This window comes from Burkholderia sp. Bp9012, from assembly GCF_003853825.1.
GTDB lineage: Bacteria > Pseudomonadota > Gammaproteobacteria > Burkholderiales > Burkholderiaceae > Burkholderia > Burkholderia diffusa.
This window is the reverse complement of the sequence record NZ_QTQA01000007.1, coordinates 57672-114523: the sequence shown is the minus strand read 5'-3', so window position 1 is coordinate 114523 and position 56852 is coordinate 57672. Positions and strand designations below refer to the sequence as shown.

Here is a 56852-nt window from a genome sequence, read left to right as displayed (position 1 = left end):
TCGGCAAGTGCGCGCCGAACGGTACGGCCGACGGTGCGATGGTCTGCCAGCCGCGCGGATCGCCGTCGGCGATGTGGTCATCGCCTTCCCATGGACGGTTCGCGCTCGCCTTGCGGCCCGCATGCGCGATCTGGATGCCCGGCACCGCGCCGGCCGCCTTGATCGCCGCGACCGACGGCGCGAACGCCTCGGCCTGCGCATCGGTCCACAGGCCGGCGCAGCCCGGCGTGATACGGCCTTCCGGCGACACGGCCGTCGCCTCCGCGATCACGAGGCCCGCGCCGCCGCGCGCGATGCCCCCCAGATGCACGTGATGCCAGTCGTTGACGACGCCGTCTTCGGCGACGTACTGGCACATCGGCGGCACCGCAATGCGGTTGCGCAGCGTGACATCCTTGAGTTTGAACGGTTCGAACAAGGCAGACATCCACCACTCCTTTGCTTGGTTCTACGAAACGACTGGATGAGCCGTCGTGCGGTGCGCACGACGGAACGGTTCGGGTCGTCGCCGGGCCGGATGCGCCCGACGACGGCACGGCCAGGTGCCGGTCATGCCGGCACCGCGCCGGCTTACTGACGGCCAAGCTTCGCGAGCAGCGCCTCGGCAGCGGGCTCCGACGACGCGGGGTTCTGCCCCGTGATCAGCAGCCCGTCGGTGACGACATGCGGCGCCCAGTCGGCGCTGCGCTCGAACTGGGCGCCGTTGGTCTTCAGCATGTCCTCGACGAGGAACGGCACCACTTCCGTCAGCTCGACGGCCGCTTCCTCGCTGTTGGTGAAGCCCGTCGCACGCTTGCCGCGCACGACGGACTCGCCGGTCTTCGGATCCTTCACGTGGCGCAACACACCCGGCGCGTGGCACACGGCCGCGACAGGCTTGCCCGCCGCCAGCGCGCGCTCGATCAGGCCGATAGAGTGCAGGTCCTCGGCGAGATCCCACAGCGGGCCGTGCCCGCCCGGATAGAACACCGCGTCGTAATCGTCGATCGACACGTCGGCCAGCTTGCGCGTGGCCGCGAGCTCGGCCTTGGCCGCCGGATCGGCGTCGAAGCGGCGCGTGGCGTCGGTCTGCGCGGCCGGATCGCTGCTTTTCGGGTCGAGCGGCGGCTGGCCGCCCTTCGGCGACGCGAGCGTCAGCTCGACGCCCGCATCCTTGAATGCGTAGTACGGCGCGGCCAGCTCCTCGAGCCAGAAGCCGGTCTTCTTGCCGGTGTCGCCGAGCGTGTCGTGCGAGGTCAGGACAACCAGAATCTTCATGATCGACACTCCTTCGAAATGGGGGAACGGGGCCGCGTCACGGCGGCGGCCAACGCAACGCACGCCACGTGCCGGCAACGACGGCACGCCTGCCGGTTAGGCCGCAGGCACGCGTCAACGTGCCAGCTCCGCACAAAAAATATTGCCCGATTCTATTAGACCAGTCGTCTATAACTGGCTCGAAAAAAATCGGCGACCACGCCTGCGCGACCAGCATCGCAGCGCGATATGGCATTTTCGCGTCCGTTGGCAGGCACGACGTCGCATTCATGAGGCCGGATGATAGCCCTCCATTAGACCGGTCGTCTAGAGATCTGGCATTCAGCCCTGCCGCCGTCATGGCTTTTGCGACGGAGCGCGTCCCGCAACGCTCGTTGCCGATCACCCCGCCGCTGCGTGCCGCCGTCGTGGCTAGCCGTGCAACGGCCCGTCCGTATCGCCTGCCTCGATCATCGGCATTTCGAGCCGATGCTCGCGAACGCCGTCGGCGAGCAAGCCCAGCATCAGGTCCGCCAGCGCACGCCCCGTCGCATGTCCGGTCGGCTGCACCACCGCCGTCACCCGATGCGGATACGCGACCTCCGGGGGCACCCCGTCATAGACGATGAGCGACATGTCCCGCCCCAGCCGCAAGCCGCTGTCGACCAGCGCCCGGAACGCGCCGCCGCCCGAGATGTTGTTGTCGACGAGCAGCGCAGTCGGTCGTTCGGCCTGCGCGAGTAGCGCCTGTGCGCCCTGCTGCCCGCCGTCGCGCGTAAACGGACCCTCGACGAGCAGCGCCGGATCGGGTTCGATCCCGGCTTCGCGCAGCGCCGCGAGGTAGCCGGCGCGGCGCTGCATCGCGAAATTCAGCGACAGCGGCGCACTGATCATTGCAATGCGGCGATGGCCGAAGCCGATCAGGCGCCGCACCGCATCGCGCGCGCCCGCTTCGTTGTCGAAATCGAACCATGCGTAAGGCTCCGCGGTTTGCGTACGGCCGTACGCGACATACGGAAACGCATTCGAGCGCAGGTACGCGAGGCGCGGATCGTCAACCAGCGTGCGCGCGACGATCAGCCCGTCCACGAGCCTGCCGTCGACGAGCCGGCGATACGTGTCGAGTTCGGCGTTCGGCCGCGCGGCCGCGATGATGAAGTCGAGATTGCGCTCGCCGAGCCGCTCGGTAATGCCCGAGACGACTTCACCGAAGCGCGGGTCCCCCAGATCGCCGGCTCCGAACGGATACACGATGCCGATCGTATCGGCACGCCCCGTCGCCAGCCGCCGTGCGGTCGGATCCGCGACATAACCGAGTTCGCGCGCAGCCTTCATCACGCGCTCGCGGGTCGCCTCGCTCACATCGTCGTAGCCGTTCAGCGCCCGACTGACCGTCGTGCGCGACAGTCCGAGCGCATCCGACAGCGCCTTCAGATTCACCTTCACGTCGCTCCTCGCGTTGTGCGTGCCATTCGTTCAACCCGCTCGCGGCGGCAATTATTTCCGAATGGTAGTTATTACCGTCAAATATTTATCTTTTGACGTCCAAACCGGTTTGAAATAGCATCCAAACCGGTTTGGATATCGATACCACCTCAGCAGTTCCTTTTCACCGCAAACGGAAACAACGCCGACATGACTTACTTTCCTTTTTGCCGCGCGACCGCGGCCAAACGTTTGCTGTTCGCTGGCGCAGCACTGGCCGCCTTCGCGTCCGCGTCGTCAGTCGCGCACGCGCAGAGCACCGGCGCCCCCGCCCCCACGCCGCATACGCAGCAGGCCTACGATCCCGAAGGCAACTTCACGATGCGCTGGACCCGCGCGGACATCCGCCAGATCGTCGCGCAGTCGCACACGGCCGGCGCCGACAAGAACTCGCTGCCGCAGTCGCTGACGATGCCGGACATCCCGCAGGATTTCCCGCTGATCAACTCGAACGTGTGGGTCTGGGATACCTGGCCGCTGGCCGACCTGCGCGCGAACCAGCTCAGCTACAAGGGCTGGGAGGTGATCTTCTCGCTCACCGCCGATCCGCACGCCGGTTACACGTTCGATGACCGCCACGTCCATGCGCGCATCGGCTTCTTCTATCGCCGTGCCGGCATTCCCGCGTCGCAGCGTCCCGCGAACGGCGGCTGGACCTGGGGCGGCCATCTGTTCCCGGACGGCGCGAGCGCCAAGGTGTTCGGCACGTCGCCGATGACCAACAACGCCGAATGGTCGGGTTCCGCGCGCCTCACGCATGGCGACAACGTCAGCCTCTACTACACCGCGACCTCGTTCAACCGCTCGGCCCCCGGCGGCGCCGACATCACGCCGCCGCAGGCGATCATCACGCGCGCCGACGGCCACATCCATGCCGACGACAAGCACGTGTGGTTCAGCGGCTTCGACGATCACAAGGCGCTGCTGCAACCGGACGGCAACTACTACCAGACCGGCCAGCAGAACACCTATTTCTCGTTCCGCGATCCGTTCGTGTTCACCGACCCCGCGCATCCGGGCAAGACCTACATGGTGTTCGAAGGCAACACCGGCGGCCAGCGCGGCGCCCGGACCTGCACCGAGGCCGACCTCGGCTACGCGCCGAACGATCCGCAGCGGGAAGACCTCAACGCCGTCATGAACTCGGGCGCAGTGTATCAAAAGGCCAACGTCGGCCTGGCGGTCGCGACGAATCCGCAACTGACCGAATGGAAGTTCCTGCCGCCGATCCTGTCGGCGAACTGCGTCGACGACCAGACCGAGCGCCCGCAGATCTATCTGAAGGATGGCAAGTACTACCTGTTCACGATCAGCCACCGCACGACGATGGCCGCGGGCGTCGACGGGCCGGATGGTGTCTACGGCTTCGTCGGCAACGGCATCCGCAGCGACTTCCTGCCGTTGAACGGCGGCAGCGGCCTCGTGCTCGGCAACCCGACCGACTTCTCCGCACCGGCCGGCGCGCCGTATTCGCAGGACCCGAACCAGAATCCGCGCGAATTCCAGTCGTACTCGCACTACGTGATGCCGGGCGGGCTCGTCGAGTCGTTCATCGATGCGATCGGCCCGCGTCGCGGCGGCACGCTCGCGCCGACGGTGAAGGTGAACATCAACGGCACGTCGACGGCGGTCGACCGCGCGTACGGACGTAGCGGCCTCGGCGGCTACGGCGACATCCCGGCAAACCTGCCGGCGACGGGCGCCGACCACAACGGCGGCCCCGGCACCCGTCCGTAACGGGTCCGCTACGGACGCGGCGGGCACCGCCCGCCAGCGTCGAGGCGGCGCACATCGCGCGTGTCGCGTGTGTGCCGCCTCCCTCCTTCGCAGAATCGCGCATGCTGCCGTTGCAAGCGGCATGCACCCTCCTTTCCCGCTTCGCGCGCCGAAGCACGGAACCCCGCATGAGATCGACGTTTTTTCGCTTTTCACTCCGGATTGCCCGGCTGCTGCTCGCGTGTACGGCAAGCGCGGCCTGCACGCACGCCAGCGCCGCGCTCTGCGACGCACCGCCCGAACCCGGCACGCCGCAATGGCGGCCGGCCGTGCACTACACGCCGCAACGCAACTGGATGAACGATCCGAACGGCCTCGTCTACGAGAACGGCCGCTATCACCTGTTCTATCAGTACAACCCGCTCGGCCATGACTGGGGCAACATGTCGTGGGGCCATGCGACCAGCACCGACCTCGTCCACTGGCGCGAGCAGCCGGTCGCGATGCGCGCGAACGCGACGGAGGAAATTTTCTCGGGCTCGATCGTCGCCGACACGCGCAACACGTCCGGCCTCGGCGCGCCGGGCGACACGCCGCTGGTTGCGCTTTACACGAGCGTCTATAAAGAAGGCTCCGGTCACGCACCGGGCACGCAGGCACAATCGCTCGCGTACAGCCTCGATCACGGCGCGACGTGGCGGCCCTACGCGCACAACCCCGTGCTCACGCTCGATCCCGAGTCGAAGCAGTTCCGCGACCCGAAAGTGTCGTGGTACGCGCCGGGACGCTACTGGCTGATGACGACCGTCGTCGCGGACGCGCAGGTCGTGAAGCTCTATCGGTCCGATGACCTGATCCACTGGTCGTTCCTGAGCGACTTCACGCTGCCGGACGTGCCGCATGCTGGCGTGCTGTGGGAAATGCCCGACCTCGTGCCGCTGCCCGTCGACGACGATCCGCGACACATCAAGTGGGTGATGATCGTCAACGTCAACCCGTGGTCGATCGCCGGCGGCTCCGGCGCGATGTATTTCGTCGGCGACTTCGACGGTCGCACGTTCACGCCTGACCACGTCGCGCCGGCCGGTTCCGATCCCGCGCGATTCCGCTGGGTCGATCACGGCGCCGACTTTTACGCCGCCGGCACGTTCTCCGGCACGCCGGGCGCGCGGCCTGTCGCGATCGCATGGATGAGCAACTGGGATTACGCGGCGAAAGCGCCGACGGCGCCCTGGCGCGGCGCGGCGACGTTGCCGCGCGAGTTCGCGCTGAAGACGATCGGCGGCGAACCGACGCTCGTCGTGACGCCGGCCGCCGCGTTCGATGCGTGGGCCGACGGGCGGCCCGCCGTGCATGAAGGCAACCTGAACGTCGAGTCCGCCACCCGCGCGCTGTCGGACGCCACGCGCGGCATCGTCCAGCGCATCACGGTGACGATCGCGCCGCAGCGCGCGGCCCGCGCGGGTCTGATCGTCCGGGGATCGGCGGATGGCTCGATCGGCACCCGGATCGTGTACGACACGGCGAAGCGCACGCTGACGCTCGACCGCTCGCGCTCCGGCACGACGGATTTCGCCGGCACCTTCAGCCGCGAGCACATCGTCGATCTGCCGCTCGAGCACGGGCAACTGCGGCTCGAAATCGTCGTCGATCGCGGGTCGGTCGAGGTATTCGCGAACGGCGGCCGCGTCGCGCTGACGGACCTGATCTTTCCGCCGCTCGATGCGGACCGCGTGGCCGTGTTCGCCGAGCACGGCCGCGCGGCGTTCTCGGGGCTGACGGTGACGCAGCTCCACAGACGCGATCGGACCGACGAAGTCCGTGACGCCTGTGCATCGCGCTAGCGATGCGATCGAACGGCGGGGCTGCACCGCCCGACGTCGCGTCGGGTCGCGCAACCCCGCCGGTGACGCGCTCAGAGCAAACCCATCCCGCCCGACGCGATGATTTCCGCGCCGACGATGAACGCGGACTCCGGCGCGCTCAGGTGCAGCACCGTCGACGCGATTTCGTCCGGCGTGCCGAACCGGCCGATCGGGACGAGCCCCTTGATCTTCTCGGCCGTCTCGTCGAGCGTCGCCGCGTCGAGCCCGAGCTTGCCGTACAGCGGCGTCTGGACCGGGCCGGGGCTCACCACGTTCACCCGCACGCCGTGCGGCAGCAGCTCCGTCGACAACGTCTTCGCGAACGAATTGACGGCCGCCTTGCTCGCCGCGTACACCGACGAGCCGGGCATCCCGATATGCGCGTTGATCGAGCCGTTGATCACGATCGACGCGCCGCGGTTCAGCAGCGGCACCAGCGACTGGATCTGGAAATACGCGCCCTTCACGTTGGTGTTGAACACGAGGTCCCACATGGCCTCGTCGCTGTCGGCGAACGGCGCGAGTTTCGCCACGCCCGCGTTGATGAACACGGCGTCGAGCCGCGCGCCTGCGGCCGAGATCGCGTCCGCCAGGGCGCGGGCCGACGCGACGCTGCCGGCCTCGTTGCGGATCGCGAGCGCGCCGTCGCCGAGCGACTCGCGCGCGGCGGCGAGCGTCTGCTCGTCGCGACCGGTGATGATGACCCGCGCGCCTTCGGCCGCGAATGCCCGTGCGGCCGCCAGGCCGATGCCGCTGTTGCCGCCCGTGACGAGTACCGTTTTTCCTTCGAAGCGTTGCATGATGTTCTCCTTTGAACCGGTGAGTTGACCGTGAACACAGGATGCGCGCGCCGCGCGGCCTTGCCGTACGACCGGCGCGGCAGACATGTTCGAAATCTTCGAACGTGTTTGTCGGGACCTTTCCGTGCGTTGCGCGGCTGACGCACTCAGCCCGACACGTCGATCCCGTCGAGCAGGCGCTGCGCGAGCCGCGGCTCACGCAGTTGCTCCAGCCACCATTGCAGCGCCCGGCCCTCGCGGTCGCCGCGCCACGCGACGTACAGCACGTTCGGTTCGCGCGGATCGGCCGTTTCCTTCTCGACGAGCTCGCCGCGCGCGAGCAGCGACGCAACCCGCCGGCGCGGCACCCAGCCGACGCCGAGCCCGTCGCGCTGCGCGAGGATCTTCGCGCGCATCGACGGCACCGCGAGCACCGCCTGCCCGCCGAGCAGCCCGTATGCGCGGCCGACGACCCGCCGCGACGAATCGGCGACGACGACCGCGCGATACGCGCAGATCGCGTCGCGGGTCAGTCGCTCGCTTGCCGCGGCCAGCGGATGGCGCGGCGATACGGCGAACACCCATTCCATCGCGCCGAGTTCGAACCATTTGAAACCCGGAATCGCCGGCGGCTCGTTGGTCGCGCCGACGACCAGATCCGCGCGACCGTCGCGCAGCGCTTCCCAGGTGCCGCCGAGCACTTCGTACGTGAAGCGCAGCGACACGCCCGAATCGAGCGCATCGAACGCGCGGACGACCGGCAGCAGCGTATCGAACTCCAGCACCTCGTCGCTGACGATCCACAGCCGGTCCTCCCAGCCGCTCGCGACCTGCCGCACGCGCTGCGTGAGCCGCGCGACGTCCAGCGCGAGGCGCGACGCCTCGTCGGTCAGCAGCTGGCCGGCCGGCGTGAGCTGCAGCCGGTAGCCGCGCCGGTCGAACAGCAGCGCGTCGAAACGCGTTTCGAGCTGTCGCGCGGCGTGCGACACCGTCGACGGCGCCTTGCCGAGCCGCGCGGCCGCCCGCGACAGGCTGCCGGTGGCGCGGATCGCATCGAGCAGCGCGAGTTCGTCTTCGGACAGCATGGGGGCACTCCGGTCGTGGATTGTGATGGATCGTAAGGCACCGGCGGGCGGCGGTCCAATCGAATGGCGCCGCGCCCCTGTGTTCGGCGGATGCCGGGCCGGCCACGAACTTCCGGTATGCTCATCGGCATCAAATTGCCTTATTCGGAGTAACCACTGCGATGGACATCGCGATCCGCATCGAAGGCCGTCACGACCTGACCGGGCAAATCTTTCGGCAACTGCGCACCGCGATCGTCGACGGGCGGCTCGAAGGCGGCGCCCGGCTGCCGTCGACGCGCGATCTCGCGAAGCAGCTCGGCGTGTCGCGCAAGACGACGCTCGACGCGTTCGAGCGTCTCGTCGCCGAGGGCTTCCTGAACACGCGCGCGGGCGACGGCACGTTCGTCGCCGACGGCCTCGCGCGGGTTCCGCATGCGGCGGCCTCGACGCCGTCGCTCGTCGAGGCCACGCCGCCCGTCCATGCCGTCGACGCACGCGCGCTGTGGAACGACCTGCCCGACGCGCTCGCGATGCCCGCGCCGCAGGACACGCCCGCGTTCGACTTCCGCGGCGGCGTGACCGACAAGACGCTGTTCCCCTTCGACGCGTGGCGCCGCTGCCTGCATCACGCGTTGCGCCAGCAGGCGCGCGGCCCCGGCCAGTACCACGACCCGGCCGGCGATCCGCAGTTGCGCGGCGCGATCGCGCGCTACGTCGCGTTCAGCCGCGCGGTCGCGTGCGGCTGGGACGACGTGCTCGTCACGCAGGGCGCGCAACAGGCGCTCGACCTGATCGCGCGCGTGGTCGTGCGGCCGGGCGACGTCGTCGCGGTCGAGAATCCCGGCTATCCGCCGGCGCGCGCGGCGTTCGCGTCGCTCGGCGCGACGGTGATCGGCGTGCCGGTCGATGCGCACGGCCTGATCATCGAGCGGCTGCCCGACGACGCACGCCTCGTCTATGTGACGCCGTCGCACCAGTTCCCGCTCGGGATGCCGATGACGCTGGACCGGCGCGTCGCGCTGCTCGAATGGGCGCAGCGCCGCCGCGCGGTGATCATCGAGGACGACTACGACGGCGAATTCCGCTTCGAAGGCCGGCCGGTGGAGTCGCTCAAGAGCCTCGACCGCACGGGCCTCGTCGCGTACGTCGGCACGTTCTCGAAGACGATCTTTCCCGAACTGCGCATCGGCTACGCGATTCCGCCGCGCGCGCTGCGCGGCGCGCTCGCCAAGGCGAAGCAGATCGTCGACTGGCATACCTGCACACTCACGCAGGCGGCGCTCGCGCGCTTCATGCACGAAGGCGATTTCGCGCGGCATCTGCGGCGCGTGCAGAAGCACTACGACGCGCGCCGCAAGATGCTGCTCGCGCATTTGCGCGGCAGCCTCGCGCCGTGGTTCGACCCGATCGTGCCGACCGCCGGCATCCACCTCGCCGCGCACTTGAAACCGGGGCTCGATGAAGCCGCGCTGGTCCGTGCCGCCCGCGAGCACGACATCGGCCTGTACGGAATCGCGGCGTTCCACGTCGGCTCGGCGGCGCGCGCGGGGCTGCTGTTCGGTTATGGCGGGATCGACGCGCTGCGCATCGACACCGCGCTCGCGAAACTGGCCGCGCTGCTGGACTCGGGCAGCATCGGCGGAGCGACACTGGTTACCTGAATTTTCCCGGAATTGGCCATTCAAGCAGGCCAGTGGCACGCTTAAAGTGGGTCCTGTCGCGCCACCGTGCGCATCAACCGAAAAAGGACCTGCCATGCAACCGCGCCTGAACTTCTATACCGCCAGCCCGAACGCAATCAAGGTGATGCGCAACGCCGAGGAATTCATCGCGAAAAGCTCGATCGAGAAGCCGCTCGCCGAACTGGTCCGGCTGCGCGCGTCGCAGATCAACGGCTGTGCGTTCTGCGTCGACATGCACACCACCGATGCGCGCAAAGGAGGCGAGACCGATCGCCGCCTCGCGACGGTCGTCGTGTGGCGCGAAACGCCGTTCTTCACCGAGCGCGAACGCGCGGCGCTGGAGTGGACCGAAGCGCTGACGCTGGTCGCCGACAACCATGTGCCGGATGCCGTCTGGGAAGCCGTGAAGCCGCACTTCAGCGACACCGAGCTGTTCGAGCTGTCGATGCTGATTGCGACGATCAACACGTGGAACCGCTTCGCGATCGCGTTTCGCAAGATGCCCGAGTAAGGAGACGACGATCATGCGCTCCAGCTCCACGCTCCGCCGCGCGATGCTGTGCACGTCGCTCGCGCTCGTCGCCGCGCTGCCGGCGGCCGCCCGTGCACACGATGCCGGCGACAACGTGCACGCGATCATGCAGCAGGCCGTGCCCGAAGCACCCGGCAAGCTCGCCGTCGTCGCGACCGTCGACTATGCGCCTGGTCAGGCATCCGAAGCACACAGGCACCTCGGCTCGGTGTTCGCGGTCGTGTCGAAAGGCGAAGTGCTGTCGCAGGTGAACGGCGGCCCGGTGCGCCGCTATCGCGCCGGCGAAGGCTGGTATGAGCCGCCCGGTTCGCGCCATCAGGTGTCGCGCAATGCGAGCGCGACCGAGCCCGCGCAACTCGTCGTGTTCGGGCTGACGGGCGAGCACCAGCCGTTGAAGTCGCCGATTGATCAGTAACGACGTTTCCGGGGTGCGTGCCGTGTCGGGCGCGCACCCCTGCCGTGCTGCCGGCTTCCCTGCCCGCGACACGCGGCTTCCTCGCCAGCCTTTGGCGCGGCCGCCCCACCCATTCCTCCACCGGTTCCCCGCGCTTCCCCAGTAGCCGCTCCCTACACTCCGCCGCCGGCACACGGCGTGCCGCCGCGCCATGTCCCCGTTCGTCCGCACCGCCATTCGGCGCACGCCTGATCTCGATCAACGCGGGCAAAAACCCTTCCTTGAAATTAACTAACCCGTCAATTAGCGTCGTCTGCATGAACGCGAAATCCACCGTCGCCAGGCCGCGCGGGCGCCGCCCGTCGGCGGACGACTTCGACCTGCGCGACCACATGCTCGACGTCGCGATGCAGTTGTTCGCCGAGCGTGGCATCGCGGCGACGACGGTCGCGCAGATCGCCGCGGCCGCAGGCGTCACGTCGGCGATGGTCCATTACTACTTCACGAATCGCGAGCAGTTGCTCGATGCGATCGTCGAGGAGCGGCTCGCGCAGGTCATCGCGTTCGTGTGGCGGCCGACCGAGCCGCAGATCGAAAACGATCCGCTCGCGCTCGTCGCCGAACTCGTCGACCGCTTCTTCGACGTCACGCATCGCATGCCGTGGCTGCCGTCGATCTGGCTGCGCGAGATCGTCCATGAAGGCGGGCTGCTGCGCGAGCGGATGCTGCGGCGCATTCCGCTCGAGCACGTCGGGCGCTTTGCCGAGCGCATCTGCGCCGCGCAGCAGGCCGGCACGCTGAACCCCGCGCTCGAACCCGCGTTCCTGTTCCATTCGATCATCGCGCTCGTGATGCTGCCGCTCGCCACCGCGAAGCTGTGGCAAAGCGCACGCGGCCTGCCGCCGGTCGATCGCGACGTGCTGCATCGCCACGTCCGCGCGCTGCTCGGTTCCGGCCTGCAGCCGCCCGCCGCCACACTGGATGCGGGCGCGCATTCGCCGCGGAGGCCGTCGTGAACGTGTCCCGCCCGCTGCCGCTCGCCCTGGCCGCCGCCGTCGCGCTGCTCGCCGGTTGCGGACGGCCGGCGAACGACGTCGCGACCTACCAGGGCTATGTCGAAGGCGAATTCGTGTACCTGTCGTCGTCGCAAGCGGGCACGCTGACGCAGTTGTCGGTCGAACGCGGCCAGGCCATCGCGGCCGGCATGCCGGTGTTCTCGCTCGAAGCCGTCAACGAAACGGCCGCATTGCTGCAGGCGCAGCATCAGCTCGCTGCCGCACGCGCGCAACTTGCCGACCTTCAGACCGGCAAGCGGCCGCCGGAAGTCGCGGTCACGCGTGCCCAGCTCGCGCAGGCCATCGCACAGGCCGCGCGGGCCGCCGCGCAACGCGCGCGCGACGAACGCCAGTACGCGGCCGGCGGCCTGTCGAAGCAGCAGCTCGACGATTCGCGCACGTCCGCGCAGACCACCGCCGCGCAGGTCCGCGAGTTGCAGAACCAGGTCGACGTCGCGCGCCTACCGGGACGCGCGCAGCAGGTGGCCGCCCAGGCCGCGCAAGTCGATGCCGCGCAGGCGGCGGTTGCCGAAGCGCAATGGAAGCTCGACCAGAAGCGCGTCGCCGCGCCCGCCGCCGGGCGCGTGTACGACACGCTGTACCGCGTCGGCGAATGGGTGCAGGCCGGCAATCCGGTCGTGCAGATGCTGCCGCCGCAGAACCTGAAGGTGCGCTTCTTCGTGCCGGAAGCCGTCATCGCATCGATCGCCCCGGGGCGCACCGTCGCGATCCGCTGCGACGGCTGCGCGGCCGACGTGCCCGCGCGCGTCACCTATGTGTCGCGCGAGGCCGAATACACGCCGCCCGTGATCTACAGCAACGAGAGCCGGACCAAGCTCGTGTTCATGGTCGAAGCGCGCCCCGCCGTCGCCGACGCGCCGAAGCTGCACCCGGGCCAGCCCGTCGCCGTGAGGATGCGTTGAACGCGCCGGCCGCTCCGTACGCGATCGACGTCGATCGCCTGAACAAGCGCTTTGGCGACAAGCACGTCGTGAAGGACGTCTCGCTGCGCGTCGCGCGCGGCGAGATTTTCGGCTTTCTCGGGCCGAACGGCAGCGGCAAGACGACGTCGATCCGCATGATGTGCGGCCTGCTCACGCCCGACTCGGGCAGCGGCACCTGCCTCGGCTACGACATCGTGCGCGACAGCGCGCAGATCAAGCGGCGTGTCGGCTACATGACGCAGCGCTTCTCGTACTGGGAAGACCTGTCGATCCGCGAAAATCTCGATTTCGTCGCACGCGTGTACGGGATGCCCAACCGCCGGGCGGCGGTCGCCCGCGCGCTCGACGGGCTCGGCCTCGCGAGCCGTGCGGACCAGCTCACGGGCGCGCTGTCCGGCGGCTGGAAGCAGCGCCTCGCGCTCGCCGCGTGCATGCTGCACGAGCCGGAATTGCTGCTGCTCGACGAGCCGACCGCCGGCGTCGATCCGGCCGCGCGCCGCGACTTCTGGGAAGAACTGCACCGGCTGGCCGCACAAGGCATCTCGGTACTCGTCAGCACGCACTACATGGACGAAGCCGAACGCTGCCACAAGCTCGCGTACATCGCGGCCGGCGAACTGCTCGCGCAGGGCACGTCGGCGGAGATCGTCGCATCGCAGCACCTGTCGACGCGTACGATCACCGGCGGGCACCTGACCGAACTGTCCGCGCGGTTGCGGGCGATGCCGGGCGTCGATCAAACCGTCGTGTTCGGTTCCGCGCTGCACGTGAGCGGCCGCGATCGCGCGCTGCTCGACGCGACGCTCGCGCAGGTCGCGGCGCAGGCCGACGGGCGCGCACCGCTGCAGGTCGCGCCGATCGACACCGGGCTCGAAGACGTCTTCATCTACATGATGGGCCGCGCATCCGCGCCGCCCGGCGGAGCATCGCCATGAACGCGTGGGCTGGCCTGCGCGAATCGTTCTCGGTCGCGCGCTGGTGGAGCATCGTGCTGAAGGAATTCCTGCAGCTGCGCCGCGACCGCGTGACGTTCGCGATGATCGTCGGCGTGCCGATCATTCAGCTCGCGCTATTCGGCTTCGCGATCAACACCGACCCGAAGCACCTGCCGACCGCGGTGATCGTCGCCGACTCGAGCCCGTTCGCGCGCAGCTTCATCGCCGCGATGCGCAATTCCGCGTACTTCGACATCGTCGCGACGCTGCCCGACGAGACGGCCGGCCGGCATGCTCTCGCCCGCGGCGACGTGCAGTTCGTGCTGAGTGTGCCGGCCGATTTCTCGAAGCGGCTGCTACGCGGCGAGCGCCCGACGCTGCTCGTCGAGGCGGACGCAACCGATCCCGTCGCGACCGCGTCGGCGATCGGCGCGCTGCCGGGCCTCGTGCAGCCCGTCGCGGACAAGGATCTGACGGGGCCGCTCGCGCACCTGAACGGCCGCCCGGCCGCGTTCGACGTCGTGCTGCACCGGCTGTACAACCCCGAAGGCATCACGCAGTACAACGTCGTGCCGGGCCTGATGGGCGTGATCCTGACGATGACGATGGTGATGATGACGGGCCTCGCGATCACGCGCGAACGCGAGCGCGGCACGATGGAGAATCTGCTGGCGACGCCCGTGCGGCCGCTGGAGGTGATGACCGGCAAGATCGTCCCGTACGTGTTCATCGGGCTGATCCAGGTGTCGATCATCCTCGCGGCCGCGCGCTACGTTTTCGACGTGCCGTTCGTCGGCGGCCTGTTCGCGATCTACCTGTCCGCGCTGCTGTTCATCGCGGCGAACCTCACGGTCGGCATCACGCTGTCGTCGCTCGCGCAGAACCAGCTGCAGGCGATGCAGCTCGCGGTGTTCTACTTCCTGCCGAACATCCTGCTGTCGGGCTTCATGTTCCCGTTCGCCGGGATGCCGAAGTGGGCACAGTTCATCGGCAACCTGCTGCCGCTCACCTACTTCAACCGCCTCGTGCGCGGCATCCTGCTCAAAGGCAACGGCTGGGCCGACCTGTGGCCGTCCGTGTGGCCCGTCGCGCTCTTCACGCTCGTGGTGATGGGCATCGCGCTGCGCTTCTACCGGCGCACGCTCGACTAGGGGCCGCGCGATGAAACCGGCTTCGCGTCGCGCCACCCACACCGCCCGCTGCTTGACGTTGGCCGCTGCTGCGCTGCTCGTCGCCGGTTGCGCGGTCGGGCCGGATTTCCGCATACCCGATGCGCCGGCCACGCAGCGGTACACGCGCGATGAACCGCCCGTCGCGACGGTAGCCGCCGGTGGCCCGACCGGCGCCGCGCAGACGTTCGCATCAGCCGCGCACACGCCGCGACACTGGTGGACCGAGTTCGGCTCGGAACCGCTGAACCGGCTCGTCGATACCGCATGGCAAAACAGCCCGACGCTCGCCGAGACCCGCGCACGGCTCGACGAAGCACGGCAGAACCATGCGGCGGAAGCCGGCGCGACGATGCTGCCGAGCGTCGACGCGAACGTGTCCGCCACGCGCCAGAAAGTCGACATCGCTGCGTTCGGGCTGCCCGCCAACGTGCCGAATCCGGGGCCATTCACGCTGTACGACGCGTCGGTGAGCGTGTCGTACGTCCTCGACGTGTTCGGCGGCAACCGGCGCGCGCTCGAAGCGCTGCGCGCCCAGGTCGACTATCAGTCATACACGCTCGACGCCGCGCGCCTGACGCTCGCGGGCAACGTCGTCGCGACCGCGATCCTGCGCGCGTCGCTCGCGCAGCAGATCGCGCTCACGCGTGAGCTCATCGACGCGCAAGCGCGGCAGTTGCGCATCGTCGAAGCGCGCTTCGCGGCGGGCGGCGTATCGCAGGCCGATGTGCATGCGCAGCGCACGCTGCTCGCGCAGACGCAGGCCTCGCTACCGCCGCTCGCGGCCCGCTTCGCGCAGGCCGGCCACCGGCTCGCGATCCTGCTGGGCGCGCCGCCATCCGACGCCACACTGCCCGACCTCACGCTCGATGCGCTCGCGCTGCCGCACACGCTGCCGGTCGCGCTGCCGTCGACGCTCGCGCGCGAACGGCCCGACATCCGCGCGGCGGAGGCCGTCCTGCACCAGGCGAGCGCGAACGTCGGCGTGGCGACCGCGAACCTGTATCCGCGTTTTTCGATTTCGGCGGGAATCGGTTCGGAACGCACGCGCATCGCGGATATCGTGAGCGGGCTCAATGTCTGGAATGTCGGTCTCGGCCTGACGCAGCCGCTCTTTCATGGCGGCGAACTGCGCGCGAAAAAACGCGCGGCGGAAGCCGCATACGATGCCGCGTTCGCAAGCTATCGGGAAACCGTGCTGCTGGCGCTCCAGCAGGTCGCCGACGCAATGCGCGCGGTCGAACACGATGCGGCGGAGCTGGAGGCACGAGACACGGCCGCTCGGGAAGCGGCGGCCGGCAACGCGATTGCCGGCGACCGTTACGCGGCAGGCGGGATCAGCACGTTCGCGCTGCTCGATGCGCAGCGGCAGGCACTGCAGACCGCGCTCGATCGCACGCGCGCGCAGGCCGACCGGCTTGCCGATACGGCGGCGCTGTTTCAGTCGCTGGCGGGGAACTGGTCGGAGGACGATTCGACCCGGTGACGATCAGGACGACGTGTGCCCGCGCGATGCGCGCGGCGCGCACCCGCGAAAAAAAACCGGCCCGAAGGCCGGTTTTTTCATACCGCATGCCGTGAGCGGCGCTTGCGCGCCGCGCGACATCAGAAGCGGTGGATCAGGCCGACGCCGGCAGCGATCTGGTTCTGCTTCGAACCCGCGCCCACGCCGTCGCCGATCGACGTCGTTGCATTGACGATGCCGCCGGTCAGGCCGCTGATCGTGTTGCCGCTGGCGTGCTGGTACGCTTCAACCGCGTACAGGCCCGTGCGCTTCGACAGGCTGTAGTACTGCGACAGCGTGACCTGATGGTACTTGGCCGAGCTCGAGACGCCGTTCGATTCGGTCGCACGCGTGTACGAGTAGCCTGCCGCGAAGTCCCACTGCGGCGCTGCCTTCCAGTGCAGCACGGCGCCTGCCGTGTTGAAGATCGCCGTATTGCGGAATGCCGACTGCGTGCCCGGGATGTACTGGACGTTCGAGTACGACACCGAGATGTCCCACGCCGGCGTGAACTGGTAACCGGCCGTCACGGCGACGCGTTGCTGCGACTGTGCCGTCTTGTAGCCACCGTTGATCGACGACACGGCCTGTTCCGCACCGTTGCCGCTCGAATCCAGACCGTTTTGCGCGGTCGAGTTCGCGCCCCACACGCCGCCGCCGAGCGTCGCGTTGTTGATGCGCTGATAGCCGACGGCGATGCCTGCCGGGCCGTTCAGGTACTGGATCGCCGCGCTCCAGGTCGAGCCGCGGTTGAAGCTGCCCGCCACGCCGCCGAGCGAGTACGAACCGCCGACCGTGAAGCCGTAGAACTTCGGCGACATGTAGACGAGCGAGTTGTTCGCGCGGTAGCTGGTGTCCAGCGAGTCGATATCGCCCGGGTGCGCGCCGTAGTAACCGGTCAGCCAGGTCGTCGGGCTATACGGCGACAGCAGCGTGTAGTACGCGGTGTACTGGCGGCCAGCCGTCAGCGTACCGTACGTCGCGTTGGTCAGACCCACCCATGCCTGACGCGTGAAGATGCCGTTCGTCCATTGCGACGAGCCGTTGTTCGCGTTGAAGCCGGCTTCCAACTGGAAAATCGCCTTCGTGCCGCCGCCGAGATCTTCGCTGCCCTTCAGGCCGAAGCGGCTGCCTGCCCAAATGCCGGTGGCCATCTGCACCTTCGAGTGACCACCCGAAACCGCGCTGGTAGCCGACGAGTTGTTCTGCCAAGCGATAGCGTTATCGACGATACCGTACAGGGTAACGCTGCTCTGGGCGTGGGCGGCGGTAGCGGCTGCGAGACCCACTGCCGTCATGGCGAAAGCGACGCGCTTTTTCATTGATTCTCCGTCCTCAAAGAATGATTTCTTTTCTGGTGTGGTTTTATGACTGACACATGTGCGAGTACATGCCGGTGCGATTCTGACGGATTACCAATCGTTTCCCAACATGTGCAGTCGGTCATCGTATGATCGACGCAACGCAGGGGTTCACCAAACGGTTACATAACACCTGAAAACGCTTACGCGGTGGGCCTCTCCGGCATTTCCCGGTGAAAACCCTAGCTTTACATTTTTACTGGTGCATCGCGACCGTCCAATGTCGTCAGACGCCTTCGGCAACAACCTTCTTACAAAAGCGCGACCTCGGCTGGTGCCGCGATTCACGCCGCCGCGCAGGATCGCTGACATTCATGACACCCACGTTTCGGGAAGCGAAATCGTGTAAACGTTTCAGTCCGTGTGGGGAGAATCAGACGGGAGTGGCCCGGCGAACGCGGGCCGAGGGCGATGCCCGCGCCTGTCGCGCCGGCATCGTGCAGCACAACTCAGCGCGCGGACGCCTGCCCGATCCGCGTGTTCACCGCGTCGACGAGCGCGTTCATGCGCGCACGGATCGCCGCGTTCGAGCCGACGAGCGCGAGCGACGACGCCATGATCCGGTAGATCCGCTTGCGCGGCACCTTCGCCGGCCTCGCCGGATCGAGCCACGCGTCATGGCCGGCCAGCAGTTCGAGCGTTTCGAGGCCGATCATGATGGGCCACAGGCACGCGAGCCGCAGACGCACGAAGCGGCGCGGAATCGCCAGCGTGTACCGGCACGCGTCGCGATACTGATCGAGCGCCACGCGCAGCAGGTCGACCAGCACGCCGCGCGCGCGCGCCGACGCGTCGGGCGACATCAGGTCGGCGACGCCCAGGCGGTGCGCGGCCAGCACGTCGTCCGGCAGGTAGCAGCGGCCAATCCGCAGGTCCTTCGCGCAGTCGCGCAGGATGTTGGTCATCTGCAGCGCCTTGCCGAAACGAATGCCCTTCTCACGCATGTCCGCCAGGTCCCAACCGCGCGCGGCGCGCGTGTGCGCACCGGTCATGTCGGTCCAGAATTCGCCGACGCAGCCGGCGACCAGATAGGTGTAGCGATCGAGCATGTCGCGGTCCGGCAGCGACGCGACCTCCCCCGACTGTTCGTCGGGGAACGTGCGCAGGTCGAACTCCATCCCCGACGTCAGCGTCGCGACGACCTTGCGGATCGATGCGCGATCCGCCTCCGGCTGCGCGCGCAGCAGCGCGAGCATCGGCTGCATCGAGCCGAGCAGCACGTGCTCGTGCGAATCCGTCTGCATCCGCGTCACCTCCTCCAGCGCACGCGACAGCGCCGCGCCGTCGCCGAGCCGCTCGACCTCGTCGCGCAGGTCGGTCAGCAGCGCCGCACGGCGATCGGGCGCGACGAGCGCCGTGTCGGCGATCGTGTCGGCCGCGCGCGCGAGCAGATAGGCCAGGCCGACCGGGTCGCGCATGCCGTCGGGCAGCACGCGCAGCGTCAGGTAGAAGGAGCGGGAAACGTTCTTCAGCAGGTCGCCGAGCAGATAGGCGGGATCGGTATGAGTCGTCATGGGTCGGTAAAAATCGGCCGGCGCGGGCCCCGGACGCACACTGACGCCGGGCGCCCGCGCCGGCCCGCGAGTCGCCGCATCGTCGCGCGCGAGCGGGCGTCGGCCCGGCGCGGCGATGCAAAAGTCCCGCAAGTTTAGTGCATCCGGCGCGCCGGCTCCCGGCGACGGCCGGATCGCGCCGCGAGCGCGGTTGCACTATCCGGCCATCCCGTACGTTTTGCGCTGCAACGAAAAAGAAAGGCGTGAGTAATACATATGTAATTATCTGATGCGACGATCGCGTCCCGTTCGATCCCGCGCGGCCCGCCGAGACAGGCCGCACCCGCCGGAACGACCGCCCTTTCACTGACTTCCGTTTCGAAGGTTCTCCACCATGCTCTTCACGCGCCCGACCGCCCTGCGCTGCATCCCGCTCGCCTGTGCCGCCGCCCTCCTGCTCGCCGCCTGCGGCGGTGACGACGTGTCGGCATCCGATCCGACGCAGCCGATCTCCCCGAAGGTCCAGGTGGTCGGCCATCGCGGCGCGAGCGCGCTGCGCCCCGAACACACGCTCGCGTCGTACCGCAAGGCGATCGAGGACGGCGCGGACGTGATCGAACCCGATCTCGTCTCGACTCGCGACGGCGTACTCGTCGCGCGCCACGAGAATGAAATCTCCGGCACGACGAACGTGTCGACCTTGCCGCAGTTCGCGAGCCGCAAGGCGACCAAGACGATCGACGGCGCGCAGCTGACCGGCTGGTTCACCGAGGACTTCACGCTCGCCGAGTTGAAGACGCTGCGTGCCCGCGAGCGCATTCCGCAGGTCCGCCCGGCGAACACCGCGTACAACGACCAGTTCGAGATTCCGACCTTCGACGAGATCGTCGCGCTCGCGAAACAGATGGCCGCGCAGACCGGCCGCACGATCCACCTGTATCCGGAAACCAAGCACCCGACTTACTTCCAGTCGGTCGGCCTGCCGCTCGAGGACCGTCTCGTCGACGCGCTGCTGAAAGATCCGTACACGGCACGCACGGCGACCGTCTACATCCAGTCGTTCGAAGTGGCGAACCTGAAGACGATCCGCAACCGGATCAAGACGAGCCAGCCGAACTGGAAGCTCGTGCAGTTGATGGACGAAGCCGATCAGCGTCCGTACGACTTCGTGAAGGCGAACGACAAGCGCACCTACGGTGACCTGTCGACGCGCGACGGAATGCGCGAGATCGCGTCCTATGCGAACGGCGTCGGCCCGTACAAGACATCGATCATCGCGGTCGCCGCCGATGGCACGCTGCAGCAGCCGACGCCGTACGTGCGTTACGCGCACGAAGCCGGCCTCGTCGTGCATCCGTACACGTTCCGTCCGGAGAACAACTTCCTGCCCGCGTCGCTGAAGGACGGCGGCACGCCGGCCACGCGCAACACCGAGGGCTCGGTGCGCGAGATCCAGGCGTACCTGCGCGCGGGCATCGACGGCTTCTTCACCGACGATCCGGCCGTCGGCCGCGCGGCCGTCGATACGTTCAAGCGCTGAGTGGACTGAACGCGCCGGATGCGATGCGCCACTGAGCGCGCGGCAACCGGGCGCGGCGCATGTCGTGCCGCACACCGGTTGCCGCGTTGCGGTCAGATCACGCTGAAGTGGTGCGTGCCGTCGCGCTTCAGCTGGTCGACCAGCCCGTATTCCCAGTCGAGATACGCCTGCATCGCGGCGGCCGCGTTGTCCGTGCCTTCATACGGGCGCCGGTAGCGGTCGACGCGCGGCGACGCCAGATGCGTCTCGCCGTGCGCGAGCGGCAGCCCCGCGTCGATCCACGCGGCCGTGCCGCCGGTCAGCACCGTGATCGCCGCGGAAGCCGGCAGCAACGCGCGCGCGTCGTCCGCCGCGAACCGCGCGAGCAGGCTCGACCCACACGTGAACACATAGCGCTTCGCCGGCGGGATCGCGGCGAGCGCGTCGCGCAACTGCGCACGCACGACGAACCACGCGCCGGGGATATGGCGCTTCACGTAGTTCGCGCTGGTCGTCACGTCGACGATCGCGACCTCGCCCGCGGCCGCCTCCTTCAGCCAGCCCGCGAGCGTTGCGGGCGACACCTCGGTCACCTGCGGCGTCGCCGGCACGTCGCGCGGCGGCTGGCCGCGCTCGGTGAAGGCCGCCGTGCCGGCCGGCTCGATCACGCGCACGTCCCAGCCCATCTGCGCGAGCCACGACGCGGTCATGTCCGCGCGCACGCCGTCGTCGTCGGCAAGCACGATTCGCGCGCCGCGCACGGGCGCGTGATGGTCGGTCTCCTGTACGAGCTGGCCACCCGGCGTGCCCAGGAAGCCTGGCAGATGGCCGGCCTCGTATTCCTCCGGCGTGCGCACGTCGAAGCGGTACAGCGTGCGGCCCGGCTCGTCGAGCGCCGCGACGTCCGCGAGCGCGATGCGCGGCACGCCGGCGCGCTCGGCCACCGCGCGCGCGGCGCGACGGGCTTCCTTACGCTGCGCGGGTTCGACGTCGTCGGGAAAGCGTCGCGCGGCGCCGTGCTCGAGCGTCTGGCCCGCGAGCGTCCAGCCGATCGTGCCGTTGCGCAGTGCCGCGACCGGGTTCGGCAGCCCTGCGTTCACGAGCGATTGCGTGCCGATGATGCTGCGCGTGCGGCCCGCGCAGTTCACCACGACCCGGGTTGCGGGGTTCGGCGCGAGCGCGCGCACGCGCAGCACGAGTTCCGCCCCCGGCACGCTCGTCGACGTCGGGATGTTCATCGTCTGGTATTCGTCGAAGCGGCGCGCGTCGACGATCACGACGTCGGCCTTTTCGTCGATCAGCGCCTGCACTTCCTGCGCGGACAGCGACGGCGTATGGCGCTCGGCCTCGACCCACTCGCCGAACGACTTGCTCGGCACGTTCACGTCGATGAACAGCTCGCCGCCCGCGGCGAGCCAGCCCGCGAGACCGCCGTCGAGCAGCCGCACGTCGGTATAGCCGAGCTGCGCGAGCTTCGCGGCCGCGCGCGGCGCGAGATCCTCGCCGCCGGCCTCGCCGAACACGACGATCGGCGTGTCGCGGCGCGGAATGCGCGTCCACGCGTCGAGTTCGAGCTTCGACAGCGGAAAGTTGGCAGCCCAAAGCGGATGGCCCTGCGCGTATGGATCTTCCTCGCGCACGTCGATCAGCGCGAGCTCGTCGCGGGCCAGGAGGCGCGCGCGTACGTCCTGGTACGACGCGACGGGGAAACGGGAAGTGGAATCAACGGATTGCGTCACGATGTCTCTGTCGGATTCTGTTGAAGTCGGTGAAAAAAGCAAACGGAAAACGGTTGAAGCCCGAGGCCGCGGGCGTGCGCTCGCAACGGAACGCCCGCGACTTTCGGCGTCATACGTTCGAATAGCCGGACACGAACGGCTTCACGGTGCCGTCGTCCAGGAACACCGCGCGCTCGACCTTGCCGATGTTCGCGCCGTACACGTGGATGCTGATCGATACCTGGTCGGCGAACGCGTTGGTCACGCGATGGACGTCGCCGATGCTCGGCGACACGGCCTCGACGTCGCCCGGCCGCAGTTGCACCGCATCACCCGACGGCACCGGCCTGCCGTTCGCGTCGAACCGGTACGGCTGCGAAAACTCGCCGCCGCGCAGCATGCCGATCAGCCCCCACACCGTGTGATTGTGGATCGGCGTCGTCTGGCCAGGCCCCCACACGAAGCTGACGACGGAGAACCGATCGTCGGGATCGAGATGCAGCAGGTACTGGCGGTAGCGCTCGGGATCGGGCTGCGCGAACGCGTCGGGCAGCCAGTCGTCGTGCGCGACGAGCGCGGCAAGCAGCGCGCCGCCCTCGTCGAGAATGCGCGCCTCGTTCGCGCCGGACGCGAGCAGCGCGCCCAGGCCGTCGACGAACGGACGCAGCGGCGTCTGATGCAACGAAAGCGTACTCATCGGCTGCCTCCTCGAATATGATGCCGAATATGATGAATCGTCATGATCACCCGAAAGATCATGCAGAACAAACATGAAAATTAGCGATATCGACGCTTTTGCAGCGGTCGTCCGCTGCCAGACGCTGAGCCAGGCCGCGGCCGAGCTCGGGATGACGCAGCCGGCGATCACACGGCGCGTGCAGAATCTCGAGGAAGCGCTCGGCGCGACGCTGCTCGACCGCAACACGAAACCGCCGCGCCCGACCGACATCGGCCTGCAGGTGTTCGCGCAGTGCCGCGCGATCCTGCGCGAGGTCGATGCGCTGCGCGAACTGACGGCCGGCCAGCGGCCGCCCGCCGGCGAATTCCGCGTCGGCCTCACGCAAGGGCTTGGCGAACTGATGCTGCCCGGCCTGATCGCGCGGATCGCCGGGCAATGGCCGGCGCTCGCCACGCAGGTCACGACCGCCTGGGGCGGCATGCTCGTCGAGCGCGTCGCGCGCCGCGAACTCGATGCGGCGCTGGTGTTTCTGGCCCGCGAGATGGTGCTGCCGCCGCACGTCGAGGGCGAACGGCTGCTGGCCACCCGGCTCGTCGCGGTCGGCCGCAAGGGCGACTGGCCGCGCCGCAGCTACCGGCTCGCCGACTGCCATGCGCGCGGCTGGGTGCTCAATCCCGACGGCTGCGGCTTTCGTGCGGGCCTGCGCCGCGCGCTCGACGCGCAGGGGCTGCCGATGCCCGTCACGCTCGACACATATGGTCGCGACCTGCAGTTGCAGAGCGTCGCGAACGGCATCGGCATCGGGCTGATGCCGATGCCGCTCGTCGAAGGCAGCCCGCTGCGCGATGCGGTCGACATCGTGCCGCTCGCCGATTTCAAGCCGCAGATCGATCTGTGGCTGCTGCACCGGCAGGACGCCGCACGCTTCGCGGCGCCGCTCGCGGCCGTGGGCGCCCATGCGCGCGCGGCATTCGCACTGCCCGCGGATGCCGCCGCGCACGACGAAGCCGCTTGAGCTTGACCAAGGCCTGCGACGCCGGCACCGCGGTGTCCCGTTTGCGCCGACCGTCATGCGGCCCCGCTCACGCACCGCTTCGACCGGAAACCGGTGCGCCGCGTGACGTCCCGCCAGCCTCCGCGCTGGCGTTCTCGGTTGCGCTTCGCGCCGCGGCGTCGAGCGCGGCACGCCCGGCGGCGACCGCGATCGCATCGTCCTGCGGCGTATGCACGCGGCTGCACAGCACGTCGCGATAATGACGTTCGAGCGGATTGTGGCGGCTCAGCCCGTGATTGCCCGACAGCTTCAACGCGTGCTCGACCGTGCGGATCGCCTGCTCCGTCACGGTTCGCTTGACGAGGCCGCTCGTCGTCACCGTCGGTGCGTCGCCCGCATCGGTGCGCGCGATGTGTTCGTCGAGCAGCACGCGGTTCGTGTGCAACCACCCTTCGATCTCGCCGACGGCCTCCTGCATGCGCGGCAGCGTCGCGAGCGGTGCCCCGAGCCCGCTCGGCGCGCGCGTCGTCGCGAACTCGAGCAGCCAGTCGCGTGACGCGCGCGCCACCGCATCGTAGAGGCTGCCGAGCAACGCGACCATCCACGCCTGCTGGTCAGCCTGCGCGTCGATATCCGCATGGCTCGCGGCCGATACGGCCCACGCATCGGGCGCGCGCACGTCCACCGCATGATCGGCGGGCAGCCGCACGTCGTCGAACACGACCTCGTGGCTGCCCGATGCGCGCAGGCCCAGGTGGTTCCAGCTTTCGATCACGCGGATGCCTGCGTCGTCCTCCACATCGCGCTCGCGCGGCACGAGGAATACGCCGACACGCGGCTCGGATTCGTCGGTGCGTGCCCATACGGCGAGCCAGCGCAGCGCCGGAATGCCGGTGCTGTACAGCTTGTGGCCGGACAGGCGCCAGCCGTCGCCGTCGCGACGCGCAATCGTTTCGGGCAGGCCGCCGCGCGACGGCGAACCGAGCGCCGGTTCGACGCGCAACGCGTTGATCAGCGCGCCCTCGGCGACCGCACTGTCGAACACCGCACGCCGCACGTGCGCGGGCCAGCGGTTGTCCGCACGGCCGAGCGCGCGATGCTGCAGATACGTCATCGTCAGCACCAGCGCAGTCGCGGGATCGGCGCGCGCGACGGCGGCCACGATCCGGCTCGCCTGCGCCAGCGTCGCGCCCGCGCCGCCATGCTCGCGCGGCACGACCTGCGCGATCAGCCCGGCGCGATGCAGCCGCGCGAAGTTCTCGTGCGGGAAGCGGCCGTCGACGTCGTTGCGGGCGGCGTCCGCGGCGAGTTCGGGCGCAAGACGCTCGAGCAGCACCGCGACGCGCGCATCGTCGGCAGGCAGATGGCGCAGCGACGACTGCGACGGTAGCGGCGAGGAAGCAGCAAGTCTGGCGGACATCGGTACGGGTTCCCTCGGTGACTGGATAGCGGGGTAACGCAACGGCGGCAATGGCGGAGATCGATTGGCGGACGGCGCGGCGGCGCGTGAAGCCGGCGGCGATCGGTTGCGGTTGCGCACTCGCGCGCCGGTTCGCGGACGTTTGCCGCGCATGCGTGCGCACGCATCGGCATTCGAACCGGACCGCACATCCCGGACCGCATGCGGATCCGGTTTCTGCCCGGCGCAACAGCCCTGCCCGGCACGCCCCGCCCCCTTTCAACACCATCGCGAGCCCACAGCGTATGCGCAATGCACACGCGGCCAAACCATGCAAATCTGATATTCAATTCGGGATTGATTATTTCCATTCCGCATGATCCCGGCGGTAATCTGCGCTCCATTCCCGCCCCCGCCGGCCGTTGCTGGATGCGTGGGGCCGTCCTTGCATCGGAGACCCAGATGAGCGTCGAATTCATCGGCATGATCCAGAGCCAGAAGCAGTCGGAAATCCATCCGCCCGCCGGCCCCGTCGTCGACCCCGATTACGTGCGCGACTTCGCCCGCGCACATGAAACGGCCGGCTTCGACCGGATCCTCGTCCCGCACCACTCGACCGGCCCGTCCGCGACGCTGACGATCGCGTTCGCCGCCGCCGCGACCGAGCGCATCCACTTCATGCTCGCGCATCGGCCGGGCTTCACCGCGCCGACGCTCGCCGCGCGGCAGATCGCGACGCTTGATCAGTTCAGCCGCGGCCGGCTCGCCGTGCACTTCATCTCCGGCGGCTCGGACAGCGAGCAGCAGCGCGACGGCGACTTCCTCGACCACGACGCACGCTACGCACGCACCGACGAATATCTCGGCATCCTGCGCCGCATCTGGACCGAAACGCAGCCGTTCGATCACGACGGCGCGCACTACCGCTTCAAGCAGGGCTTTTCGGAGGTGAAGCCGTTTCAGCAGCCGCACGTGCCGATCTACTTCGGCGGCGCCTCGGAAGCGGCGCTGGAAGTCGCCGGCAAGCACGCGGACGTTTATGCGCTGTGGGGCGAATCGCTCGACCAGGTGCGCGACCTGACGACCCGCGTGCGCGCCGAAGCCGCGAAGCACGGCCGGCAGGTGCGCTTCTCCGTGTCGTTCCGGCCGATCCTCGCGGCGACCGAAGACGAAGCATGGGCGCGCGCGCACCGGATCCTCGACGAAACGCGCCGGGTGCGCGAAGCGGCCGGCCTCGGCAGCGGCGGCCCGCAGCAAAGCGAAGGCGCGCGGCGCCTGCTTGCCGCGGCCGAACGCGGCTCGCGCGTCGACAAGCGGCTGTGGACCGAGATCGCGAAGCTCACCGGCGCACGCTCGAATTCGACCGCGCTGGTCGGCACGCCCGAACAGGTCGCCGACGCGCTGCTCGACTACTACGACCTTGGCGTGACGACGTTCCTGATCCGCGGCTTCGATCCGCTCGAAGACGCAATCGACTACGGTCGCGAACTGATTCCGCGCGTGCGCAGCGCCGTCGCGGCACGCGACGCGGCACGCCGCGCGGCCTGACCCAAAGGGAGACGCCGACCATGTCCGCCGTCCTGGCTTCGTCATCGCCCGCACGCACCGCGTCGGGCCTCGTCCTCGCCGACACGCCGCGCCAGCATTTCTGGTTCGACCCGCCCGCGCCGCGCGTCGACGTCGCCGCCGAGCGCCGTCACCGGCAGGAGCGGCTCGCGGCCGCGTTCCGCCTGTTCGCGCGCTTCGGCTTCGCGTCGGGCCTCGCCGGCCACATCACCGCGCGCGACCCCGAACTGCCCGATCACTTCTGGGTGAATCCGCTCGGCGTGCATTTCTCGCGGATCAAGGTATCGGACCTGCTGCTCGTCAACGCACGCGGTGAAACTGCGATCGGCAACCGGCCGCTGAACAAGGCCGCGTTCGCGATCCACGCGGCGATTCACGACGCGCATCCGCACATCGTCGCCGCCGCGCACACGCATTCGACCTACGGCAAGGCATGGTCGACGCTCGGCCGCCCGCTCGGTCCACTGACGCAGGACGCGTGCGTGTTCTACGAGGATCACGCGCTGTTCGACGACTTCACGGGCATGGTCGTCGACACGAGCGAAGGCGCACGGATCGCGGGCGCGCTCGCGAAGCCCGACGGCACCACGCACAAGGGCGTGATCCTGAAGAACCACGGCATCCTGACGGCCGGCCCGACGGTCGAGGCCGCCGCGTGGTGGTACATCGCGCTCGACAACGCCGCGCACACGCAGTTGCTGGCCGAAGCGGCCGGCACGCCGCAACCGATCGACCACGCGACCGCGCGACACACGCACGGCCAGATCGGTGGCCCCGACGGCGCATTGCACGCGTTCGACAGCCTGTTCGCAGGCGTCGTCGCCGACGAACCCGACCTGCTCGACTGAACGCCCTTGCGCACGACCGGAACCGGAGACCACACGATGACCGATACCACCGCCCCCGCGCCGACCGGCGCCCATGACGACAAGCGCCGCCGGCTGCTGCGCGCGGCCGGCGCCGCCGCGCTCGCCGCGCCGGCGATCACGCTGGGCCGCAACGCATGGTCCGCGCCACCGCTGAAGAAGCTCACGTTCGCGTGGAACCAGAACGCGTTCTGCCTGACGCCGATCGTCGTCGCGCAGGAGAACGGCTTCTTCGAGAAGAACGGACTGAAGGTCGAGCTGGTCAACTACAGCGGATCGACCGATCAGTTGCTCGAATCGATCGCGACCGGCAAGGCCGACGCGGCGGTCGGGATGATCCACCGCTGGCTGAAGCCGCTCGAAGCCGGCTTCGACGTGAAGATCATCGGCAGCTCGCACGGCGGCTGCGTGCGGCTGCTCGGCGCGAAGGCGGCCGGCGTGACGACGCTGCAGGCGCTGAAGGGCAAGACGGTCGGCGTCAGCGATCTCGCGGCGCCCGGCAAGCACTTCTTCTCGATCCTGCTGGCAAAGAACGGCATCGATCCCGAACGCGACATCACGTGGCGGCAGTATCCGGCCGATCTGCTCGGCGTCGCGGTCGACAAGGGCGAGATCCAGGCGATCGCCGACGGCGACCCGAATCTCTATCTCCTCGAGAAGCGCAGCAACGGCGCGTATACGGAACTCGCGACGAACCTGTCCGGCGAATACGCGCGCAAGGTGTGCTGCGTGATCGGCGCGCGCGGCGACCTCGTACGCAACGACCGGCCGGCGGCCGCCGCACTCGCGCGCTCGATCGTGCAGGCAACCGAATACACGCACGACAACCCGAATGAAGCCGCGAAGGCGTTCGCGAAGTATTCGCCGAAGATCAATCCCGAAGACCTGCGCAAGCTGTACGCGACGCTGACCTACACACACCACCCGACCAACGTCGACCTGCAGCAGGAAATCGCGTTCTACGCGGACGATTTCCGCCGGATCAGCGTGCTGAAGAAGAGCACCGACCCGCAGCGCTTCGCGCAGCAGGTCTATGCGAACGTGCTGGGGTGACGCGATGTCGACGATCGAACACGCGTCCGCCGCGCGAACGGCATCCGCAACGAACAGCACCGCCACCGCGATGGCCACGTCCCGCGCAGCATGCACGGCCTGCGACGCGACGCTCGCGGCCGAAGCCCGCCGTGCGCGTACCTGGCCGACCGGCGTCGTCGCGGCGCTCGCGTGGGCCGCGCTCGGCGCGGTGACTTACGTGTGGCCGAACCGCGTCGTCGGTTTCACCGACTGGGCATACACCGACACGTTCGGCATCGCCGCGTGGGCGATCGCCGCGCTGCTGCTGGTCGCCGCGACGCTTGGCCATCGCGTGCCGGCCACGCGCCTGCGGCTTGCACGCGTGCGCCCGGCCGGCCCGTGGCTCGTCGCACTGCCGCTCGTGCTTGCCGCGTGGGAAATCGTCACGGCCAAGACCGGCTGGCTGCCGACGCCGTTCTTCGCGCCGCCGCAGGCCTTGATCGAGGTCTACGTCGACGACTGGCCGCGCCTCGCCGGCAGCGCCGCCAATACGCTGAAGCTGCTTTCGCTCGGGTTCGCGTACGGCGTCGCGGTCGGGTTCGCGGTCGGCGTATCGATCGGCTGGTCGCGCCGCATCGGCTACTGGGTGCATCCGGTGCTGCGCGTGCTCGGCCCGGTGCCGGCCACCGCGCTGCTGCCGCTCACGTTCTACTTCTTCCCGACGAGCTATTCGGCCGCTGCGTTCCTGATCGCGCTGTCGACCGGCTTCCCGGTCGCGGTGCTGACGTGGTCGGGGGTCGCGAGCGTGAACCGGCAGTACTACGACGTCGCGCGCACGCTCGGCGCGAACGCGCGCTTCCTGGTGCTGCGCGTCGCGATTCCCGCCGCGCTGCCGCATGTGTTCGTCGGCATCTTCATGGGGCTGAGCGCATCGTTCACGGTGCTCGTCGTCGCCGAGATGATGGGCGTCAAGTCGGGGCTCGGCTGGTACCTGAGCTGGGCGCAGGGCTGGGCATCGTACGTGAACATGTATGCGGCGCTGATCGTGATGGCGCTGCTGTTTTCCGGGCTGATCGCGCTGCTGTTCGCGGTGCGCGACCGTGTGCTCGCATGGCAGAAAGGAACCGTCAAATGGTGAGCGCCGCCGCTCTCGAATCGTCCGTCTCCACGGCACCCGTCACGCCCGATGCCACGACGGCGCGCGGCGCGCGCATCGACATCCGCCGCGTGAGCCATGCGTTTGACGGCCCCGGCGGCCCGCTGCCGGTGCTCGACGACGTCACGCTGTCGGTCGCGGCCGGCGAATTCGTCGCGCTGCTCGGCCCGAGCGGCTGCGGAAAATCGACGCTGCTGCGGCTCGTCGCGGGCCTCGACGCCGCTCGACAAGGCGCAATCGTGCAGGACGGCGTGCCGATCGAAAGGCCCGATCCGTCGCGCATCGTCGTGTTCCAGGATCCGACGCTCTACCCGTGGCGCCGCGTGCGCGCGAACGTCGCGCTCGGCCTCGAGGCGCGTGGCGTGGCGCGCACCGCGCAGCATCGCGTCGACGATGCGCTCGCGCGCGTCGGACTTCAGGAATTCTCGAACGTGTTTCCGCATCAGCTGTCGGGCGGGATGGCGCAGCGTGTCGCGCTCGCCCGCGCGCTCGTCAACGATCCGCGCCTGCTGATCCTCGACGAGCCGCTCGGCAAGCTCGATTCGCTGACGCGGTTGACGATGCAGGCCGAGTTGACCGCGCTGTGGCAGCGCGACGGGTTCTCCGCGCTGCTCGTCACGCACGATGTCGAGGAAGCGCTGTTTCTCGCGCAGCGCGTGATCGTATTCGGGCCTCGTCCCGCACGGATCGTCGCGGAACTGCGTGTCGACCTGCCCTATCCGCGCCATCGCGGCGACCCGCGTCTCGCCGAACTGCGCCACGAAGCGCTGCGGCATCTCGGACTCGATTCGAGCTGGTAGATGCCGGGTGCCGCCAGCGGGATGGCCCGCGCACGGCAAAGGCCGCGCCGATGAATGCACCGCCGTTCGCCGACTGGGCACTCCTGTTCCTGCAACTGCTGTATCGCGCGCAGATCGCGTTCGCCCGGGCACTGCATGCGGCCGGCCTGACCGGGGACGCCGACGGACAGGCCGCGTGGCCCTGGGCGCATCGGATCGCGCTTGAAACGCTGCGCATCGATGCCGGGCTCACGCGACAGCTTGCGTTCGCTTGCGCGGCAACCGCGCTCGCCGTGGCGCTGGCGTGCATCGCGCTCGTTTCGCGCAAGTGGCGAGCGGCATCGGCAATCGCCGCACTGGCCGCCGCGTGGCTCGCGCCGTGGCCACCGGCGTCGCTGTGGCTCGCACCCGCGGTGCCGACCAGTTTCCAGCGCAACCCCGCGCCGCTTTCCGTCGCGAACGTGATGCGCGGTGCGCACCTGTATGCGCGGCATTGCGCGGCGTGTCACGGCGCGGACGGCCGCGGCGAAGGACCGCTCGCGGCAACGCTCGCGCATTGGCCGCCGACCTTCGCGGGCGCGCTGCTCGCCCGCCGGCTCGAAGGCGAACTGTACTGGCGCGTGCGGCACGGTACGCACGACGCGCGCGGCGCGTCGTCGATGCCGGGCTTTGCCACGACGCTCGGCCCCGGCGACACGTGGGCCGTGCTCGCTTACCTGAAGGCGCTGTCGGCCGGCAGCGGCGCGCAGGCGGAAGGTGCATGGCCCGCGCCCGTTCCGCTGCCAGCGCTCGACGTGCGTTGCGGCAGCGCCGCGCCGCAGCCGCTCGAGCGCTGGCGCGAAGGCCAGCGCGTGCGCATCGTTGCGCTCGCGCCGGGCAGCGCGCCGCCGACGGAGGATCCGCGCTGGCAGACGCTGCTCGTCACCGCCGGCGACACGCCCGCGCCACCGGCCACCGGCTCGCGCGCGAACTGCGTCGCGTCGACGCCCGGCGCATGGCAAGCGTTCGCGACGATCGCCGGCGTGTCGCCCGAGACGTTCGGCGGCACGCAACTGCTTGCCGACCGGCGCGGCTGGCTGCGGGCGCGCGCGTTGCCTGGCAGCGCGGGCTGGTCGGCCGACGATTTGTTGTGCCGCTCGGACGCGACCGCACGGCCTTCCGCCGCCCCCGCGAACGTCGATCCGCTGACCGCGCTGCTGCTGCGTGTGGACGCTGAACCGGTGCGCGACGTGCAGGCCGGGCTTGCGCATTGAATCTCTGAACCGTTTCCTCCAATCGACCGAACTTCACGATGAATCCGACCCGACGTCACTTCCTCGCGCAAGCGAGCGCCCTCGCCGCCGCCGTCGGCGTGGCTCCGACCGCATTGCACGCGCAATCGGGCACGCGACCGCTGCTGCGTGCCGGCGACCAAAAGGGCGGGCTGCGCGCGCTGCTCGAAGCGGCCGGCGAACTGAACGGCCTTGCTTACGACATCGCATGGACCGAATTCCCGGCCGCTGCGCCGCTGGCCGAAGCGCTGAACGCGGCGGCCGTCGACTGCGGACCGATCGGCGACGCGCCGGTGATCTTCGCGCTCGCATCGGGTGCGCGCATCAAGGTGATCGGCGCGAACCGGTCCGACCCGTACGGCACCGCCTTGCTCGTGCGGCCCGATGCGACGCTGAAGGACGCCGCCGACCTGAAAGGCAAGCGCATTGGCACCACGCGCGGCTCGATCGGCCATTTCGTCACGCTGAAGGCACTCGAAGCCGCAGCCCTGCCGCCCGATGCCGTATCGTTCCGCTTCCTGCCGCCGGCCGACACGATGCTTGCGCTCGCAACCGGTTCGATCGACGCGTGGGCGACGTGGGAACCCTATACCGCGCTCGCCGAAACGAGCGGCCGCGCACGCGTGCTCGTCAACGGCCGCGGCCTGTGGTCGGGCCTCAGCTACGTCGCGGCGACCGACGCGGCGATCGCATCGAAGCGCGACGTGCTGCGCGACTTCCTGCAACGCGTCGTGCGCGCGCAGGCCTGGTCGTACCGGCACGTCGACGCGTATTCCGCGACGCTCGCGCGCATCGTCGGCATCCCGCCGGCTGCCGCGAAGCTGCAGTTCGAGCGCCGCAACACGCGGTGGCTGCCGATCGACGCGACGGTGATCGCCGGGCAACAACGCACGGCCGACTTCTACCTGAAGGCCGGGCTGCTGCGCCAGCCACTCGACGTGCGCACGACCTTCGACCTCGGCTTTCCGCTGGCGTGACCGGCCGCACGGCGCGGCGGCCTGCAACCGCCCAAACGGCTTTCGCATGATCTGGCACAATCGCGATTCGACCATCCCGCCTTCGTCAGCCAGCGTCATGCCAGCCATCTCCGAACTCTTCGTCTATCCGATCAAATCCTGCGCCGGCATCGCGCTGTCGCGCGCACAGCTGCTCGAAACGGGCCTAGCGTACGACCGCCACTGGCTGATCACCACCCCGGACGGGATGATGATCACGCAGCGCACGCACCCGCGCCTCGCGCTGATCCGCACCGCGCTCGAACACGATGCGCTGGTGCTGAATGCGCCGGGCATGCCCGAGATCCGTACGCCGCTCGACGGCGATGCAACACCCGCCACGCCGAAGATGGCCGCGACCGTCTGGCGCGACACCGTCGACGCGATCGACACGGGCGCCGAGACGGCCGCGTGGCTCACCGAATTCCTCGGCATGCCGTTGAAGCTCGCGCGCTTCGGTGCCGAGTCGCGCCGTGGCTGCAACCGCAAATGGACCGGCGACATCGACACGCACACGCAGTTCGCGGACGGCTACCCGCTGCTCGTGATCGGCCAGTCGTCGCTCGACGACCTGAACGCGAAGCTCGTCGCGAAAGGCGCGCCGGCGATTCCGATGAACCGCTTCCGCCCGAACATCGTCGTGTCGGATCTCGATGCGTACGAAGAGGATTTCGTCGAGCATCTCGACGCGGAAGGCGCGACGCGCGTGCGGTTGCGCCTCGTGAAGCTGTGCACGCGCTGCCCGATGCCGACGATCGACCAGGTGACCGGCGCGCCGGATCCGGCATGGCCGCACGAGCCGACCGACACGATGCAGACCTATCGCGCGCATCCGAACTACGACGACGCGCTGACATTCGGCATCAACGCGATCGTCGTCGAAGGCGCGGGCGCGTGGCTCGAAGTCGGGCAGTCGCTCGAAGCTGAGATCGGGTTCAGCGACTGAGGTGACCGGTCGAAGCGGCGGACGGCATATCGTTTCCGTCGCCGCCCTCCGCCGCCATTCACCTCGGTTGCGTCGATCGCCGCGACTGCTACTGCGCCGCCCGAACCGTCGGCAGCATCGCCGTCACGATCAGCCCGCCGCCCGCCGCATCGGAGAGCGTCACGCTGCCATGATGCACGCGCGCGATTTCCCGCACGATCGACAACCCGAGCCCGGTGCCTTCGACCGTCTGCGTCTTGCTGCCACGATGGAAGCGCTCGAACACCGCGTCGCGCTCACCCGCCGGAATGCCCGGCCCGTTGTCGATCACGTCGAGCCGCGCATGCTCGCCGTCGCGCGACACGCGCACCGTGATTACCGCGCGGTCGCCCGAATAACGGATCGCGTTGTCGATCAGGTTGCCGATCATTTCGCCGAGCAGGTCCGGTTGACCGTGCACGTCGACGTCGGCCTCGTGCTCGAAGCCGAGATCGATGTCGCGCGCCCGCGCCACCGGCGACCAGTCGAGCGTCACGTTGCGCGCCAGCCGATGCAACGCGACCGGCTGGTGCGCGACCGCCTGGCCGCTGTCCGAATCGAGCCGCGACAGCGACAGCAGCTGCTGGATGATCTTCGCGGCCTGCCGCACCGCGCCGTTCACGCGCCGCAAGTGCACGTTCACGCGCGGCTGCTCGTCCGGCCGCAATGCCAGTTCGACGCCGGCCTGCACCGCCGCGAGCGGCGTCTTCAGCTGATGGGCCGCGTCCGCGAAGAAACGCCGCCGCGCGACCTGCATCTGCTGCGTGCGGCCAATGTACTGGTTGATCGATTCCACGAGCGGCGCGAGCTCGCTCGGCATGCCGCCGGTGTCGAGCGGCGTCGGATCGCCGTCGGTACGCGCGGCGACCTTCGCGGAGAGCCGGTTCAATGGCCGCAGCCCGCGCCCGACGCCGAGCCACACGATCCCGAGCGCGAGCACGACAAGCAGTCCTTCCTGCAGCAGCGAGCCCATCAGGATTTCGCGCGCGAGCGCCTGGCGCCCCTCGATCGTTTCGCCGACCATCACCCACACGATGCGCGTCTGCGCGGTCGGCACGTCGTGCACCGGCACGCGCAACGCGGCCATGCGCAGCTGCTCGCCGCGATAGACGACGTTGTAATAGCGCGTGACGAACAGCGCGCCGTCACCCGGCGGCAGCGGCAGGTCCGGATAGCCGGTGATCGTGTGCCCGTTGTCCTCGCGGATCAGGTAGTAGATCTTGCCGCCGTCGCCCGACTCGAACATCTCGAGCGCGAGATACGGCAGGTCGACCTCGATCTCACCGTCGTTGAGCCGCACGCCTTCGCGGATCGACTTCAGCGACGACGACAGCGTGCGGTCGAACGCGACGTGCGCGGCGCTCATCGCGCGCTGGTACGTGAGCCACGAGTCGAGCGCGAGCAGCCCGAGCAGCGGCAGCAGCAGCCACAGCGCGACTTGCGTGCGCAGGTTCGGTCGGCGGATCATCATGTCTCCCGCCGGGCCGCCCCAGGCACGGCATGCGCCCCCTCGGAAGGCAGCGGACGTGTCGATCCGGCATTGCGCTTCAGCGCGCACTCCGGTCCCGTGCAAAGCCAGCGAGCGTGGGATGGGTTCATCCGGCGGCCTTCGCTTCGAGCAGATACCCGAGCCCCCGCAGCGTGACGATCGCGACGCCGGTGTTTTCCAGCTTCTTGCGCAGCCGGTACACGTAGATCTCGATCGCGTCCGCGTTGACCGACTCGTCGAGCCCGAAGATTTTCTCCGACAGCGTCTCCTTGTTGATCGCGCGACCGTTGCGCAGGATCAGCACCTCCAGCACCGAGCGCTCGCGCGGCGTGAGCGGCAGCGCTTCGCCGGCGAGATGGAAGCTGCGGTCGATACTGTCATACGAAAGCGGCCCGCATGCGACCCGCGAATGCTCGTGGCCGTGGCTGCGCCGGATCAGCGCGCGGGCACGCGCCTCCAGCTCGGTCAGTTCGAACGGCTTCGCGAGATAGTCGTCGGCCCCGAGATCGAGCCCCTTCACGCGGTCCTCGACCGAGCCGTGCGCGGTCAGGATCAGCACCGGCACGGGATTGCGGCGCGCGCGCAACCGCCGCAGCACCTCGAGCCCGTCGAGCTTCGGCAGCCCGAGATCGAGGATCACCAGCGCGTAGTCCTGCGTGCGCAGCACGTGATCCGCCGCCTCCCCGTCCGCCATGTGATCGACCGCGAAGCGCGCGGCGCTCAGCGCGTCGTTCAGCGACTGCGCCAGGTTCGGGTTGTCTTCTACGAGCAGCACACGCATGGGGACCTCGGGAAATCCATGACACAAAGGACGCTATTGTGAACCGAAATGAAAGCAGGCTGAAAGTGCCTCGCAATTAACATCCGCGTCACTCGAACAACACACACGCATCACTGGAGGAAGACATGCCGTTTGCACCGAAGCAGCTCACCGCCGCGCTGGCGATCGTCCTGGGCACCGCCGCCGGCGCCGCCGTCGCGCAGGTCCCGGCCGGGTATCCGGGTAACTACCAAGGCGTCGTCGACGCCGCGAAGAAGGAAGGCAAGCTGATCGTCTACTCGACGACTGACACGGGCCTCGTGCGCCCGCTGATCAAGGACTTCGAAAGCCTGTACGGCGTGAAGGTCGAATACAACGACATGAACAGCACCGAGCTGTACAACCGCTACATCAGCGAGAACGCGGCGAGCAGCACGAGTGCCGACGTGCTGTGGAGCTCCGCGATGGACCTGCAGGTCAAGCTCGTCAACGACGGCCTGATGGCGTCGTACGATTCGCCCGAAAGCGCGAACGTGCCGCAATGGGCGCAATACCAGAAGCAGGCGTACGGCACGACGTTCGAGCCGCTCGCGATCGTCTACAACAAGCGCCTGATCCCCGAGAACGAGGTGCCGAAGACGCGCGCCGACCTGATCAAGCTGCTCACCACGCAGGCCGACAAGTTCAAGGGCAAGGTCACGACCTACGACATCGAAAAGTCGGGTGTCGGCTTCAACTACCTGACGCAGGACGCGCACGTGAACGAGAAGGTCACGTGGGAGCTCGTGAAGGCGATCGGCGCGACCGGCCCGAAGCTGCAGTCGAGCACCGGCGCGATGATGGAGCGCATTTCATCCGGAGAGAACCTGATCGGCTACAACATCATCGGCTCGTATGCGTACGCGAAGGCGAAGAAGGACAAGTCGATCGGCTACGTGTTTCCGAAGGACTACACACAAGTCGTGAGCCGCCTGGCCACGATCTCGAAGAAGGCGAAGAACCCGAACGCCGCGAAGCTGTGGGTCGACTACCTGCTGTCGCAGCGCGGCCAGACGCTGATCGCGAATCAGGCGAACCTGTACGCGATCCGTGCGGACGTGACCGGCGAAACGTCGGCCGCGAGCCTCACGAAGGAACTCGGCGATTCGCTGAAACCGATCCAGATCGGCACCGGCCTGCTCGTCTATCTCGACCAGTCGAAGCGGCTTGCATTCCTGAAGCAATGGCAGCAGGCGATCAAGCGCTGATCGGCTGAGCAGCTGACCACGGGCCGCCCGCGGCGCATCGCGCGGGCGCCCCCTTCCCCTTACCGACTTCCTAGAGGCGGCCATCCGGATGGCCGCAGGGGCGAACTCATGCTTTCAACCAGCACACGGGCAACGGCGCCGGCCGTTCCGCCCACCACCGGCCCGGGCGGCGCGATCCCCGCGCTGCCGGCCAACAGCCTGCAGCCGCTCGCCGGCATGCTGCGCTGGATCGTCGTCGCGGTGCTCACCGTCGCGGTCGCGCTGCCGCTCGGCTTCATCCTGTTCCAGAGCCTGCTGTCCGCGCCGTTCTTCGATGCGAACAAGACGCTCGGCATCGAGGGTTTCCGCTTCATCTTCACCGACCCGGACTTCTGGTCGGCCGTAAAGAACTCGTTCATCATCGCCGGCGGGATGCTGTTCATCTCGATCCCGCTCGGCGGCATTCTCGCGTTCCTGATGGTGCGCACCGACCTGCCCGGCCGCCGCTGGCTCGAACCGCTGCTGCTCACGCCCGTGTTCGTGTCGCCGATGGTGCTCGCGTTCGGCTACGTGGTCGCCGCCGGCCCGGTCGGCTTCTACTCGGTGTGGTTCAAGGAACTGTTCGGGGTGCAGAACGTACCCTGGAACGTCTACTCGATCTTCGCGATCACGGTGATCGTCGGCCTCACGCACGTTCCGCACGTGTACCTGTACTCGTCGGCCGCGCTGCGCAACCTCGGCTCGGACGTCGAGGAAGCCGCGCGCGTGACGGGTGCCCGCCCGTTCCGCGTCGCGCTCGACGTGAGCCTGCCGATGACGATGCCCGCACTGCTGTTCGCCGGCGTGCTCGTGTTCTTCCTCGGCTTCGAGGTGTTCGGGCTGCCGCTCGTGCTCGGCGACCCAGAAGGCCACCTCGTGCTCGCGACCTACCTGTACAAGCTGACCAACAAGCTCGGCGTGCCGTCGTATCACCTGATGGCCGCGGTCGCGGTGTGCATCGTCGCGATCACGTTCCCGCTCGTGCTGCTGCAGCGCCGCCTGCTGAAGACCGCGAACCGTTTCGTCACCGTGAAGGGCAAGGCCGGCCGCGCGACGGTGCTGCCGCTCGGCGTATGGCGCTGGGTTGCGCTCGCGATCGTCGCGCTGTGGCTGATGCTGACGGTGATCGTGCCGATTTCCGGCATCGTGTTGCGCGCATTCGTGACCAACTGGGGCGAAGGCGTCGCGCTCGCCGAAGTGCTGACGCTGTCGAACTTCATCGAGCTGTTCGAGCAGGACAACCTCGTGCGCGCGATCATCAACACGCTCGGCATCGGCGTGATCGGCGGCGCGCTCGCGATCGGCTTCTACTCGCTCGTCGCGTTCGCCGGCCATCGCCGCCCCGACTGGGCGACCAAGCTGCTCGACTACCTCGTGCTGCTGCCGCGTGCGGTGCCCGGCCTGCTCGCCGGTCTCGCGTTCCTGTGGATCTTCCTGTTCGTCCCGGGCCTGCGCGAGCTGAAGAACTCGATGTGGAGCATCTGGATCGCGTACACGGTCGTGTGGCTCGCATACGGGATGCGGCTCATTCAAAGCGCGCTGCTGCAGGTCGGCCCCGAGCTCGAAGAAGCCGGCCGCAGCGTCGGCGCGACGCGCAGCCGCGTGTCGCTCGACGTGACGCTGCCGCTCGTGCGTTTCGGCCTGCTCGCCGCGTGGCTCCTGATCTTCATGATCTTCGAGCGCGAATACTCGACCGCCGTCTACCTGCTGTCGCCCGGCACCGAAGTGATCGGCGCGCTGCTCGTGTCGCTATGGGCGACCGGCGCCGTCGACCAGGTTGCCGCGCTCTCTGTCATCAACATCGCGATGGTCGGCGCCGGTCTCGGCGTGGCCCTGCGCTTCGGAGTGAAACTTCATGGATAAGCTCATCGTCGACGACCTGCATCTCAGCTACGGCGCCAACCCGATCCTCAAGGGCGTGTCGTTCGAACTGAAGGCTGGCGAAGTCGTGTGCCTGCTCGGCGCATCGGGCAGCGGCAAGACCACGCTGCTGCGCGCGGTGGCCGGCCTCGAACAGCCGTCCGACGGCCGCATCCAGCTCGACGACCGCGTGTTCTTCGACGGCGCGCAGCGCGTCGATCTGCCGGTCGAACAGCGTTCGCTCGGCCTCGTGTTCCAGTCGTACGCGCTGTGGCCGCACCGCACCGTGGCCGAGAACGTCGGCTACGGGCTCAAGCTGCGCCGCGTGGCGCCCGCCGAACAGAAGCGCCGCGTGCAGACCGCGCTCGACCAGCTCGGCCTCGGCCATCTCGCGGAACGCTTTCCGCATCAGCTGTCGGGCGGCCAGCAGCAGCGCGTCGCGATCGCACGCGCGCTCGTCTACAACCCGCCGGTGATTCTGCTCGACGAGCCGCTGTCGAACCTCGACGCGAAGCTGCGCGAGGAAGCGCGTGCATGGCTGCGCGAGCTGATCGTGTCGCTCGGGCTGTCGGCGCTTTGCGTGACCCACGACCAGACCGAAGCGATGGCGATGTCCGACCGCATCCTGCTGCTGCGCAATGGCCGCATCGAACAGGAAGGCACGCCGGCCGAGCTGTACGGCGCGCCGCGCTCGCTGTACACGGCCGAGTTCATGGGCAGCAACAACCGCATCGACGCACGCGTCGCCGCCGTCGATGGCGAACGCGTGACGCTCGCCGGCGACGGCTGGGAACTGCAGGCGCTGGCCCGCGACGCGTTCGCACCGGGCCAGGACGTGCAGGCCGTGATCCGCCTCGAACGCGTGCAGGTCGCCGACGGCCCGGGCGCGAACCGGCTGCAGGCCGATCTCGTCACGTCGATGTATCTCGGCGATCGCTGGGAATACCTGTTCCATTGCGGCGAAATGCGCCTGCGCGCGTTCGGCCACGTGCCGCGCGCGGCCGGCAAGCACTGGATCGAATTCCCGACCAACGACTGCTGGGCGTTCGCGAAAGCGGGCTGACCCGCGCGGCGGCCTGCGCGCCGTCGCGCACGTCGAGCAAGGCAATGACCGGCTGGCCCGGCGAACGCTTTCCGGCGTTGGCCGCGACCGCGTCACACCTGTTTCACCCAACCCACAATAAACCAGGAGACACCGTCAATGAAATTTCGTGCAGCACTCCTCACCAGCACGGCCGCCGCGGCCTGCATCGCCGCGCCGGCCGTGCACGCGCAATCGTCGGTCACGATGTACGGGATCATGGATGCCGGCATCGAATACACGAACCATGCGGCACCGGAAGGCGGCAGTTCCGTCAAGCTGAAGTCGGGCAACAAGAATACGTCGCGCTGGGGCCTGCGCGGCGTCGAGGATCTCGGCGGCGGGCTGAAAGCCGTGTTCCGCCTCGAAAGCGGCATCGATCTCGCGAATGGAGCGTTCGACGACGGCCCCGACTCGATCTTCGCGCGCCGCGCGACGGTCGGCCTGAAAGGCAAATGGGGCGAGCTGACGCTCGGCCGCAACTACACCGTCACCTACGACTACATGCTGCCGTTCGACCCGATGGGTTATGCGCAGAACTACTCGTGGGCGACGTCGTCGATGGCGACGGGTGGCCGCAAGGACGGCATGTTCACGCGCTCGTCGAACGCGGTGCGCTACGACGGTGAATTCAGCGGCGTGAAGTTCGGCGCGATGTACGGCTTCGGCAACGTGCCGGGCAGCGTGAAGACCAGCTCGAAATACGACTTCGCGCTCGGCTACGAGACCGGCCCGTTCGCGGCAGTGCTCACGTTCGACCGGCAGAACGGCGCGGCCGACAGCGTCACGCCGGCCGATACCGTCAACTACATCCAGGGCATCCACGCGGGCCTGAGCTACGACTTCGGCAACCTGAAAACGATGGCCGGCTATCGCAACTACAAGCGCACGTTTCGCACCACTGCGGCGAACCAGTTGAGCGACACGTACTGGGTCGGCGGGTCGTACCAGTTCACACCGACGTTCTCGCTGATCGCCGCTGTCTATCACCAGAACGTCAAGGGCGGCAGCGATGCAGATCCGACGTTGGTGTCGGTGCGCGCGAACTACGCGCTGTCGAAGCGCACGGTGCTGTACGCGGCAGGCGCGTTTGCGATCGCGAAGCATGACCAGAAGGTCGGCGTTTCGCGCGATTTCGCGGGCTACGGCACGACGCAGGTCGGCGTGACGGCGGGGATTCAGCAGCGGTTCTGAGTCTGACGGCGGGCGGCGGCGCAGACGTTGCGCGACGCGTCGCCGGGTCTCGACTGGCCGCCCCGCCCCTGGTAGTTGCACGAAACGCAGCCGGCGGTCGTCGGGCGTCGCTTTCGCCGCGGCAACCAGCAGCGCCTGCGCGCTGCACCCCCACAGACAGTCGAGCACGACATCCGCGCCTGTGCGGAAATGTGGCTCGAGCGCCCGCGCCGAGCAATGACGGGGCGCTCGCCGGCGCCCGTTACGACTGCTGCTTTCACGGTGGCCCCTTCAATCGGGGATCTCGATCGACGGTTCCGGTGCGCGTCAGCGTGCGTCCAGCCACGCGCGCAGCGCCGGATCGCGAACTTCCAGCACGTCGAACAGGCCAAGCGCGCGTAAGGCGGGCAATGCATCGATCGTGTCGACTTCCGCGCGCGTCCGGTCGGCGGGCGCGGCGTTCGGGTCGGTCAGCACCCGCGCGTTGACCAGGAACGCACCAACCGTGCCCTTGCGGATCGTCGTTCCGTCGGCCTCGATCCGGTCGGCATGGTCGGGAAGCATCTGTTCGGCTCGCATCGTGTCGTACTCCGGTTGTCATCGATGGTCGCAGTGTAGGCGTGCGAATCCGGCCGATCTCCGGTATAACGGCCATTCGATACCGATATCCGGCCATGTCCGATCCACTCCTGCCCGCCCGATTCGTCACGTCCGACGACGGCCCGTTCGTCGTCGCTGCCGTCATGTCGCAACGCGACCCGCGCGTGACGCCATCCCACTCGCATGCGCGCGGACAGCTCGTCGGCGCGCTGAGCGGGCTGCTGACGATCGGCCTCGACGATCAGGACTGGGTCGTGCCGGCGATCCATGCGATCTGGATTCCGCCGCACTGCCGGCATTCGTTGCGTTCGTTCGGGCCGATTGCCGGCTGGTCGGCGTTCGTCGCCGAAGCGCGCTGCGCGGTACTGCCGGACACCCCGCGCGCGATCCGCACGACGCCGCTGCTGCGCGAAGCCGTGCAGCGCGCGGCGAGTTGGGGGAATGCGGACCTGGATGCCGCGCAGACGCGGATCGCCGATGTGATCCTCGATGAAATCGCGTCGTCGGAGGTCGAGGCGCTGGGGCTGGTGCGGCCGCGGGATCCGCAGCTGATGAGGATCACCGATGCGCTTGCCGCGGATCTCGCGGACAACCGGCGGCTCGAGGAATGGGCCGAATGGGCCGGGATCAGCGCGCGGACGATGAGCCGTCGCTTCGTCGCGGAGACGGGGCTCACGTTCGCCCGGTGGCGTCAGCAGGCCAGGCTGCTGCGGGCGCTGGAGGGCATTGCCGACGGCGTGCCGGTGACGACGATCGCGCTCGATCTCGGGTACGACAACGTGAGCGCGTTCATCGACATGTTCAAGCGTGCGTTGGGGACGACGCCGGGGAGGTATATGGAAACAGGGCGACGCGGAGACGAATGAGCGCGGCCCTTGGCAAATGGGAAACCATGGGACGGAAGGCAAGCGTCCGGTAGACGGAAAACGCCTGCCGCCGCCATTCGTCAATACGTCCCATCCCCCTTCTTCGCCGCCTCGCCGCCGTTCCCCTTGAATCGCGCCGCCAGTCGCTCCGCACTCCGCGCCAGCAGCGTTGTATCCACGCCGACCGCAACAAACAACGCCCCAGCTTCGAGATACCGACGCGCCGCCGCCTCGTCCGCGCTGAGAATGCCCGGCGCCTTCCCTGCCGCCTTGATCGCCCGGATCGCACCGTCGATCGCAGCCTGCACATCGGGATGCCCCGGATTGCCGAGATGCCCGAGATCGGCAGCGAGGTCCGCCGGCCCGATGAACACGCCATCGACGCCGTCGACCCGCGCAATCGCGTCGATCGCATCGAGCCCGGCGCGCGTCTCGACCTGTACGAGCACGGCCATCTCGTCGTTCGCGCGATGCAGGTAGTCCCCAACGCGATTCCACCGCGACGCGCGCGCAAGCGCACTGCCGACCCCGCGAATCCCGTGCGGCGGATAACGCGTCGCGGCCACCGCCGCGCACGCTTCATCGGCACTCTGCACCATCGGCACGAGCAAGGTCTGCGCGCCGAGGTCGAGCACCTGCTTGACGATCACCGGATCGTTCCACGGCACCCGCACGACCGCATGTGACGGATACGGCGCGATCGCCTGCAACTGCGCGAGAATCGTCGGTACCGTGTTCGGCGCATGCTCGCCGTCGATCAGCAGCCAGTCGAACCCGGCGCCGGCGACGACTTCGGCGCTGTACGGATTCGCGAGCCCGAGCCACAGCCCGATCTGCGCATCGCCGCGCGCGAGCGCGCGCTTGAAGACATTCGGCGGAATCTGCATCGCGCGCCCCTCACTCGAAATGGCACTGGATCGTCCCGAGCGGACCGTAGTCGACGCTGAACGTGTCGCCCGGCCGCGCCGCGCACGGTCGCGTGAACGAGCCGCCCAGCACGATCTGCCCCGGCTCGAGCGCGACGCCGAAACGCGCCAGCCGATTGGCGAGCCACGCGACGCCATTGGCCGGATGGTTCAACACGCCGGCCGCGACCCCCGTTTCCTCGACCACGCCGTTGCGCGACATGATCGCCGCGACCCAGCGCAGGTCGACGTCCTGCGGCCGCACCGGGCGCCCGCCGATCACGACGCCCGCATTGGCCGCGTTGTCGGCGATCGTGTCGAACACCTTGCGCGGCCGCTTCGTGTCGGGGTCGATCGATTGGCTGCGTGCATCGATGATCTCGAGCGCGGGCACCACGTAGTCGACCGCGTCGTACACGTCGAAGATCGTGCAGTTCGGGCCGGCAAGCCGCTTGCCGAGCACGAATGCGAGTTCGACCTCGACGCGCGGCACGATGAAGCGCCCGGTCGGAATCGTGCCGCCGTCATCGAAGAACATGTCGTCGAGCAGCGCACCGTAATCGGGTTCGTCGATCTGCGACGTGTTCTGCATCGCCTTCGACGTAAGGCCGATCTTGTGCCCTTTCAGCGTGCGGCCTTCCGCAAGCTTGAGGTTCACCCACGCGCGCTGGATCGCATAGGCGTCGTCGATCGTGATGTCGGGATGGTCGAGCGAGATCTGGCGGATCTGCGTGCGCGCGCGCTCGGCGTCGTGCAGGCGTCGGGCGAGCTGATCGATGAGGGCAGGTTCGAGCATGGTCGGATCGGGAATGGGGTTCAGCCGGCCCGCTTGTAGCGGGCATGGATGTTGTTGTGCTTGTACGAGCCGCTTTCGCTGAACTCGGTGAGCTCCATCGACAACGCGAGGTAACGTTTCGCGTACAGTTCGGCGAAATGCGCCTTGATCGCGTCGAACAAGGTGTCGCACGCGGCCTTCTTGATTTCGTCGCTGCGACCCGAGCCGATCTTCAGCGTTACGTGGACGAACGCGTCGTCCTCGGTGCCGTCGGCGACGCAGTAGTCCTGCAGCTCGATCGCGCGCGAGCGGATGCCGCCCGTGGGGAACACGCCGCCCTGCGCGATCAGCGTCGCGTTGATCGTGCGCAGCAGCGCGGGAATGCGCGCGTCGTCGCGGATGTTCGCGGTGTACTCGACGACGATGTGTGGCATGGCAACGCTCCTGATAGGTGATGAGGCGCTCAGGCGAGCGGGAAGATCGCGTTGATCTGCCCGGTGCCGGAGCTCGCGAAATAGTCGGTGACGATCTCGACAGGCTTGTCGTAGCGATCCCAGCCGAGCAGGCCGAGCAGCATCGCCGTGTCGTGCATGCCGCCTTCGCCGTGGCAATGCGTGTTGTATTCGGGCAGCATCGCGCAGAAGGTCCTGAAATCGCCCTGCTTCCACAGCTCGACCACGCGCAGGTCGACCTGCCGGAAGAATTCGCGGCTGATCTGGTGGATCGATTCCTCGGGGCTGCCGTTGTCGTTGAAGCGGTGCGACAGCGAACCGCTCGCGAGGAATGCGACATTCGAATCGCTCTTGCCGATCGCCTCGAGCAGCGCCTCGCCGAAGCGCCGGCTTTCGTCGAGCGTGTGCCACATGCACCAGCCCGCGATCGACACGACCTTGAAGTGCTGGTCGCCGTTCATGTAGCGCATCGGCACGAGCGTGCCGTATTCGAGTTCGAGGCTGTCGATCTCGTGCGCACGCGTCGCGATGCCGCGCGCGCTGGCCGTCTCGGCGATCAGGCGGCCGAGCGCCGGGTTGCCCGGATACGCGTACTCCATGTCGCGGATGAAATGCGGCAGTTCGTTGCTGGTATACGTGCCCGCGAACCGCGCATTGCAGTTCACGTGATACCCGGCGTTGACGAGCCAGTGCACGTCCGACACGACGATCGTGTCGACGCCGAGCGCGCGGCAGCGCTCACCGATCAACTGATGGCCGCGGATCGCCGCTTCGCGGCAGCCATGATGCCTGCCGGGCAACTCCGACAGGTACATCGACGGCACGTGCGTGACCTTCGCGGCGAGGGACAGTTTGCCCATCGTTAAGTCTCCGTATCGTTCTGGCGTTCTGGCGGTATTCCTGCGGCGAAACGACCCGCGCCAGTTACACGCCCCAGCGGGGAATGTGATGCGAACCCATCGAGATGCACACGTTCTTGATCTCCGCGAACACCTCGAAGCTGTACTCGCCGCCCTCGCGGCCGGTGCCCGACTCCTTCACCCCGCCGAACGGCTGGCGCAGGTCGCGCACGTTCTGGCTGTTCACGAACACCATCCCGGCCTCGATACCGCGCGCGAGGCGATGCACCTTGCCGACGTCCTGCGTCCAGATGTACGACGCGAGCCCGTAGGACGTGTCGTTGGCGAGCCGCAGACCTTCTTCCTCGTCCTCGAACGGGATCAGGCACGCGACCGGTCCGAAGATTTCCTCTTGCGCGATGCGCATCCGGTTGTCGACGTCCGCGAACACGGTCGGGCGCACGAAGTTGCCGTTGCGCAGATGCTCGGCGAGACCGGCCGGCTTGTCCGCGCCGCCGGCCACCACGTGCGCGCCTTCCTGCTCGCCGATCCGGATATACCCGGTCACCTTCTCCCAATGCTGGCGCGTGATCATCGCGCCGAGCTGCGTCGCCGGATCGGACGGGTCGCCGACCACCAGATTGTTCGCGCGGCGCGCGAATTCCTGCACGAAGCGATCGTAGATCGTGCGCTGCACGAAGATCCGCGAGCCTGCGGTACAACGCTCGCCGTTGATCGAGAAGATCGTGAACAGCGACGCGTCGAGCGCGCGGTCGAAATCGGCATCGTCGAAAATCAGCACCGGCGACTTGCCGCCAAGCTCCATCGAATACTTCTTCAGGCCCGCGCGCTCCATGATCCGCTTGCCCGTGACCGTGCCGCCCGTGAACGACACCGCGCGCACGTCCGGATGGCGCACCAGCGCGTCGCCGGCGGTCGCGCCGTAGCCCTGCACGACGTTCAGCACACCCGGCGGAATGCCAGCCTCGAGCGCGAGCCGGCCGAGCTGGTCGGCCGTCAGCGGCGACAGCTCCGACATCTTCAGCACGGCCGTGTTGCCGAGCGCGAGACACGGCGCCGTCTTCCACGTCGCGGTCATGAACGGCACGTTCCACGGCGACACCAGCGCGCACACGCCGACCGGCTGGTACAGCGTGTAGTTCAGCATCTGGTCGTCGACCGGATACGTGCGGCCGTTCATCTGCACGCACACTTCCGCGAAGAAGTTGAAGTTCTCGGACGCGCGCGGAATCAGCTGCTTGCTCGTCTGTGCGATCGGCAGGCCCGTGTCCTGCGTCTCGAGCGCGGCGAGCATCGGCACGTTCTTCTCGATCAGCTCGCCGAGCTTGCGCATCAGCTTCGCGCGCTCCTTGGCGGGTGTGTTCGCCCATTTCGGGAACGCTTCCTTCGCCGCGCGCACGGCCGCGTCGACTTCGGCCTCGCCGGCCGATGCGACGTCGGTGATCACGTCGCCCGTCGCGGGATTCAGCGTCGTGAAGGTCTCGCGGCTCTCGACTTCGCGGCCGTCGATCCAGTGCTTGATGGTCATGTGCTCTCCTTCCTTGGGCGACGGGCTCAGCCGGCGCGATAGTAGTCTGCTTCGCCGATGATCGTGTTCACGAGCCGGCCGATCCCTTCGATTTCGGTCACCACCTCGTCGCCCGGCTTCGTGTCGGCCAAACCTTCCGGCGTGCCGGTCAGGATCAGGTCGCCCGGCGAGAGCGTCATGAAACCGCTGATGTGCTCGATCAGCGCGGGTACGTCGAAGATCATGTCGCGCGTGCTGCCGCGCTGCGTCTCCCGGCCGTTCACCGTCGTGCGCAGCGTGAGGCCGCCCGCATCGCCGATCTCGTCGCGGCTGACGAGCCAGGGCCCGAGCGGCGTGCAGGTGTCGCGGTTCTTCACGCGCAGGTTCGGGCGGTAGTAGTTTTCGAGGTAATCGCGGATCGCGTAGTCGTTCGCGACCGTGTAGCCGGCAACGTAGTCGATTGCCCGCGCCCGGCTCACGTTGCGCGCCGGGCGGTCGATCACGACGGCCAGCTCGCACTCGTAGTGCATGTGCGTCGCGTCCGCCGGGCGCATGGTGCGCGACCGATGACCGATGAAGGTGTTCGGCCCCTTCAGGAAAATCAGCGGCTCGCTCGGTGCCTTGAACGCGAGTTCCTTCGCGTGGTCCGCGTAGTTGAGGCCGAGCGCGAATGTCGTGCGCGGCGCGACGGGCGGCAGCCACGTCACCGCGTCCTCGGCGAGCACGCGCCCCGTGTCGAGGCGGATCGCGCCGTCGCTGGCCGGTTCGGCCGCATGCAGTGCGCCGTTGTAGATCACGCGCGCCGTCTTCATCGTGCTTCCTCCGCAATCAACGTATGCCGCAACGTGCCGATGCCGGCAGCGGTAATCTCCACCACGCTTCCCGCGCGGGCAAGCGGTGCGCCACCCGCGACGCCGAGCAGCAGCACGTCGCCCGCGTCGAACGACATGAACGCCGTCACGTCGGCAATCAGTTCGCGCACCGGGCGGATCAGTGTGGCGGTCGATGCGGACACCGCGGTGCTGCCGTCGATCCGTACCGTCAGGCCGATCGCGTCGATGTCGCCGAGCGCAGCAGCCGGCACGATCGCCGGGCCCAATGGGCAGAAGCCGTCGCGACATTTGAAGCGCACGGCCGGACGGTAGTAATCGCGGTGCGGAACCGACACGTCGCTCGCGAGCGTGAAGCCGTGCACGTGGTCGAGCGCCTGCGCGGCCGGCACGCGCGTCGCGCGCCGCGAGAACACGACGGCCACCGACGCGCCGATCTCCAACGCATCGATGCCCGCCGGCACCGCGACGGCCGCGCCGTCGGCTGCGTGCGTGTTGGCCGGTTTGATGTAAAGGATCGGTGCCTGCGGCGGACGGCCGTAAGGCGGCGCGTGAACGGCGTCGCCGAGCGCGTCGAGTGCGGCGCGCTCGTTGAGCAGCGCACCGTAGACGGTACCGATGGCGACCGGCAGCGGCAGTGCCGCGGCGGTCATGCAGGACAGCTCCATGCGTCATTCCCCTGCCGCGCGTCGCGGCGCATCGTCAATACTTAACATCTTAAGTAAACAATCGAACGCTCGCAACCTCGATTACCCTGACACACGAAATTCATTCCCACCGGCTGTTAAGATTGATGCGTCCCCGTCCTCTGCCCCTCTACCCACCCCGATGAACCGTACGCTCGACCATCGCAACCTGGCCATGCTGCTGCTCGAGGCCCGCGAAACCCTGATGTGCCTGTTCCGGCCCATTCTCAAGGAATTCGCGCTGACCGAACAGCAATGGCGGATCATTCGCGTGCTCGACGGCGAGCCGGCGCACGCGCTCGAAGCGGGACAGATCGCGCGCCGCTGCTGCATCCTGAGCCCAAGCCTCACGGGCGTGCTGGAACGCATGGAGCGCGACGGCCTGATTACGCGCACCCGCGCGCAGGAAGATCAGCGCCGGCTGCTGGTGAGCCTGACGCCGCAAAGCAGGAAACTGGTCACTGAAATCGGTCCGCGCATCGACGAGCAATATCGTCAGCTTGAAGCGCGTTTCGGCCAGGACGGCCTGGACGACATCTACCGGGCGCTCGACCGGCTGATCGAACTCGGCAGCGCGTCGTAGGGCCCGCCGCCGCCGGACCGCCGCGAGCGGCGACGAACCGGCCCCCGGGAATCGGCAGGCCCCGCATCGCGCGGGCCGTCAGTGCAGCGCGCCGCGCATCAGTTCTGTCACCGCGACGCCGCGCGACGTGCGCATGCATTCCTCGACGTAATCGATGAACGGCAGCGGCTCGAAATCGATTTCGTCGCGCACGCGGTGGTTGTCGAACACGCGATCGACCATCGCGAACTCCGCGCACCGCTGCAACGCGCGGCCGATCACGCGTTCGAGCGCCGGATCGGACCGCCCCAGCACATCGCGCACCACGAGCGGCAGTTCGGCCGGCGCACAGGCCGCGTAGCGCGGCGCGCCCGTCATGCCGGCCGCCTCGTCCATCGCGCGCACGATCTGCGCGACCTGCGGCGCCTCGTCGCCGGCCGACACGTGGTACACGTCGTGCATCAGCGTCGGCTTCACGGCCAGCAGCATCGTCGCGCGCGCGACATCGTCGACCGACACGATGTCGATGCGCGTCATCGGCCGCGCGGTAAAGCGCCGCGCCGCGTGCGCGACGCGGAACATCCAGAACGAATTCGGTGCGGGCCGCGTGCCGAGCACCGTATGACCGACGACGTGCGACGGACGCACGACGACGAGCGGCAGCCCGAGCGCGCGCAGGCGCTGCTCCGTTTCGGCCTTCGCTTGCAGGTAGTCCGCCGCGAGCACCGCGCCGTGCAACCCGTCGCCGCCCTGCGCCGCGTCGCCCGCCGACGCCTCGTACACGATCCCGCCGCGGCCCGCGTGCGCATAGGCGGTGCCGACGTACACGAAACGCTGCAGCTGCGGCGCGTGCGCGAACCGCTCGGCAAAGCGCAGCGAATCGGCGATGTCGGCCTGCAGGTGCGAACCGTCGGCCGGCGACGCATGGCCCGCGCAATGGATCACGTGCGTCGCGCCGGCGAGACGCGACGCGTCGGTGCCCTGCCACACGTCGCCGAGCGCACCGACGACCACGTTCGCGTCGCCGAGACGCGATGCCCAGTACGGCGCGAGCCCCGCGCGCAACGCCGCTTCGCGCAGACGCGCGACCGCGTGGGCGCGATGCTCCGCACGAACGACACACACGATGCGCTCGAGCAACCCGGCGTTGACGAGCGCCGTCAGCACGGTGCTGCCGATGAAGCCGGTGGCGCCGGTGAGCACCAGCCGTCCGACGTTGGCCGCCGCGACCGGTGCGCTGGCCGGCGACACGAGGCTCGTGCGCCAGTTGAGCGACAACGCGGTTTTCCAGATCAGCACGATAGTCTCCTTCGAAGAATCGGCCGGACGCCGCGGCCGCCCCGGATCGCGGAGCGGTGCACGGCTGTCGGCCGGGCCGGGGCCGACGCTCGCCCCGGTTATCCCGATCGGGCTGCGGCCCGCGATCGCGTCGATCGCGTCTCTGGCACGAGGCGGCGGCGGCCCGCCACGGACAGGCGTCCGCGGCGCAGGATCGGAAGATCCAAGTGTGGGGCCTGATCGCCCGCAAGTCTGTCCTGAAAGTTTCGTGAAAGTGTGCGGATTTGTATGCGAATGTCGGAGTGTGTCGTACCGGCCGGGCGGTCGAATCATCGAAACGTCCGGTCGGGCAGCATGCGAGGGCTTGCGTGGCAGGATGGCCGATGCGCGTCGGGCCCTCGCTTCGACGCGACACTTCGACGCGGCCTCTCCCGGGTCATCGCATGTCCGAGACACGCCAGGTTCCGGTCGCGGCGCGCGGATCATGCTGCGCTTGCGTTTGCGCGCTCCACCACGATCGTGGCGGATCGTCAGACGTCGTTTCATCGGGAAACGCCTATAGGTGCAATTCGGATTTATTGCGGATTATCACTTGCGTTTCACGGCAGTCTATCTAGACTGGTCAAACCAAAACGGTCGAATGTGTCATTTTTTTCAGGAGACGATCCAATGCGCCTCACTATTCGGATTAATGGCAGCGAGTCGGCAACCCGTCACTCCTTCGCGGTGCTCTGGGTCGATACCGATGAGGGGCTGTGGTCACGCGAGGCACACCAGGGGATCGATCTTCCGAGCTGGGGCAAGGTCCGGGACGTGGAAGGCGCAATGGCCCTCTGCGCGGCCGACAGCGGGAATGCCGTATGCCAGTTGAAGGGGCTGTCGTTCAGCGCGACGCAGCGCGAGCAAGGTCCGGCTGTGCTCGCCGGCGAGCACCCCGACGGCGCATGGCGTCTGCAGGCGGTCGATCGTTCCACGGCGGAGCCGGAATACCATGAATTTATTTCCGTCGCGCGATAGGTATTTTTGACGGCAATCCTCTGCGGTTTTCGGGTTTATTCCAGTTTCCGCGATATTCATTTAGATATTCACGAATAACGGCGCCTCTCTTCGAGGCGCCTTTTTATTTTCCGGTCCCTTAATTAATCGGGGCCGGGTTAATCGAACCGCGGCGGCGGTAACAACGCTCCGCCCATCCCTCCCGGCTCCGTCGGCACAAGTACGTCAGGCCGCATTGCCATTTCGCCGCGCTCCCCTTCTTCGGGCCGTGCCCGGGCGGAAACGCAAACCTTTTATGGGGCCGAAACATACTTTCCCCACATGATGTTTACTCATTTATTACAATCGCATTATTCCAACTGACTTGCCGCCGTCCGGCGGCCCGACCCGGCCCTTGCATGAGCGTGAAAAAGAAGACCCATCCCGCCGATCCATACGCCGCCGCGACCAAGCATCCGATGCTCGCGTCGCGCCTGCCGATGTGGCGCTCGAAGCTGGTCGTGATCATGGTGTCCCTCGGTTTCGCCGCACTGATCGGACGCGCCTTCTGGGTGCAGGTCGCGAACCAGGATTTCTACGTCGGGCAAGGCCAGAAGCGCTACCAGCGCACGATCGAGCTCGACGCGATGCGCGGGCGCATCGTCGACCGCAACGGCGCGATGCTCGCGGTCAGCCTGTCGACGTATGAAATCTGGGCGAATCCGAAACAAGTCGCCGAAATCGACTATCCGCAGATCGCGAAGCTGCTCGACATGCCGCTCGCGGAAGTGAAGCGCCGCCTGCGCAACGACCGCACGTTCGTGCTGCTCAAGCGGCAGATCGACGCCGACACCGCGAGCCGGCTCGACAAGCTCGAGATCGACGGCATCACGCAGATCGCCGACTCGAAGCGCTTCTATCCGGAGGGCGAATCGGCCGCGCACGTAGTCGGCTTCACCAACGTCGAGGACAAGGGCCAGGAAGGCGTCGAGCTCGCGGCGAACGGGCGGCTGTCGGGTACCTCCGGGCAGCGCGAGGTGATCCGCGACCGGCTCGGCCGCATCGTGTCCGACACGCGTCCGCTCGTGCCCGCGCAGCACGGCGCGACGATCGAACTGACGATCGACCGGCGGATCCAGCAGCTCGCGTTCAGCCAGCTCAAGGCCGCAGTGCTCGAGAACAACGCGATAGCCGGCAGCGTGGTCGTGCTCGACGCGCAAAACGGCGAAATCCTCGCGCTCGCGAACTACCCGACCTTCGACCCGAACGACCGCGCCCGGCTGACGGGCCAGCAGCTGCGCAACCGCGCGGTGATCGACACGTTCGAGCCGGGTTCGACGATCAAGCCGCTCGTCGTCGCGCTGTCGATCGACGAGCGCAAGGTCACGCCGAACACGATCATCAACACATCGCCCGGCACCTACAAGATCGGCCCGGCCGTGATCCACGACACGTCGAACCACGGCTCGCTGACCGTCTCGCAGGCGCTGCAGAAGTCGAGCAACGTCGCGCTCGCGAAGCTGGCGCTGAACCTGCCCGCCGAAACGATCTGGAACAAGTACCAGGAATACGGGATCGGCCGCGCGCCGGAGCTGACATTCCCGGGCGTCGCGTCGGGCCGCCTGCGCGGCTACAAGCGCTGGCGGCCGATCGAGCAGGCGACGATGGCGTACGGCTACGGGCTGTCGATGTCGCTGCTGCAGATCGCGCAGACCTACACCGCCTACGCGGGCGACGGCACGCTGCACCCGGTGTCGCTGCTGAAGAACGGCTCCGACCCGCAGACGATCAATGCCCATCGCGGCCACCGCGTGACGTCGCCGCAAACCGCGGCGGCGATCCGCGCGATGCTCGAGTCGGCCGTCGGCGAAGGCGGCACGGGGCGCCGCGCGCGCGTCGACGGCTACCGGATCGGCGGCAAGACGGGCACGGCGCGCAAGCAGGTCGGCGCGACCTATGCGAAGGGCAAGTACCGCGCATTGTTCGCGGGGATGGCGCCGATGAGCAACCCGCGCCTGATCGTCGCGGTGATGATCGACGAGCCACGCGGCAAGGGCTATTACGGCGGCACGGTGGCCGGCCCGGTGTTCTCGTCGGTCACGAGCGGCTCGCTGCAGTTGCTCGGCGTGCCGCCCGACGCACCGGTCGAGCCGACGCCGAATGCGCCGGTCAAGGCCGCACCGCAGAAGACCGTCGCGGCGCCGAAGGCCACGGCGCAACCGAAGACGGCGGGCGAGCAGAAGGCATCGGCCCCCGTGAAAACGGCCGCGCAATCCGGCGCGGCCGTACCGGCGAAGGCGGCGGCAGGCTGAAGCCGCCAGGACGCACTCGGCGCCGCGCGAGGCGAACAGGTTGACTGTTCGCCGTGCCGAATTCCCGGCACGCCCCCTTTCCGCTGGCCGACACTATCCCGCCACCCGCGCGACCCCGGCCGCGCGACCGTCAGTGCGCGTGCGCAGCCGCCGCCGGCTTCACCATCCTGCCGAGCACGTGCTCGGTCATTCCGCGCGCGAGTTCGCTCTCGCCCATGAACACGGTGCCGACACCCTCGCTCGACAGCAACGCGGCCTCGTCGCTGCTGTTCGTGCACAGCACGACCTCCAGCATCGGGTTCAGTGTGCGCGAGATCTCGACGATCTGCCGCACGTCGAATACGTCCGGCAGCGTGACGACCAGCATCCCGGCGCGCGCGATATGCGCCTGCACGAGCACGACCGGCTCGATCGCGTCGCCCGACACGGCGGCGACGCCGTCCGCGCGCAGCTTTTCGACGAGCTCGCGATTCTGCTCGACGACGACATACGCGATGCCGCGCTCGTCCAGCGCATGCGCGATCCGCGTGCCGACCTTGCCGTAGCCGACGATCACGACCTGCCCGGTCAGGTGCGTCTGCGGCGTCGACATCGGCAGCGCGGCGAGCGGATCGTCGCGTGCCTCGAGCTTGCGCGCGAATGCCGAATGCTTGCGGATCCACGCGAGCGCCGGATCGATCATCGCGAACAGCAGCGTGTTCATCGCGATCGAGATCAGCGCGACCGCGAGGATCAGGCTCTGCCCTTCGGCCGACAGCAGCCCGAGCGCACGACCGAGCCCCGCGAGAATGAACGAGAATTCGCCGATCTGCGCGAGGCCCGCGCCGACCGTCAGCGCGGTGTTCAGCGGATAGCGGAACGCGATCACGAGCGCGACTGCCGCGAGCGTCTTGCCGATCAGGACGATCGCCGCGACTTCGATCACGTGCAGCGGCTCGGTGAGCAGCACCGTCGGATCGAACAGCATCCCGACCGAAATGAAGAACAGCACCGAGAACGCGTCGCGCAGCGGCAGCGTCTCGTCGGCCGCGCGCCGGCTGAACTCCGACTCGCGCATCATCATCCCGGCGAAGAACGCGCCGAGCGCGAACGACACGTCGAACAGCTTCGCCGCGCCGTACGCGATGCCGACCGCCGCGGCGATCATGCACAGCGTGAACAGCTCGCGCGAACCGGTGCGCGCGACGAGCCACAGGATGCGCGGGAACACGCGCTTGCCGACCACGAGCATCAGTGCGATGAACGCGGCGACCTTCAGCATCGTGACGCCGAGCGTGCCCCACACGCTACCGCCGGCCGCGTGCGCATCGCCGGGCGGCGTACCGCCGAGCAGCCCCGCGACGGGCGGCAGCAGCACGAGCACCAGCACCATCACGAGATCCTCGACGACGAGCCAGCCGACCGCGATGCGCCCATTCACCGTCTCGACGAGCCCGCGCCCCTCGAGCGCCCGCAGCAGCACGACCGTGCTAGCGACCGACAGCGCGAGCCCGAACACGAGCGCCGCACCGAGGCTCCAGCCCCACGTGAGCGCGAGCCCGCCGCCGAGCAACGTTGCGACGGTAATCTGGACGACGGCCCCCGGCAGTGCGATCTTGCGCACCGCGAGCAGATCGCCGAGCGAGAAATGCAGGCCGACACCGAACATCAGCAGCATCACGCCGACTTCCGCGAGCTGCTGCGCGAGCGACAGGTCGCCGACGAAACCGGGCGTGCCGGGGCCGATCACGATCCCGGCGAGCAGATAGCCGACGAGCGGCGGCATTTTCAGCAGTGACGCGAGGTAACCGAAGATCATCGCGAGACCGAAACCGGCCGCGAGCAACGCAATCAGGCTGACGTCATGAGGCATCCCCCCTCCCGAGTTCTTGTAACTATTTAGTAAGGTTCAAGAATGGAAGGATAAGGGATGAGATGGAAAAATGGCGGGCCACCGCGAAAAATTCACGCGGTGGCCCGCCATTGCGGGGGTACTACCCCGGGCAGTCGGAACGCGCCCCACGCGCCGGCCGGCGGCGCGCGGCGGATCGATCGGGCGGCGACCGGCGTCCCGCCGCGTGCGTCAGCGCGACGCCTGCGGGAACCGCGCGCCCGGCGGCGGCTCCGGCCGCGTCGACGGCGTGCTCTTGCGCACCTTCGCGACCTGCGCGGCCGTGATCGCCGTGCCCGTATTGCCCCAGCTCGTGCGCACGAAGTTCGACACGTCCGCGACTTCCTGGTCCGACAGGCGCCAGCCGAACGGGGGCATCGTGAAGGTCGACGGCGCGGTGTGCGTCCCCTGCAGCGCGCTGCCTTCCAGCACGACGTGGATCAGCGACGTCGGATCCTCGCCCTGCACGACCGGATTGCCGGCGAGCGCCGGGAACACGCGCGTGTAGCCGTGGCCGTCGCTGCGGTGGCACGCCATGCAGTTGTCACGATAGACGGCGGCGCCCGGCTTGCTCGCGTCGCCGGTCTGCAGCGCCTTCGCCGCGGCCGC

At 68.4% G+C, this 56852-nt stretch carries 50 protein-coding genes and 2 pseudogenes (2 of these 52 cut by a window edge); 28 read left to right on the top strand and 24 right to left on the bottom strand.

Translation table 11 applies throughout. From position 1 onward, the window contains the following. The 3 genes from DIE11_RS11670 to DIE11_RS11660 form a co-directional block, all read right to left on the bottom strand. On the bottom strand, positions 1–427 hold the beginning of the coding sequence (locus DIE11_RS11670) for an NADH:flavin oxidoreductase/NADH oxidase (protein WP_059599319.1). 683 nt of this gene lie to the left of the window's left edge; only the first 427 of its 1110 coding nucleotides appear in the window; its start codon is at positions 425–427; its stop codon lies beyond the left edge, outside the window. A gap of 143 nt (positions 428–570) precedes the next feature. Beyond that, positions 571–1257, bottom strand: coding sequence for a type 1 glutamine amidotransferase domain-containing protein (locus DIE11_RS11665; RefSeq protein ID WP_124623799.1), 687 nt, complete (start codon positions 1255–1257; stop codon positions 571–573). A 411-nt stretch (positions 1258–1668) separates the two neighbouring features. Continuing rightward, positions 1669–2682 carry a substrate-binding domain-containing protein gene (locus DIE11_RS11660; RefSeq protein WP_124623796.1) on the bottom strand — a complete coding sequence of 338 codons (1014 nt, stop codon included), beginning with the start codon at positions 2680–2682 and terminating at the stop codon, positions 1669–1671. A gap of 189 nt (positions 2683–2871) precedes the next feature. Here DIE11_RS11660 and DIE11_RS11655 point away from each other — a divergent pair, with 189 nt between their 5' ends. Next, positions 2872–4458: a glycoside hydrolase family 68 protein gene (locus DIE11_RS11655; protein WP_124623794.1), complete on the top strand. Its 1587-nt coding sequence runs from the start codon at positions 2872–2874 to the stop codon at positions 4456–4458. 167 nt (positions 4459–4625) lie between these two features. After that, positions 4626–6281 (top strand): glycoside hydrolase family 32 protein, encoded by a 1656-nt coding sequence (locus DIE11_RS11650; protein WP_124623791.1) that lies wholly within the window; start codon positions 4626–4628, stop codon positions 6279–6281. A 71-nt stretch (positions 6282–6352) separates the two neighbouring features. Here the strand turns inward: DIE11_RS11650 and DIE11_RS11645 are convergent, their stop codons facing one another. Both DIE11_RS11645 and DIE11_RS11640 read right to left on the bottom strand, forming a co-directional pair. Next, a complete protein-coding gene (locus tag DIE11_RS11645) occupies positions 6353–7102 on the bottom strand; it encodes an SDR family oxidoreductase (RefSeq protein WP_059599315.1) in 750 nt (249 codons plus the stop codon). 146 nt (positions 7103–7248) lie between these two features. Beyond that, on the bottom strand, positions 7249–8166 hold the full coding sequence (locus DIE11_RS11640; RefSeq protein WP_124623788.1) for a LysR family transcriptional regulator: 918 nt from the start codon (positions 8164–8166) through the stop codon (positions 7249–7251). A gap of 161 nt (positions 8167–8327) precedes the next feature. On the opposite strand from DIE11_RS11640, the gene DIE11_RS11635 reads away from it, so the two are divergent. The 8 genes from DIE11_RS11635 (at position 8328) to DIE11_RS11600 (ending at position 16345) form a co-directional block, all read left to right on the top strand. Beyond that, positions 8328–9809 (top strand): PLP-dependent aminotransferase family protein, encoded by a 1482-nt coding sequence (locus tag DIE11_RS11635; protein ID WP_124623784.1) that lies wholly within the window; start codon positions 8328–8330, stop codon positions 9807–9809. 94 nt (positions 9810–9903) lie between these two features. Then, positions 9904–10341, top strand: coding sequence for a carboxymuconolactone decarboxylase family protein (locus DIE11_RS11630; RefSeq protein ID WP_059599312.1), 438 nt, complete (start codon positions 9904–9906; stop codon positions 10339–10341). 13 nt (positions 10342–10354) lie between these two features. Beyond that, positions 10355–10777: a cupin domain-containing protein gene (locus DIE11_RS11625; RefSeq protein ID WP_059599311.1), complete on the top strand. Its 423-nt coding sequence runs from the start codon at positions 10355–10357 to the stop codon at positions 10775–10777. Positions 10778–11073: 296 nt separating this feature from the next. Beyond that, entirely contained in the window at positions 11074–11772 is a 699-nt protein-coding gene (locus DIE11_RS11620) for a TetR/AcrR family transcriptional regulator (RefSeq protein ID WP_124623781.1), read from the top strand. Next, complete coding sequence (locus DIE11_RS11615; protein WP_124623778.1) at positions 11769–12734, top strand: HlyD family secretion protein; 966 nt, start codon at positions 11769–11771, stop codon at positions 12732–12734. Before DIE11_RS11620 ends, DIE11_RS11615 begins: the two co-directional genes overlap by 4 nt. Beyond that, the gene (locus DIE11_RS11610) at positions 12731–13690 is read left to right on the top strand and encodes an ABC transporter ATP-binding protein (protein ID WP_124623775.1); all 960 of its coding nucleotides are present in this window, start codon (positions 12731–12733) and stop codon (positions 13688–13690) included. The genes DIE11_RS11615 and DIE11_RS11610 overlap by 4 nt, the downstream gene beginning before the upstream one ends. Then, complete coding sequence (locus DIE11_RS11605) at positions 13687–14841, top strand: ABC transporter permease (protein WP_124623772.1); 1155 nt, start codon at positions 13687–13689, stop codon at positions 14839–14841. The genes DIE11_RS11610 and DIE11_RS11605 overlap by 4 nt, the downstream gene beginning before the upstream one ends. Positions 14842–14851: 10 nt before the next feature. Next, positions 14852–16345, top strand: a complete 1494-nt coding sequence (locus DIE11_RS11600) for an efflux transporter outer membrane subunit (RefSeq protein ID WP_124623769.1) — start codon at positions 14852–14854, stop codon at positions 16343–16345. A gap of 119 nt (positions 16346–16464) precedes the next feature. On the opposite strand, the gene DIE11_RS11595 is transcribed toward DIE11_RS11600, so the two are convergent. Both DIE11_RS11595 and DIE11_RS11585 read right to left on the bottom strand, forming a co-directional pair. Next, the gene (locus DIE11_RS11595; protein WP_124623767.1) at positions 16465–17685 is read right to left on the bottom strand and encodes a porin; all 1221 of its coding nucleotides are present in this window, start codon (positions 17683–17685) and stop codon (positions 16465–16467) included. Between the two features lie 488 nt (positions 17686–18173). Continuing rightward, positions 18174–19238, bottom strand: coding sequence for a phytoene/squalene synthase family protein (locus DIE11_RS11585; protein ID WP_124623764.1), 1065 nt, complete (start codon positions 19236–19238; stop codon positions 18174–18176). Positions 19239–19611: 373 nt separating this feature from the next. Between DIE11_RS11585 and DIE11_RS11580 the strand changes: the two genes are divergently transcribed. Next, on the top strand, positions 19612–20757 hold the full coding sequence (locus DIE11_RS11580; protein ID WP_124623761.1) for a glycerophosphodiester phosphodiesterase: 1146 nt from the start codon (positions 19612–19614) through the stop codon (positions 20755–20757). A gap of 92 nt (positions 20758–20849) precedes the next feature. On the opposite strand, the gene DIE11_RS11575 is transcribed toward DIE11_RS11580, so the two are convergent. Further along, a complete protein-coding gene (locus DIE11_RS11575) occupies positions 20850–22475 on the bottom strand; it encodes a rhodanese-related sulfurtransferase (protein WP_124623758.1) in 1626 nt (541 codons plus the stop codon). 109 nt (positions 22476–22584) lie between these two features. Continuing rightward, positions 22585–23151: a cysteine dioxygenase gene (locus DIE11_RS11570; RefSeq protein ID WP_124623756.1), complete on the bottom strand. Its 567-nt coding sequence runs from the start codon at positions 23149–23151 to the stop codon at positions 22585–22587. A 17-nt stretch (positions 23152–23168) separates the two neighbouring features. Between DIE11_RS11570 and DIE11_RS11565 the strand changes: the two are divergent. After that, positions 23169–24148 (top strand): annotated as a pseudogene (locus tag DIE11_RS11565) (LysR family transcriptional regulator). A gap of 67 nt (positions 24149–24215) precedes the next feature. Here the strand turns inward: DIE11_RS11565 and DIE11_RS11560 are convergent. After that, on the bottom strand, positions 24216–25547 hold the full coding sequence (locus DIE11_RS11560; RefSeq protein WP_124623753.1) for an acyl-CoA dehydrogenase family protein: 1332 nt from the start codon (positions 25545–25547) through the stop codon (positions 24216–24218). Between the two features lie 441 nt (positions 25548–25988). On the opposite strand from DIE11_RS11560, the gene DIE11_RS11555 reads away from it, so the two are divergent. The 8 genes from DIE11_RS11555 to DIE11_RS11520 all read left to right on the top strand — a co-directional run bounded on the left by DIE11_RS11555 (position 25989) and on the right by DIE11_RS11520 (position 34119). Next, a complete protein-coding gene (locus tag DIE11_RS11555; protein WP_124623750.1) occupies positions 25989–27074 on the top strand; it encodes an LLM class flavin-dependent oxidoreductase in 1086 nt (361 codons plus the stop codon). A 20-nt stretch (positions 27075–27094) separates the two neighbouring features. Further along, the gene (locus DIE11_RS11550; RefSeq protein WP_124623748.1) at positions 27095–27940 is read left to right on the top strand and encodes a class II aldolase/adducin family protein; all 846 of its coding nucleotides are present in this window, start codon (positions 27095–27097) and stop codon (positions 27938–27940) included. Between the two features lie 36 nt (positions 27941–27976). Continuing rightward, positions 27977–29011: an ABC transporter substrate-binding protein gene (locus tag DIE11_RS11545; RefSeq protein ID WP_124623745.1), complete on the top strand. Its 1035-nt coding sequence runs from the start codon at positions 27977–27979 to the stop codon at positions 29009–29011. Between the two features lie 4 nt (positions 29012–29015). After that, positions 29016–30110, top strand: a complete 1095-nt coding sequence (locus tag DIE11_RS11540) for an ABC transporter permease (protein ID WP_124623742.1) — start codon at positions 29016–29018, stop codon at positions 30108–30110. Next, entirely contained in the window at positions 30104–30928 is an 825-nt protein-coding gene (locus tag DIE11_RS11535; RefSeq protein ID WP_059679642.1) for an ABC transporter ATP-binding protein, read from the top strand. Before DIE11_RS11540 ends, DIE11_RS11535 begins: the two co-directional genes overlap by 7 nt. Before the next feature lie 50 nt (positions 30929–30978). After that, positions 30979–32160, top strand: coding sequence for a cytochrome c (locus DIE11_RS11530; RefSeq protein WP_124623739.1), 1182 nt, complete (start codon positions 30979–30981; stop codon positions 32158–32160). A gap of 38 nt (positions 32161–32198) precedes the next feature. Further along, positions 32199–33155 carry an ABC transporter substrate-binding protein gene (locus tag DIE11_RS11525; protein ID WP_124623736.1) on the top strand — a complete coding sequence of 319 codons (957 nt, stop codon included), beginning with the start codon at positions 32199–32201 and terminating at the stop codon, positions 33153–33155. A 97-nt stretch (positions 33156–33252) separates the two neighbouring features. Then, positions 33253–34119, top strand: coding sequence for an MOSC domain-containing protein (locus tag DIE11_RS11520; RefSeq protein ID WP_124623733.1), 867 nt, complete (start codon positions 33253–33255; stop codon positions 34117–34119). A gap of 88 nt (positions 34120–34207) precedes the next feature. On the opposite strand, the gene DIE11_RS11515 is transcribed toward DIE11_RS11520, so the two are convergent. Together DIE11_RS11515 and DIE11_RS11510 are read right to left on the bottom strand one after the other, a co-directional pair. Continuing rightward, positions 34208–35605, bottom strand: coding sequence for a sensor histidine kinase (locus DIE11_RS11515; RefSeq protein ID WP_185633750.1), 1398 nt, complete (start codon positions 35603–35605; stop codon positions 34208–34210). Positions 35606–35732: 127 nt separating this feature from the next. Further along, positions 35733–36407 carry a response regulator gene (locus DIE11_RS11510; RefSeq protein WP_124623730.1) on the bottom strand — a complete coding sequence of 225 codons (675 nt, stop codon included), beginning with the start codon at positions 36405–36407 and terminating at the stop codon, positions 35733–35735. Positions 36408–36532: 125 nt separating this feature from the next. Here DIE11_RS11510 and DIE11_RS11505 point away from each other — a divergent pair, with 125 nt between their 5' ends. The 4 genes from DIE11_RS11505 to DIE11_RS11490 all read left to right on the top strand — a co-directional run bounded on the left by DIE11_RS11505 (position 36533) and on the right by DIE11_RS11490 (position 41786). Continuing rightward, complete coding sequence (locus DIE11_RS11505) at positions 36533–37633, top strand: ABC transporter substrate-binding protein (protein ID WP_059599295.1); 1101 nt, start codon at positions 36533–36535, stop codon at positions 37631–37633. 108 nt (positions 37634–37741) lie between these two features. Further along, on the top strand, positions 37742–39514 hold the full coding sequence (locus DIE11_RS11500) for an iron ABC transporter permease (protein WP_059679647.1): 1773 nt from the start codon (positions 37742–37744) through the stop codon (positions 39512–39514). Continuing rightward, positions 39507–40574: an ABC transporter ATP-binding protein gene (locus DIE11_RS11495; RefSeq protein ID WP_124623729.1), complete on the top strand. Its 1068-nt coding sequence runs from the start codon at positions 39507–39509 to the stop codon at positions 40572–40574. The genes DIE11_RS11500 and DIE11_RS11495 overlap by 8 nt, the downstream gene beginning before the upstream one ends. A gap of 138 nt (positions 40575–40712) precedes the next feature. Further along, positions 40713–41786: a porin gene (locus tag DIE11_RS11490; RefSeq protein ID WP_124623726.1), complete on the top strand. Its 1074-nt coding sequence runs from the start codon at positions 40713–40715 to the stop codon at positions 41784–41786. 72 nt (positions 41787–41858) lie between these two features. Here DIE11_RS11490 and DIE11_RS36845 read toward each other — a convergent pair. Together DIE11_RS36845 and DIE11_RS11480 are read right to left on the bottom strand one after the other, a co-directional pair. Continuing rightward, positions 41859–41996: pseudogene (locus tag DIE11_RS36845) on the bottom strand (zinc-binding alcohol dehydrogenase family protein); the annotation flags it as partial. A gap of 96 nt (positions 41997–42092) precedes the next feature. Then, positions 42093–42344 carry a hypothetical protein gene (locus DIE11_RS11480; RefSeq protein ID WP_124623724.1) on the bottom strand — a complete coding sequence of 84 codons (252 nt, stop codon included), beginning with the start codon at positions 42342–42344 and terminating at the stop codon, positions 42093–42095. Between the two features lie 95 nt (positions 42345–42439). Here DIE11_RS11480 and DIE11_RS11475 point away from each other — a divergent pair, with 95 nt between their 5' ends. Next, the gene (locus DIE11_RS11475) at positions 42440–43231 is read left to right on the top strand and encodes a helix-turn-helix domain-containing protein (protein WP_124623721.1); all 792 of its coding nucleotides are present in this window, start codon (positions 42440–42442) and stop codon (positions 43229–43231) included. Positions 43232–43311: 80 nt separating this feature from the next. On the opposite strand, the gene hpaI is transcribed toward DIE11_RS11475, so the two are convergent. From hpaI to DIE11_RS11440, 7 genes are all read right to left on the bottom strand, one after another. Beyond that, the gene (gene hpaI / locus DIE11_RS11470; protein WP_124623718.1) at positions 43312–44118 is read right to left on the bottom strand and encodes a 4-hydroxy-2-oxoheptanedioate aldolase; all 807 of its coding nucleotides are present in this window, start codon (positions 44116–44118) and stop codon (positions 43312–43314) included. 10 nt (positions 44119–44128) lie between these two features. Continuing rightward, entirely contained in the window at positions 44129–44932 is an 804-nt protein-coding gene (hpaH, locus tag DIE11_RS11465; RefSeq protein WP_059599288.1) for a 2-oxo-hept-4-ene-1,7-dioate hydratase, read from the bottom strand. Between the two features lie 20 nt (positions 44933–44952). Further along, entirely contained in the window at positions 44953–45345 is a 393-nt protein-coding gene (locus DIE11_RS11460; RefSeq protein ID WP_124623715.1) for a 5-carboxymethyl-2-hydroxymuconate Delta-isomerase, read from the bottom strand. 29 nt (positions 45346–45374) lie between these two features. Beyond that, positions 45375–46223 carry a 3,4-dihydroxyphenylacetate 2,3-dioxygenase gene (gene hpaD, locus DIE11_RS11455; protein ID WP_124623712.1) on the bottom strand — a complete coding sequence of 283 codons (849 nt, stop codon included), beginning with the start codon at positions 46221–46223 and terminating at the stop codon, positions 45375–45377. A gap of 64 nt (positions 46224–46287) precedes the next feature. Next, entirely contained in the window at positions 46288–47751 is a 1464-nt protein-coding gene (gene hpaE, locus DIE11_RS11450; protein ID WP_124623709.1) for a 5-carboxymethyl-2-hydroxymuconate semialdehyde dehydrogenase, read from the bottom strand. 26 nt (positions 47752–47777) lie between these two features. Continuing rightward, positions 47778–48542 (bottom strand): fumarylacetoacetate hydrolase family protein, encoded by a 765-nt coding sequence (locus tag DIE11_RS11445; protein ID WP_124623706.1) that lies wholly within the window; start codon positions 48540–48542, stop codon positions 47778–47780. After that, entirely contained in the window at positions 48539–49228 is a 690-nt protein-coding gene (locus tag DIE11_RS11440) for a fumarylacetoacetate hydrolase family protein (protein ID WP_124623703.1), read from the bottom strand. Before DIE11_RS11440 ends, DIE11_RS11445 begins: the two co-directional genes overlap by 4 nt. A gap of 160 nt (positions 49229–49388) precedes the next feature. Between DIE11_RS11440 and hpaR the strand changes: the two genes are divergently transcribed. Next, positions 49389–49829, top strand: a complete 441-nt coding sequence (gene hpaR / locus DIE11_RS11435; protein WP_059599282.1) for a homoprotocatechuate degradation operon regulator HpaR — start codon at positions 49389–49391, stop codon at positions 49827–49829. Positions 49830–49907: 78 nt separating this feature from the next. On the opposite strand, the gene DIE11_RS11430 is transcribed toward hpaR, so the two are convergent. Beyond that, positions 49908–51107 carry an SDR family oxidoreductase gene (locus tag DIE11_RS11430; protein WP_124623699.1) on the bottom strand — a complete coding sequence of 400 codons (1200 nt, stop codon included), beginning with the start codon at positions 51105–51107 and terminating at the stop codon, positions 49908–49910. Between the two features lie 648 nt (positions 51108–51755). Between DIE11_RS11430 and DIE11_RS11425 the strand changes: the two genes are divergently transcribed. Both DIE11_RS11425 and DIE11_RS11420 read left to right on the top strand, forming a co-directional pair. Next, positions 51756–52103 (top strand): DUF3564 family protein, encoded by a 348-nt coding sequence (locus DIE11_RS11425; RefSeq protein WP_059599280.1) that lies wholly within the window; start codon positions 51756–51758, stop codon positions 52101–52103. 377 nt (positions 52104–52480) lie between these two features. Further along, positions 52481–54373, top strand: a complete 1893-nt coding sequence (locus DIE11_RS11420) for a penicillin-binding protein 2 (RefSeq protein WP_124623697.1) — start codon at positions 52481–52483, stop codon at positions 54371–54373. Between the two features lie 130 nt (positions 54374–54503). Here the strand turns inward: DIE11_RS11420 and DIE11_RS11415 are convergent, their stop codons facing one another. Beyond that, entirely contained in the window at positions 54504–56225 is a 1722-nt protein-coding gene (locus DIE11_RS11415; RefSeq protein ID WP_124623694.1) for a cation:proton antiporter, read from the bottom strand. A gap of 210 nt (positions 56226–56435) precedes the next feature. Next, positions 56436–56852 carry the end of a cytochrome c gene (locus DIE11_RS11410; protein WP_124623691.1) on the bottom strand. 1008 nt of this gene lie beyond the right edge of the window, so only the last 417 of its 1425 coding nucleotides appear in the window; its start codon lies beyond the right edge, outside the window; its stop codon occupies positions 56436–56438.

What these genes read in the sequence shown, in the direction of transcription:
- DIE11_RS11510 (WP_124623730.1), bottom strand. Translation starts at nt 36,407, where the DNA reads ATGCGTGTGCTGCTCGTAGAAGACAACCCGAACCTGGCGCAGTCGCTG.
- hpaR (WP_059599282.1), top strand. Translation starts at nt 49,389, where the DNA reads ATGAACCGTACGCTCGACCATCGCAACCTGGCCATGCTGCTGCTCGAG.
- DIE11_RS11500 (WP_059679647.1), top strand. Translation starts at nt 37,742, where the DNA reads ATGCTTTCAACCAGCACACGGGCAACGGCGCCGGCCGTTCCGCCCACC.
- DIE11_RS11420 (WP_124623697.1), top strand. Translation starts at nt 52,481, where the DNA reads ATGAGCGTGAAAAAGAAGACCCATCCCGCCGATCCATACGCCGCCGCG.
- DIE11_RS11560 (WP_124623753.1), bottom strand. Translation starts at nt 25,547, where the DNA reads ATGTCCGCCAGACTTGCTGCTTCCTCGCCGCTACCGTCGCAGTCGTCG.
- DIE11_RS11555 (WP_124623750.1), top strand. Translation starts at nt 25,989, where the DNA reads ATGAGCGTCGAATTCATCGGCATGATCCAGAGCCAGAAGCAGTCGGAA.
- DIE11_RS11535 (WP_059679642.1), top strand. Translation starts at nt 30,104, where the DNA reads ATGGTGAGCGCCGCCGCTCTCGAATCGTCCGTCTCCACGGCACCCGTC.
- DIE11_RS11490 (WP_124623726.1), top strand. Translation starts at nt 40,713, where the DNA reads ATGAAATTTCGTGCAGCACTCCTCACCAGCACGGCCGCCGCGGCCTGC.
- DIE11_RS11645 (WP_059599315.1), bottom strand. Translation starts at nt 7,102, where the DNA reads ATGCAACGCTTCGAAGGAAAAACGGTACTCGTCACGGGCGGCAACAGC.
- hpaH (WP_059599288.1), bottom strand. Translation starts at nt 44,932, where the DNA reads ATGCTCGAACCTGCCCTCATCGATCAGCTCGCCCGACGCCTGCACGAC.
- DIE11_RS11530 (WP_124623739.1), top strand. Translation starts at nt 30,979, where the DNA reads ATGAATGCACCGCCGTTCGCCGACTGGGCACTCCTGTTCCTGCAACTG.
- DIE11_RS11440 (WP_124623703.1), bottom strand. Translation starts at nt 49,228, where the DNA reads ATGGAGCTGTCCTGCATGACCGCCGCGGCACTGCCGCTGCCGGTCGCC.
- DIE11_RS11520 (WP_124623733.1), top strand. Translation starts at nt 33,253, where the DNA reads ATGCCAGCCATCTCCGAACTCTTCGTCTATCCGATCAAATCCTGCGCC.
- hpaE (WP_124623709.1), bottom strand. Translation starts at nt 47,751, where the DNA reads ATGACCATCAAGCACTGGATCGACGGCCGCGAAGTCGAGAGCCGCGAG.
- DIE11_RS11595 (WP_124623767.1), bottom strand. Translation starts at nt 17,685, where the DNA reads ATGAAAAAGCGCGTCGCTTTCGCCATGACGGCAGTGGGTCTCGCAGCC.
- hpaD (WP_124623712.1), bottom strand. Translation starts at nt 46,223, where the DNA reads ATGGGCAAACTGTCCCTCGCCGCGAAGGTCACGCACGTGCCGTCGATG.
- DIE11_RS11475 (WP_124623721.1), top strand. Translation starts at nt 42,440, where the DNA reads ATGTCCGATCCACTCCTGCCCGCCCGATTCGTCACGTCCGACGACGGC.
- DIE11_RS11570 (WP_124623756.1), bottom strand. Translation starts at nt 23,151, where the DNA reads ATGAGTACGCTTTCGTTGCATCAGACGCCGCTGCGTCCGTTCGTCGAC.
- DIE11_RS11640 (WP_124623788.1), bottom strand. Translation starts at nt 8,166, where the DNA reads ATGCTGTCCGAAGACGAACTCGCGCTGCTCGATGCGATCCGCGCCACC.
- DIE11_RS11605 (WP_124623772.1), top strand. Translation starts at nt 13,687, where the DNA reads ATGAACGCGTGGGCTGGCCTGCGCGAATCGTTCTCGGTCGCGCGCTGG.
- DIE11_RS11650 (WP_124623791.1), top strand. Translation starts at nt 4,626, where the DNA reads ATGAGATCGACGTTTTTTCGCTTTTCACTCCGGATTGCCCGGCTGCTG.
- DIE11_RS11585 (WP_124623764.1), bottom strand. Translation starts at nt 19,238, where the DNA reads ATGACGACTCATACCGATCCCGCCTATCTGCTCGGCGACCTGCTGAAG.
- DIE11_RS11480 (WP_124623724.1), bottom strand. Translation starts at nt 42,344, where the DNA reads ATGCGAGCCGAACAGATGCTTCCCGACCATGCCGACCGGATCGAGGCC.
- DIE11_RS11580 (WP_124623761.1), top strand. Translation starts at nt 19,612, where the DNA reads ATGCTCTTCACGCGCCCGACCGCCCTGCGCTGCATCCCGCTCGCCTGT.
- DIE11_RS11505 (WP_059599295.1), top strand. Translation starts at nt 36,533, where the DNA reads ATGCCGTTTGCACCGAAGCAGCTCACCGCCGCGCTGGCGATCGTCCTG.
- DIE11_RS11665 (WP_124623799.1), bottom strand. Translation starts at nt 1,257, where the DNA reads ATGAAGATTCTGGTTGTCCTGACCTCGCACGACACGCTCGGCGACACC.
- DIE11_RS11415 (WP_124623694.1), bottom strand. Translation starts at nt 56,225, where the DNA reads ATGCCTCATGACGTCAGCCTGATTGCGTTGCTCGCGGCCGGTTTCGGT.
- DIE11_RS11495 (WP_124623729.1), top strand. Translation starts at nt 39,507, where the DNA reads ATGGATAAGCTCATCGTCGACGACCTGCATCTCAGCTACGGCGCCAAC.
- DIE11_RS11600 (WP_124623769.1), top strand. Translation starts at nt 14,852, where the DNA reads ATGAAACCGGCTTCGCGTCGCGCCACCCACACCGCCCGCTGCTTGACG.
- DIE11_RS11515 (WP_185633750.1), bottom strand. Translation starts at nt 35,605, where the DNA reads ATGATCCGCCGACCGAACCTGCGCACGCAAGTCGCGCTGTGGCTGCTG.
- DIE11_RS11655 (WP_124623794.1), top strand. Translation starts at nt 2,872, where the DNA reads ATGACTTACTTTCCTTTTTGCCGCGCGACCGCGGCCAAACGTTTGCTG.
- DIE11_RS11545 (WP_124623745.1), top strand. Translation starts at nt 27,977, where the DNA reads ATGACCGATACCACCGCCCCCGCGCCGACCGGCGCCCATGACGACAAG.
- DIE11_RS11425 (WP_059599280.1), top strand. Translation starts at nt 51,756, where the DNA reads ATGCGCCTCACTATTCGGATTAATGGCAGCGAGTCGGCAACCCGTCAC.
- DIE11_RS11540 (WP_124623742.1), top strand. Translation starts at nt 29,016, where the DNA reads ATGTCGACGATCGAACACGCGTCCGCCGCGCGAACGGCATCCGCAACG.
- DIE11_RS11620 (WP_124623781.1), top strand. Translation starts at nt 11,074, where the DNA reads ATGAACGCGAAATCCACCGTCGCCAGGCCGCGCGGGCGCCGCCCGTCG.
- DIE11_RS11630 (WP_059599312.1), top strand. Translation starts at nt 9,904, where the DNA reads ATGCAACCGCGCCTGAACTTCTATACCGCCAGCCCGAACGCAATCAAG.
- DIE11_RS11525 (WP_124623736.1), top strand. Translation starts at nt 32,199, where the DNA reads ATGAATCCGACCCGACGTCACTTCCTCGCGCAAGCGAGCGCCCTCGCC.
- DIE11_RS11445 (WP_124623706.1), bottom strand. Translation starts at nt 48,542, where the DNA reads ATGAAGACGGCGCGCGTGATCTACAACGGCGCACTGCATGCGGCCGAA.
- DIE11_RS11635 (WP_124623784.1), top strand. Translation starts at nt 8,328, where the DNA reads ATGGACATCGCGATCCGCATCGAAGGCCGTCACGACCTGACCGGGCAA.
- DIE11_RS11625 (WP_059599311.1), top strand. Translation starts at nt 10,355, where the DNA reads ATGCGCTCCAGCTCCACGCTCCGCCGCGCGATGCTGTGCACGTCGCTC.
- hpaI (WP_124623718.1), bottom strand. Translation starts at nt 44,118, where the DNA reads ATGCAGATTCCGCCGAATGTCTTCAAGCGCGCGCTCGCGCGCGGCGAT.
- DIE11_RS11460 (WP_124623715.1), bottom strand. Translation starts at nt 45,345, where the DNA reads ATGCCACACATCGTCGTCGAGTACACCGCGAACATCCGCGACGACGCG.
- DIE11_RS11550 (WP_124623748.1), top strand. Translation starts at nt 27,095, where the DNA reads ATGTCCGCCGTCCTGGCTTCGTCATCGCCCGCACGCACCGCGTCGGGC.